Genomic DNA, 48585 nt, shown 5'->3' with positions numbered 1-48585 from the left:
TCGAGCTCGTCGGCGAGCCGCCGGACCTCGGCGGCGCCGAGCAGGCGCACCGCAGTCCCTGACATGCGGTGAAGGCTAGTGACTATCTGGGTAGCCCGAGCGCGGCGGAGCAGTGCGGCCAGGCGCCGTAGCCGCCACTGGCGTCGCGGAGCTTGGTGGCGATCGCGATCTGGGTCTCGCGGCTGGCGTTGCTCGGCAAGCCAGTGCCGCCGTATGCCTGCCAGGTGCCCAGGGTGAACTGCAGGCCCCCGTAGTAGCCGTTGCCGGTGTTGATCGACCAGTTGCCGCCGGACTCGCACGCCGCGACGGCGTCCCAGTTCAGCCCGCCGCTGGACGGCGGCGCAGGAGCGGGAGCCGGAGCGACCGGAGCCGGCTGGGTGACCACCGGCGGGGCGGGTGGCGGCGGAGGAGGCGGCGGCTTCTGCCGGGTGCCGACCCGGGTGATCTGGTCGACCGGGGCCTTGACGACCTTGGCGCTCACCAGCACCCGGCTGGCCAGCTTGCCGTCGAGGTAGGTCAGGCGGTAGCTGAGCCGCTTGACGCCCTGCCTGCCGGTGGTCACAAGCCTCTTCTCACCGACGTAGCTGGTGGCGTCAGGCTGGGTGCGACGCTCGAAGCCCACGGGCGCCGAGACGACGCTGACGCCGTAACGGACCCGCTGCACCTTGATCACCTGGTTGTCAGCGACCACGCTGGCCCGCGGGGCGGACAGCCGGTCGGCCGGGCCCAGGAACACCATCGCGCTGCGGAGCGCGTCGTTGACGGTCTTGGCCGCGCTGGTGACCGTCACGGTCTTGCGGTCGACCTTGATGACGAACCGCTTGGGCGAGGCGATCGACAGGTTGGTGGCCGCGCCCCGGCCGAGGGTGTCCAGGCGCATCGAGCGCGACACCGATACCAGGGCCTCTGAGTTGTAGCCCAGCTGGCGCAGGGCCTCGTCGATGGAGGTGGCGTTCACCCAGACGTCGCGCGCCTTGCCGTCCACCGTCAGGTGCAACAGGTGGCCCCGGCGCACGACGATGGCCGCGCCGTCATCGATGGAGGACTTAAGGTCGGGCGCCACCAGATCGTGGCTGTCGACCGAGACGCCGGCCGCGGCCAGGACGTCGTGGACATTGTTCGCTGTAGTGGAAACCTGCTGGTGACGACCGTCGATCTTGAGGTCGACGGTCTTGCTGGCCGGGACGACAGCCCAGGCGGCGGTGCCGCCCAGAACTCCCGTCATTGCCAACCCGTACAGGCCGTACTTCACGCTGCGACGCAAGAAAACCCCTTGATCGTGTGTGGCCGACTTCTGGCCTGTCGCGTTCTGCTCGGTCACAGCACCGTAACGGCCGGACGGAGCTTCGGCCAAACTTGATCATGGAACTTAGTCTCGGAAATGGACTTACCATCCGAAAAGACGTGCTCCAGTGGCAGAAATAGTGGCGCACACCACTGATTCAGGGACGTTTTTCTCTTCGGATAATCGGCGCACAAGGTGCGGAATAAGGTATGACGCATTGGGCCTGCCGCGGTAGGGATGCGGGGTCAGAAACGGGGCGTCGGTCTCCACCAGCAGTTGCTCCAGGGGGGTCACCGCGGCGGCTTCCCGCAGGGCCGGCGCGTTGGTGAAGGTGAGGACGCCGGAGAAGGACAGCAGGTAGCCGGCGGCCACACACTCCCGGGCCATCTCGGCGTCACCGGAGAAGGCGTGAAAGATCACTCCGGCCGGCGGGGCGCCCTCCTCGCGCAGGATCCGCAGGACGTCGGCGTGCGCCTGCCGGTCGTGGATCACCAACGGCTTGCCGACCTGCTTGGACAGCTCGATGTGCCGGCGGAAATGCCGCTGTTGCTCGGCGGGCTCGGTGCGGTCCCAGTAGTAGTCCAGGCCGGTCTCGCCGACGGCCACCACCTTGGGATGGCCCAGCAGCTCGGCCAGCTCGCGGTAGTGCGCCTCGGTCAGGCCGCTGACCTCGGTCGGGTGGACGGCCAGGGCGGCGTAGACCTCGGGGTGCTCGGTGGACTCCAGCGCCGAAGCCCACTCACCGACCTCGCAGCCGACGTTCACCACCCGGGTGACGCCGACCGCGGCGGCCTCGGCCAGCACCGCCGCGGTGAACTGCGCCCCCGCCGGCTCGCCGCGGGCCGACCGTCCAGACCGCGCCGACATCGCATCGAGGTGGCAGTGCGAGTCGAAGACCGTGCCGGCCAGCGGCGGTGGCGGCGGTGGCGGCTGGTCCTTTGCCTCGCTGCTTGAAACGGCGCCGGCTCGGGCGGTCATGACTCGGTGAGCCGGGCCAGCTCCTCCTCCACCACCGAGGGGTCGAGCTTGGTGATGATCGGGGTCGGGGCGGCCAGCGGCCGGCCCACCTCGATCGGCTGCGAGGCCCAGCGCGCCTGGGTCTGGTAGTCCCCGGTCAGCACCGAGTAGGACGGCGAGCCGGCCGCGGTGGGCTCGTGAACCTCCACCAGCTCGGGCATCGCCGCCCAGGCGCCGGTGCCGCCCAGGGCCTGGTGCACCTTCTGCGACGAGGACGGCAGGAACGGCGTGATCAGCGTCTTGACGTCGTCGACCACCTGCAGCGTGGTGTGCAGCACCGAAGCCATCCGGTCCGGATCGTCGTTCTTCAGCTTCCACGGAGCGGTGTCGGACAGGTACTTGTTCGCCTCGCCGACCAGCTTCATCACCTCGCCGAGCGCCGCCTTCTGCCGGTTCTTCTCGATCAGCGCCCCGACTGAGGCGAAGGCGGCCGAGGACGAGGCGAGCATCGCCCGGTCGGCGTCGGTCAGCTCGCCGGCCGCCGGGATCGAGCCGAGGTTCTTGGCGGTCATCGAGATCGTCCGGTTGACCAGGTTGCCCCAACCGGCCACCAGCTCGTCGTTGTTACGCCGGACGAACTCCGCCCAGGTGAAGTCGGTGTCCTGGTTCTCCGGGCCGGCGCTGGTCAGGTAGTAGCGCAGCGCGTCGGCGTCATAGCGGGAGAGCATGTCGCCGACGTAGATGACGACATTGCGCGAGGAGGAGAACTTCTTGCCCTCCATGGTCAGGAATTCCGAGGACACCACGTCGAAGGGACGGTTCAGCGCTCCGAGCTCGCCAGGCTTGGCGCCGCTGGGCGCGCGGTCGCTGATCCCGGAGTAACCGAACAGCATCGCCGGCCAGATCTCGGCGTGGAAGACGATGTTGTCCTTGCCCATGAAGTAGTAGGCCCGCGCGTCCTCCTCCTGCCACCAGGCTCGCCAGGCCTCGGGGTCCCCGGAGCGCGCGGCCCACTCGATGGAGGCCGAGAGGTAGCCGATGACCGCGTCGAACCAGACGTAGATCCGCTTGTCGCCGCGATCGCGCCAACCGTCCAGCGGCACCGGGATGCCCCAGTCGAGGTCGCGGGTGATGGCCCGCGGCTTGAGGTCGGAAAGGAGATTCAGCGCGAACTTCTGCACGTTGGGCCGCCAGTGCGACTGGCCGCGCAGCCATTGGGAGATGACGTCGGCGAAGGCCGGCAGGTCGAGGAAGAACTGCTCGGTGTCGACGAATTTCGGCGTCTCGCCGTTGATCTTGGAGCGGGGGTCGATCAGGTCGGCCGGGTCCAGCTGGTTGCCGCAGTTGTCGCACTGGTCCCCGCGCGCGCTCGGGTACGAGCAGATCGGGCAGGTCCCCTCGATGTAGCGGTCGGGCAGCGTCCGGCCGGTGGACGGGCTGATCGCCGCGAGCTCGGTGCGGGTGAAGATATAGCCGTTGTCGAGCAGCCCGAGGAAGAGCGCCTGCGTCACCGCGTAGTGGTTAGCCGTGGTGGTGCGGGTGAACAGGTCATAGGAAAGGCCCAGCTGCTGCAGGTCCTTGGCGATGACCAGGCTGTTGCGGTCGGCCAGCTCACGCGGCGAGACGCCTTCACGTTCGGCCTGGACCTGGATCGGCGTGCCGTGCTCGTCGGTTCCCGACACCATCAGGACGTTGTTGCCGGCCATCCGGTGGTAACGGCTGAAGACGTCGGACGGCACGCCGAACCCGGCGACGTGGCCGATGTGCCGGGGGCCGTTGGCGTAGGGCCAGGCCACCGCGGTCAGGATGTTGACAGGGGAACTCATGCGGTAAGCCTAGTGAGCAGCCTCAACGACGAATCCGGCGAGACCGCGCCGACCACCGGACGGCAGCGTCGAATGGACCCCCGCAGCTCAGCCGCCCCACTCAACCGCCCCGCTTGGCCGCGACCACCGCGTCGAACACCAGCCGCTTGGCCACCCCCGCCGTCGCGGCCACCTCGGCGATCGCCTCCTTGCGGCCCTGGCCGGCCTGCTCCCGGACGCTGACCAGCTCGGCGAGTTCGGCGGCCTCGACCTGCGCCGACCCGGCCGGCTGACCGGCGACCACCAGCGTGATCTCGCCCCGGACCTCTCCGGCCGCCCAGTCGCGGAGTTCGGCCAGGGAGCCCCGGACCACCTGCTCGTAGGTCTTGGTCAGCTCCCGGCACAGCGCCGCGGGGCGATCAGGGCCCAGCGCCTGGGCCAGGTCGGCGAGTGACTCGGCGATCCGGTGCGGGGACTCGAAGAACACCATGGTCCGGCGCTCGCCGGCCAGTTCGGCCAGCAACCGCCGGCGGCTGCCGGGCTTGCGCGGCAGGAAGCCCTCGAAGCAGAACCGGTCGACCGGCAGCCCGGAGACCGCGATCGCGGTGGTGACGGCCGAGGGCCCGGGCAGCGCGGTCACCACCAGGCCGGCCTCGATCGCGGCCGCCACCAGCCGGTAGCCGGGATCAGACACCGACGGCATGCCGGCGTCGGTCACCACCAGGACGTCCTGGCCGTCCTGCAGGGCGCTGATCAGCTGCGGCACCCGGGCCTGCTCGTTGCCCTCGAAGAAGGACAGCACCCTGCCGGGGACGTCGACCCCGAGGTCAGCCGCCAGCCGGTGCAACCGCCTGGTGTCCTCAGCCGCGATCACCGGCGCGGTGGCCAGTGCCTGGGCCAGCCCGGTCGAGGCGTCGGTGGCTCGCCCCAGCGGCGCGCCGGCCAGCACCAGCCGGCCGGCCGGGCGGGGCGGGCCGGCCGGCTGCTGCTCTGCTGGCTGGCGAGCGGGAGTTGTCACTTCGGTCCGCTCCTGGCTCGTTCCTCGCTGCGATGCTCCCTCAGCGGTCATCGTCGGTGTTCCATAACCGCAGACCCTACGATCACCGGGTGACCGCCGCGACGCTGCAAGCCGTCAGCACCAGCCCGGCGCCAGGCCAGCCCGCTCGGCAGGCGCCGCCGGCGTTGACTGGCTGGCGGCCGGAGTCCGCCGCCCGCAGCTGGCTGTGGACGCTGCTGGTCACCGCGGTGGCGGCCGGCACCCGGTTCTGGTCGCTGGGCTTTCCCGAGGGCAAGAGCTTCGACGAGGTCTACTACGCCGTCGAGGCGCAGGAGATGCTGCGCTTTGGCTATGAGGACAACCGCGGCTACATGTTCATCGTGCACCCGCCGCTGGGCAAGTGGCTGATCGCGGTGACGTCCTGGATGTTCGGCGACGACGCGGTGGGCTGGCGGGCCGCGCCGGCGATCGCGGGCACCGTCAGCGTCCTGATCCTGGCCAGGCTGGCCCAGCGGATGTTCCGCTCGGTGATCCTCGGGGTGCTGGCCGGCAGCCTGCTGGCCCTGGACGGCATCTCGCTGGTGATGTCGCGGGTGGCGCTGCTCGACATCTTCCTGCAGACCTTCATCCTCGCCGGGTTCGCGGCCCTGGTGATCGACCGTGACCAGATGCGGGCGAGGTTGGGATCGCTCTACGCGGCCGGGGTGGATCTCAGCCACGGCGCGCCCCGGCTGGGCCCGCGGCCCTGGCGGTTGGCCGGCGGCCTGCTGTTCGGGCTGGCGGTGGCGGTGAAGTGGAGCGCGCTGTCCTACTGGCTGGCGTTCGCGCTGCTGTCGGTGCTGTGGGACCGCGGGGCGTTCAAGAGCGCCGGCGTCGAGCAGCCCTGGTTCGCGACGTTCAAGCGGTCGGTCCCGGCCGCCCTGGGCTCGCTGCTGGCCGTGCCGGTGCTCGCCTACCTGCTGAGCTGGACCGGCTGGTTCGTCGGCGAGAACTCCTGGAACCGGCACTGGGGAGACACCCATCCCGGCACCGGGCTGTTCAGCCTGCTGCCCTCGAGCCTGCGCAGCCTGCTGAACTACCACCACCAGGCCTATGTCTTTCACAGCCACCTCTTCGACCCGCACGCCTACAAGGCCAACCCGTGGTCCTGGCTGGTGCTGGGACGGCCCACCTCGTTCTACGCTCCGTCCAACGTGACCGGCTGCGGGGCGCCCAGCTGCACCCGGGAGATCCTGCTGATCGGCACCCCGCTGATGTACTGGGCCTTCGTCCCGGCGCTGATCTGGTGCCTGTGGCACTGGGCCACCACCCGGGACTGGCGCGCCGGCGCGGTCTGGTTGGCCTTTCTGGCCGGCTGGGGAGTCTGGCTGCAGAACACCCGGCGGACCGGTTTCCTGTTCTACATGACGCCGCTGATGCCGTTCCTGGTGCTCGGGCTGACCTTCGCGGTAGGCGCGATGCTGGCCCGGGCGGCCGAGGACGAGGTGGCGACGGCCCACGCCGGGGAGCCGGTCCGGCAGCCGGCCGGAGGCGGTTATCAGGCCGGAGGCGGTTATCAGGACAGTGCTCACGGCATTCACCAGGCCGTGAGCGACAGCGGTGATGAGATCGAGGGCGCGGGCGAGCCGCGCACTGTCGGCCTGCGTGAGTGGATAGCCCTGCACGGCATTCCGACGGCGCGGCTGGTCCGCACCGGCGCGGTGGCGCTGTGGTTGGGCGCGGTGGTCGCCGACTTCGTCTGGATGTGGCCGATCTTCACCGGCGGCCTGCTGACCAACCACGACTGGCAGCTCAGGATGTGGCTGCCCGGCTGGATCTAGCGAGCAGCCGGTCCTGGGTGCGGGCTGTGGAGTGCGGGCGTCGGGACCGGATCAGTGGCACAGTTGAGACATGGCTATGTCATCGAATGTCTCTGCGAGCATCCCGCGCCCCGGGCTTGACCTGGAGTACCCGATGTCACTGGGTGTCTACGACAGCTACGAGCAGGCCCAGAAGGTCGTTGACTACCTGTCCGACAACGAGTTCGAAGTCCAGAACATGGCGATCGTGGGCACCGAGCTCAAGACGGTCGAGCGGGTCACCGGCCGGATCACCCGCACCAAGGTCGCCGCCGCCGGCGCCATGTCCGGGCTCTGGATGGGGCTCTTCGTCGGACTGGCGTTCTCGATCTTCGGCGACGGCAACCAGCTCGGCTTCCTGATCAGCACCCCCATCTTCGGGGCGATCTTCGGCCTGATCTGGAGCCAGATCGGCTTCGCCGCGATCACCCGGGGCGGCACCCGGGACTTCTCCTCCGTCAGCCAGGTGGTCGCCACGAAGTACGAGGTGCTGGTCGAGCACCGGTTCGCCGAGCGGGCGCGTGAGCTGCTGAGCGCCATGCCGGCGGGGATGATGACGATCCGCTAGCGAACCGACTGCTCCAGCACCGCGAACCGCAGGCCGGCCCTGGTCAACCGCTGGATCAGCGGTTGACCCATCGCGACCGCGGTGGTGACCTGCCCCGCGGTGACGGGCAGATCGTCGAAGGCCACGCACAGCGCCGACTCGGCCAGCATCTTGGCGGTCTCGTCATAGCCCGGGTCACCGCCGGACACCTGCGTCACCACCCGATGACCGCCGCCGGTGGCAGTGAATCGCACCTTGAACCAGCTCGCGGACCGTTGCCGCTCCGACGGCCCGGTGCCGGAGGAGAAGTGGCTCAACAGCAACCGGCGGGCCGGCGGCAGCTGGGCCAGGCCCATCAGCGTCGCCATGCCGGCCACGCTGCCCACCGCCACCGGCAGCTTCCGGACGCCGGCGTAGTGGTGGTAGGTGAAGTCCGGGCCATAGCGCGCCAGCGCCCTACCTGAGCGGGCCACCACCTGGGGGTCGATGGTCGGCAACGGCAGCAGCCACATCCCGTCCACCCGACGTGGCGCGGTTCGCGCCGCCCGCGCGCGCCGGTCCTGCGGTCGCGGCTCCACTTGCCGGCGGGCCCGCGCAGCCTCGGCCGAGCCGCGCACCCGCGAGAAGGCCGTGACCGCCGAGTGGACGGTTCCGGCCGACGGCCGGCCCCCGGCCCGCACCACCCCGTCGACGGTGATCGCGACGTCATCGGGCAGCAGGCCGACGGTGAAGAAGACGCCCAGGTCGTGCGGGATCGAGTCGAAGCCGCAGCAGTGGATCAGCCGGGCGCCCGAGCGCGTCGCCTGCTGGTGATGGCGGGCGTACATCAGGTCGACGAACTCAGGCTCGCCGGTCAGGTCGAGGTAGTCCGTGCCGGCCTCGGCGCAGGCCGCCACCAGCGGTTCCCCGTGCCGCAGGTAGGGCCCCACCGTGCTGATCACCACCCGGCTGCTGGCCGCCACCGCTGCCAGCGAGGCCGGGTCACCGGTGTCGGCGCTCAGCAACGGCAGCTGAGCCAGCGCGCCGTCGATGGCGCTCAGCTCGGCCCGGACGGCTTCGAGCTTGGCCTGGTTGCGACCGGCCAGCGCCCACCGGCAACCCGCCGGGGCATGCCGGGCCAGGTAGTCCGCGGTCAGCCGCCCGGTGAAGCCGGTGGCGCCGAACAGGACGATGTCAAAGCGGCGCTCAGGCATCGGTCTCCCTTCAAAGGCACGGCAGCTGAGCCGCAACGCCTGTCGTTAGGCTTCCTACCATGCGGGTGCCCCTGATCCAGATCGACGCCTTCGCCGATGCGCTGTTCGCGGGCAACCCGGCCGCGGTGATGCCGCTGGGCCAGTGGCCGGCGGACCGCCTGCTGCAGCAGGTGGCCACCGAGAACAACCTGTCCGAGACAGCCTTCCTGGTGCCCGAGCTGCCGGCGCAGGCCACCGCGCCCGATGCCGGCCAGCCGGCGTACGCACTGCGCTGGTTCACCCCGGCGATCGAGGTCGACCTGTGCGGGCACGCCACCCTGGCGGCGGCGTCCTACCTGTTCGCCGACGTCCACCCCACCGCCGAGCGGCTGCAGTTCTGGACCCGCAGCGGCTGGCTGCACGTCACTCAGGAAGCCGACGGTGAGCTCACCCTGGACTTTCCCGCTGAGCAGTCGCTGCCGGTGGACGTCGACCCGATCCTCGAGCAGGCGCTGGGCGCTCCGGTCTGGCAGTCCCTGCAGGGATCGGACCTGATCTGCGTGCTGGACAGCGCCGAGACGGTGCGCCGGCTCGCGCCCGACCACCACCTCCTGAGCAGGCTGCAGGTGCGCGGAGTGGTGGTCACCAGCGCCGGCGAGGGCACCGACTTCGACTTCGTCTCCCGGTACTTCGGTGTGCTGGCAGGCGTGGCCGAGGATCCGGTCACCGGCTCGGCGCACACCCAGCTCGTCCCGCTGTGGGCCCAGTGGCTGGGCAAGACCACGCTGACGGCCGGCCAGCTCTCCGCGCGGGGCGGCACGCTGCGCTGCCGGATCGCCGGTGACCGGGTGCTGCTGAGCGGTCGCTGCCATCGCTACCTCGAGGGTTTCGCCTCGATCCCCACCTGGTGAGTGGTCGGCGCCTGGCACGTGACGGCGTCGCGGTGGCATGGCAGGGTTGGTGTGTGACCCGACCCAGGCGCCTGCCGCCGCTGAGCACATGACGCGACTGGACAAGGGCGCGCCATCGCCGCTGCTGGCAGCCCTGCGCGAGTTGCGCCGAGCGACCGCCGAGCTTCCGCTGAACCTGCAGACGCCCGGCGCCGCTGAGGCGCGGGCGCTGCGTGACCAGCTGGTGGCTCAGCTGGAGGACTACCTGATCCCCCGGCTTGAGCAGCAGGACGCCCCGCTGCTGGTGGTCATCGGCGGCTCCACCGGGGCAGGCAAGTCGACGCTGGTCAACGCCCTGGTCGGTCATGAGGTCAGCCAGGCCGGCGTGCTTCGGCCGACCACCAGGTCTCCGGTGCTGGTCTTCCACCCCGATGACACCGGCTGGTTCACCGGCGACCGGATCCTGCCGGGGCTGGCCCGCACCACCGGTCCCGAGGTGGCCGGCGACCAACCCGGCCGGTCCTTGCGCCTGGTCGCCGTGCCGTCGCTGACGCCGGGTCTGGCCCTGCTGGACGCCCCCGACATCGACTCCCTCGTCGAGAGCAACCGCGAGCTGGCGGTGCAGCTGCTTGCCGCGGCCGACCTCTGGCTGTTCGTGACCACGGCGGCCCGCTACGCCGACGCCGTGCCCTGGGACCTGTTACGGGTGGCGCGGGAGCGGGCCACCGCGCTGGCAGTCGTGCTGGACCGGATGCCGCCGGAGGCGCTCGGCGAGGTGGACGCGCACCTGCGGCAACTGCTCGACCGCGAGGGCCTGGCCGACGCGCCGTTGCTGGTGGTGCCGGAGGCGAGCCTGCAGAACGGCCGGCTGCCGGACTCGGCGGTCGCCCCGGTCCGCGACTGGATCGGCGCGCTGGCCGCCGACGCCTCGGCTCGGGCAGAGGTCATCCGGGCCACCATGACCGGCGCGATCAACAGCCTGCAACTGCGCGGAGCGGGGCTGGCCTCGGCGGTGGACGCCCAGGAGCAGGCGGCGCGAGAGCTGGCTCAAGCAGTGGACGAGGCCTATGACCAGGCACGGGCCACCGTCGGGCGAGAGGTGAGCGACGGCACGCTGCTGCGTGGCGAGGTGCTGGCCCGCTGGCAGGAGTTCGTCGGCACCGGAGAGTTGATGCGCACGCTGGAGTCCCGGATCGGCTGGGTGCGCGACCGGGTGGTCGCGGCGGTCACCGGCCGCCCGTCGGGCGCGGCGCCGGTGGAGGCGGCGTTGGAGATGAACTTGCAGGGCCTGCTACGTGACGCCGCCGAGCGGGCCGCTGCCACCGCGGCCGCGGCCTGGTCGACCCGCAGCGACGGGAAGGCGTTGTTGACCGGCAGCCCCGTCAAGCTGGACCGAGCCTCCGCTGACATCGCCACCCATGCGGAGGAGAGCGTGCGGATCTGGCAGGGCGAGGTGCTGGAGCTGGTGCGGGCTGAGGGCGGTGACCGGCGGCAGCTGGCCAAGCTGGCCTCCTACGGGGTGAACGGCGCCGGCTCGGTGATGATCGTCGCCCTTTTCGCCCAGACCGGCGGCCTGACCGGAGGCGAGATCGCCATCGCCGGCGGCACCGCGGCGCTGAGCCAGAAGGTGCTGGAGGCGATCTTCGGTGACCAGGCGGTGCGATCGCTGGCCGTTCGGGCCCGAGAGGCGTTGCTGCGCCACGTCGACAGCCTGCTTGCCGCCGACGCCCAGCGATTCCACGACCTGGTGGCAGCGGCGGCGCCGCCGGACGGGGCGACTGCCCGGTTCCGCGCCGCGGTGCACTCGGTCGAAGCCGCCCGAGCCGCCCGGTGAGCCGGCGGTCCCCTGAACTCGGTGCTCGCCTGGAGGCGCTGGGTCAAGCCGTGGAACTCGGCGAACGCCGCTGCGACCCGAGCCTGCTGGCGCCGGCCCGGATCTTGCTGAGCCGGGCCGCGGCCCGGCGCAGGCTCGCTCCGGAGCGCACCGTGGTGGCGTTGGCCGGCGGCACCGGCAGCGGCAAGTCGAGCCTGTTCAACGCGCTGGCGGGTGAGGTGCTGGCCCCGACCGGTGTTCGGCGCCCGACCACTAGCCGGTCCCGCGCGGCGATCTGGCCCGCCGCCGGCGCTGGGTCAGCCGGCACTGGGTCAGCCGGCGCCGGGTCAGCCGGCACTGGGTCCGGTGGGGACGACGTCGCAGGCCTGCTCGACTGGCTGGAGGTCCGCGACCGGCACCTTGTGACCGGCGACGCCGCCGGACCAGGCCAGCCGACGCTGGCGGGGCTGGTGCTGGTCGACCTGCCCGACTTCGACTCGACTGCGGCGGCTCATCGGCTGGAGGCCGAGCGGATGACCGAGGTGGTCGACCTGCTGGTGTGGGTCCTGGACCCCCAGAAGTACGCCGACGCCGCGGTGCACCAGCGCTACCTGCGCCCGCTCGGGGCCCACCGCGAGGTGATGATGGTGGTGCTGAACAAGGCTGACCGGCTCGATGACGACGCCCTGGACAGTTGCCGGCGGCACCTGGCTCAACTGCTCGCCGATGATGGCCTGGCCGGGGTCCCGGTGCTCGCGGCCTCGGCTACCCGCGGCGACGGCCTGCCCCAGCTGCGCGCCTCACTGGCCGAGCGGGTCACGAGCAGCCAGGTCGCCCTGGCGCGGCTGCACGCCGACGCCGACGCCGCGGTGACCGCCCTTGAGCCGCTCTGCGCCGGAAAGTCGCGCGACGCCGGACGAGAAGCCGCACGCAGCGAGGAGACCCTGGTGCGCGCGCTGGCGGTCGCCGCCGGCGCCGGCCCGGTCGCTGACGCCGCCGGGCGCTCCTACCGGATGCGGGCCACCGCCAGTGTCGGCTGGCCGCTGACCCGCTGGTTGAGCCGGCTGCGGCCTGATCCGCTACGCCGGCTGCACCTGGACGCCGACTCCAGCGGGGTCACCTCGCGCCCGGCCGCCACCGGAGCCCAGCGCGCCCTGGTGTCCAACGCCTTGCGCGAACTGGTCAACGACCGCACGCAGGGACTGGCGCCCGACTGGCAGGCCTCGGCCACCGCGGTGATCGAGGTCAGGCAGAACGAGTTGCCCGGTGAGCTGGACCAGGCGGTGCGCACGGCCCGGCTGTCACACGCGGACCGGCCGTTGTGGTGGGGCGGAGTGCGCGGACTGCAGTGGCTGTTCCTGCTGGCAGCGGTCGCCGGGCTCGTCTGGCTGGCGACGCTGGCCGTCTTCGCCTACCTGCAGCTGCCTGGTCCCAGCCTGCACGTCGGGCGCGCTCCGGCGCCGACCCTGCTGCTGATCGGCGGGCTGGCGCTGGGATTGCTCACGTCGCTGCTGGTGCGCCCGTTCGTGGCTGTCGGCGCGGCCCGGCGGCGCGCCCGGGCTCGCCGGTCATTGGACTCGGGAGTGCGGGAGGTGGCCCGGCGCAGTGTGCTGACGCCCCTGGCCGCCGAACTCGAGGCCGCCACGGCGTTCTGCCAGGCGCTGGCCGCCGCCCGCCGCTGACCGGGTGTTCGGCTCGGGGCCGCTGAGCGACGGAGGCAGGTGGCAGGAGGCCACTTCCGACAAAAGGCCACTCCGGCAAGAGGCCACTCCCGGCAGCAGGCCACTTCCGGCAGGAGTGGGGCCGAAACTCATCGAGCTCCGCACCGGTGTGGCGGGTCGGCGCGGGTTCGGCAGACAAGCAAACGGCGGTGTCCGGGCTTGGCCCGAACACCGCCGCCTACTTGCTGTGCTGACTCAGCGGGGACGTAGCTGATTCAGCGAGGGGGACTGACTTACTTGGACATCGCCGCGAAGGCGTCCAGCCGACCACCGGTGGTGGTGATGCCGGACATCGAGGCGGTCGGAACGGCGCTGCTGAGCAGGGCGTTCTTGATCGCGGCGGCCGTCGCCCCGGGGTGGGTCGAGGCGTAGAGCGCGGCTGCTCCGGTCACGTGCGGGGTGGCCATCGAGGTGCCGCTGTAGGACTCGTAGATGTTGTACGCGGTAGAGGACCAGATCGCGGCACCGGGCGCGCCGATGTCGACGCTGGTCGCGCCGTAGTTGGACCAGCTCGCCCGGGTGCCGGTGCTGGTGATGGCAGCGACGGCGATGACGTTGGAGTTGGTGTAGGTGCTCGGGTAGTGAGCGGTCACGTCGTTGTTGTCACCGACCTGGTCGCTGCCGCCGTTACCGGCCGCGGCGATGAACAGGATGTTGGCGCGGTTGGCCCGCTCGATGGCGTCCATCAGCGCCTGGGAGAAACCGCCGCCGCCCCAGGAGTTGTTGGTCGCGACGATGTTCACGCCACGGGCCTTCAGACCGGTGAAGTAGTCGACCGCCAGCACTGCGTTGGCCAACGTGCCACCGTTGCGTCCGAGGAACTTGCCGCTGATCAGCCGGACGTTCCAGTTGACCCCGACCACGCCCGCGCCGTTGTTCGCCTTGGCGCCGATGGTGCCGGAGACGTGGGTGCCGTGATCATCGCTGCTGCCTCGGGTGCCACCGTCGTAGACGCTGCTGTCGTTGCCGGCGAAGTCCCAGCCGTAGACGTCGTCGACATAGCCGTTGCCGTCGTCATCGACGCCGTTGGCGGTCTCCAGGGGGTTGCCCACCTGGCCGGCCAGGTCCGGGTGGGTGTACTGGATGCCCTCGTCGATGATGCCGACGTAGACGCTGGAGGAGCCGGTCTGGCCCGCGGCCCAGGCCGCGGCGGCGTTGCTGCCGTAGGCGTTGGCCGGAGTCGTGTTCGGGCCGTACATGCCCCACAGGCTGCCGTTGGTGTAGTACGGGTCGGTGGCGGTCGCGGCGTGGGTGTAGACCCAGTTCGGCTCGGCGTAGGCGACCGACGGGTCGGCCTTCAGCTCACGCATCGCACGCGCCTGGTCGGCGCCGGCCGGCAACCGGACCAACTCGACCTCGGCGCGGGCACCTGAGGCAGTGACCACACGCTGAGCCAACCGGGCCGCGACCTTGTCACGAGCCCGAGCCCGGTCGGTGGCCGCCGCGCCGCTGACGTAGCCGACCACCAGCTCATTGGCGACCGACTTGGCCGCGGCATTGGTCGAAGCGGCGCTCGGGGAGTTTGCCGGCACAGCGGCATGACCGGGAACGCTCACCGCAAAGGCCGACAAGGCCATGGTCGCGGCGCACAGCAAGGGCAAAGAACGGCGCATCAAAAACTCCTTCAGAAACTTTGTGGATGACAGGGCGCGTGCCTCAGTCAGGGGAGAAATGAGACTTGGGCCACTATGGCATCTGTTCGTTATCACTGCCACCACTGGCGAGTGGGGGTAGGTGCTCGTGGCAGCTCCCCCGTTAACTTTCCGTGTGAAAACCGACGCATCGACCATGTCCCCACCTCATCGAATTACAGCTGGATTTGGTTCAACGCGAAACAATTGAATGGCCGAAGTAGTCACCTGGCGACCTGCGCTCCACAGGCCTGTCTGCAGTGTTGGACGCATCACACTGCCCGTGTTTTCGGGCTTTTTGCGGACGGGGACAACGCCGGACCCGGGCAGCGAGATCTCCCCTCAAGCCGCCGGGAGACGGCGTTCTGGGTGGTCTGCCCGGCTTCGCGCAGCACCACTCCAGATCCTCTGGCGCAGTTAGTGTGTTATGCATCACATTGCTTGCCAGAACGCCGGTGAGAGGGCTTCCAGGGGCCGCTAAGCGGGGCCGACCGGCTGCAGACTGCGCGGTTGCGCGCCGCCTCGCCTTACTTGCATTAACACCACTTTCGGTGACCAGCCCAACCTCGTCCACCGGTCCGCGCGCAGCGACGGCAGGTATAGCCGACCTTAGAACCAAACCCGCGACATTTAGGAATGGCCGTCAGAGAGTTTTGCACGAGAACAGCGAAAGCAAGTTCTGCAACCACTGTGAAAGCCATTCGCGCGATGATGGGCAGGACCGCAGAAGCGGCGCGTGATCACGGGCCTATCACGGCGCCTCGGACAGAAAGCCGTCGCTGCCTTTGACGGGCGGACGAAGCCTCAGGCCGAATGGCCCTCGCTCAGAGGTTGACGCCCCGTCGGGCAAGAAACACCTGGGGGTCGACCGGCGGGCCCGACGCCCCTCCGATGCGGACCTCCAAGTGCAGGTGGGCGCCGGTGGAGTGGCCTTCGCTGGCGACGTAGGCGATGGTCTGGCCGACTCCGACCGATTGGCCGGGCGAGACCGCGAGGACCCTCATGTGGCCGTAGACGGAGGTGTAGCCATTGCCGTGGTCGATGACCACCCAGTTGCCGAAACCCTGCGCGGGCCCGGCCGCGACCACGGTCCCCGCGCCGATCGCGTACATCGGGGTGCCGAACGGGGCGGCGAGGTCCGCGCCTGGATGGAACTGGCCCCAGCGCATGCAGAAGCACGTGGACATGTAGTAGCTGCCGGCGGGCAGCGGCAGCGTCCAGGGCTGGCCGTCATCGGGCGCCGGGGGCGCAGCCGGCGGGGGGGCCGAGGCAGGCGGGTTATAAGGCGGTGGGTTGTACGGCGGCGGCTGGGGAGCCGGTTGGTTGGCGGCGGCTTGCCGCTCGCGTTCACGTTGCTGTTGTTGCTGCTGACGTCGCTGCTCCTCCTGGCGCGCCCATTCGGCGGCCTGGCGGGCGCGTTCGGCGGCTTGGCGGGCGCGTTCGGCTTCTTGGCGGGCGCGTTCGGCGGCTTGGCGGGCGCGTTCTTCGGCCTGCCAGCGTTCGTAGGCCTGGCGCTGGTTGGTCAGTCCGGCGAGCTTGGCCGCGGCGGCGGTGGTCTGCTGGGCCAGCTCGGTGCGGCGACGGGCGAACTCGGCCCGCTGCTGCCGGAAGGCGGAGAGCTTGGCCAGCGCCCGGGTCTTCTGGATGTCGGCTTGCTTCTGCAGGCGCTCTGCTCGGGCCAGCGCTGCCTTGCGGCCGGTCTCGGCGTTGGACAGCGCGACCGTGTTGGTCTGGGCGGTCGCCAGCTGTTGCTGCTGGGCGCTGCTGAGATAACGCTGGTAGGCCATGGCTTGCAGAGCGGCGTTGGGATCGTCACTGGACAGCATCGCGGTGAGCGAAGGCCGGCGTCCGTAGACGTACTGGCTGAACACGTAATTCGAGATCTGGGTGCGTGCCCGCGCGACCGTGCCCCGGGCGGCGGTGACCGCCCGGTCAGCGGCATCGAGGTCGGCGACCGCGCCCTGCAGCGCGATGTTGGTCGCGTCGTAAACGGCGATGGCGGCGTCGGTGTCAGCCGCCGCTCGATCGAGTTGGCCTTGCAGCAGGACAAGCTGCGCCGACACCGTGCCGAGCAGTCGCGCGGCCTGCTGCTTGCGCGCCTGCGCGGCGGCGAGCTGGGCGTCGGAGGGGTTCACCGGCTTCGGCGCCGCTGACGCCGGGGCGCTGAGCAAGCTCAGCAGCATCCCGGCCACGGCGACGGCGACTGCACCGGCCTGCCGTGCGCTGCGTGACCGCACCCGGCTCTCCTCACTGCTGACTCGATCAATGGCTGTCGGCGACATGCCGCTCGACAGCATGTCACATAGGTAACATCTGTGCTATCAGCATCATGAGTAACAACTGAACCAGCTCCCAGGCCAGATCCAGCCGTTATGACGGCGACACTCCGCCTCCATTCGGCCAGGCAGGCCGGTTACTGAGGGCTGCGACGGCTGCCGCGGCGATCCCAGCACAGGACCAGGCGGCCTGAGCGCGTCGGGCCAGAGGCCGGTGACAGCGTGATCCTGGCGGCCCTCAGGGCCGGCACAGCATCACGGCCAGCACGTCGGCGACCTCGTCGATCTGGTGGGGCGCGGGCGGCTGGGGGCGATCAGGGCGCAGCAGCCCGTCCAGCAGCACGTAGGGCAGCACCGAGCCGATGACCAGCCGCGCGCCGAGTTCGGGCTTGACGCCGGCACGCAGCTCGGGAACCACCCGGCTTAGCACGCCCCGGACGGCGGCCAGCATCGCGTCGGCGATGGATTGCCGAAACAGCGTGCCGAGCTCCGGCCGGCGCGCGGCCTCGGCGATGATGACCCGCACGATGGCGAGGTAGTCCGGATTCATCAGGGTGCGCACCACGGCGGTGAGCAGGACCCGCAGCTCTGCGCGCAGTTGTTCCACGCCGGTGATCGGCAGCTCGTCGCGGTACTGGGCGCGCCAGGCCTTGGTGCCGGTGTCGACGAACTCCTTCAGGACGTGCTCGAGCAACCGGTCCTTGGTGGTGAAGTAGGTGTACACCGTCTGTTTGGACACCTGCGCGACCGCGGCGATCGCCTCGATCGAGGTCGCCGCGAAGCCTCGTTGGCAGAAAAGCTCGCGTGCCGAGCTCAAGACCGCGGCCTCTTTGTTCGAGGTGCGCCGGCTCACAGCTCGCCGGGGGGTGGGCCGGCCCGCGGGCCCGGCCGCTTCCAACGTTGTCATGGCAGTTCCCCGTCCTTGGCTGGAAGCGGCCGGGTCAGCGGCTAGTCGCGAACCGCGTGCGCGCTGGTGCGGGTGGTGTCGTTCGAGCCACGCATCAGCACGGCCAGCACGATCGCGGTCACCGCAAGCACAGCAGAGGCCGCCCACAGCGCACTGGAGAAGCCGTCCATGAAGGACTGCTGCGCCATCGGGATCAGCTTGGCCATCTGCGGGTTCGAGGAGAACACGTTCAGCGCGACGCCGAGCGATTCCTGGGCCGCGTGGGCCACCGAGCCAGGCAGGCCGCGAGTGCCCTCGGCCACCGCGGACTGGTAGCTGGCGGTGAGAATGCTTCCCAGCACGGCGATGCCCAGCGTGCCGCCGACCTCACGGGCGAGGTCGTTCATGGCCGAGCCGACTCCCTGCTTCTCATCCGGCAGGCTGCTGACAATCGCCTCGGTGGCCGGCGTGGTCGTGATTCCCATGCCGATGCCGAGGGCGATCAGGCCGATGAGGGTGTACCAGTAGCTCGAGTCTGTGTCCATGAAGGCCAGCACCGCGAACCCCAGAGCCATGATCAGCATGCCGATCGGGGCCAAGCGGCGGGCGCCGAACTTCTCGACCAGGTGCGGCGCCCGCTTGGCGGTGATGACCAGGCACACAGCGGTGGGAACCAGGGCGCAGGCCGCGAGGATCGGACGGTAGCCGCGCACCAGCTGCAAGTACTGCAGGAACAGGAAGATGAATCCGAAGAAGGTGAAGAACTGCATGGTGATCGACAGCGAGCCGGCGCTGAACCGGCTCAGCCGGAACACCCGCGGGTCGAGCATCGGGTTGCTGTGGTGCAGCTCCCAGGCGATGAACGCCGCGAGGGCGATGGCGCCGCCGATGAAGCAGCCCACCGTCAGGCCGTCGGTCCAACCGCGGGCAGGACCTTCGATGATGGCGTAGACGAGTGCGACGAGCCCCACGATGGACAGCGCCGCGCCGATCGGGTCAAGCGTCGCCGCCTCGGGTTCGGCTGACTCGGGAACGAGCATCAGGGTGGCGGCAAGCGCGAGCACGGCCAGCACGACGTTGAGCCCGAACGCCGACTGCCATGAGAAGAACTCGAGCAGGGTGCCTGCCGCCAGGAGTCCCAGGATCGCGCTGGCGCCGGCGACCCCGGCCCAGACGCCCACTGCCCCGGCGCGTTCGGCCGGCGGGTGGGTGGTGGTGATGATGGACAGCGTCGCGGGCATGACCAGCGCCGCGCCGATGCCCAGGGCCGCCCGGGCGAAGATCAGGTGGTTGGGCTCGCTGATCATCATGGCGGCGGTCGCGGCGGCGCCGAAGATCACCAGGCCGAGGATCAGCATCTTGCGACGGCCGAACCGGTCACCCAGAGCGCCGGCAGGCAACAGCAGCGCCGCGAACACCAGGGCGTAGGAGTCGATGATCCACTGCATCTCGGTCTGGGTGGCGTCGGTGTCGCGTGCCAGCACGGGCAACGCCACGTTCAGCGAGGCGACAGCAGAGAGCACCGTGCCCAGGCACAGGCACATGACAATCAGGATCTTCTTGCGGTTGGGATGCCCGGCTTCCTGGTGGCTGGGCTCGCTGCTACGGCCCCGTGGCGTGCGGATGTTCGTCATGCGGACTCCTCTTCTGGACGGTAGCGTCCAAAATGCACTCTTGCGGACGAGAAGTCAACATGGATAGAATTCTCCATTCGATGAATTATTCAAGGGGAGTGGCACATGAAGGTCGCGGAATATGACGTGGTCATCGCGGGCGCGGGGCCGACGGGGCTCGCTCTCGCTGGTGAACTGGCCCTCAAGAATCTGAAGGTGCTGGTGCTGGAACGGCGTTCGCACCGCTCAGAAGAGTCCCGAGCGCTCGGGATGCACGGCCGCACCCTCGATCTGCTGGCTCAGCGCGGCCTCGCCGAGACCTTCATGAAACTGGGCCATCCGGTGCCCAAGGTCCGGCTCCGCTTCGAGCAGCGCAAGCAGTCGCTGCTGAACCTGGCCGAGCTCGACACCGACTTCGGTCACCTGCTGATCCTGCCGCAGAGTGAGACCGAGCGGATCCTCGAAGAGCACGCCCTCGAGCTGGGCGTGCACGTGCGGCGCGAAGCCGGGGTGAAGTCGCTCGATCAGGACAGCAACGGAGTGACCGTCCACTTCGGCGGCAAGGACCCCGGCAGCGTCCGCGCCTCGTGGGTGGTCGGGTGCGACGGGTCCAAGAGCAATGTGCGCGAGGCGATCGGCGCGAAGTTCAACGGGCGCCCCTATCCGTACACGATCCTGGTCGCCGACGTGTTGCTGAAGAACCCGCCCAAGGACGACCTGCTGATCGAGGTCGCCAAGCTCGGCCTGGTCGTCTGCACGGCGTTCGGAAACGGCTACTACCGCCTGGGCATCATCGACCGCACCGTTCCCTGGAGCGATGACCCGGTGACCATGACCGAGATCAGCAAGGCGCTGATCAACATCTTCGGCAGCGACCTGGGCCCGCACGAGCCCATCTGGACCTCGCGCTTCATCATTCAGGAGAAGCAGGCGACCAGTTACCGCGAAGGCCGGGTGCTGCTGGCCGGCGACGCCGCCCACGTGCACTCACCGCTCGGCGGCCAGGGTCTCAACCTCGGCGTCCAGGACGCCTTCAACCTCGGGTGGAAGCTCGCCGCGGTGCATGCCGGCGACAGCGACGCATCGCTGCTGGACAGCTACGCGGCCGAGCGGCGCCGCAGGTCCCGGGCCGTGATCACCGTGACCGACGTCGTCACCCGGCTGATGATGGCCGGTCACCGGATGCCGCAGAAGATGCGCAAGACAGTGGTTCCGCTGATCCTGTCCACCGCCCGCGGCCGTGGGATCGCGGCCGGGGCGCTGTCCGGCGTGACGCTGAGGTACCCGCCCACGCACCGGCGCCTGCGCAACCGGGACGAGGGACGGCGCGTGCCCAACCTCAACCTGCGCGGAACGAACGGCGACGTGCGCCTCTTCGATCTGATGCACGACGGGCGATTCGTCCTCGTCGACGACGGTTCCATCGGTTCTCGCGCCGAGCCGTGGGCCGACCGGCTGTGCCTCTGGCAGGGCCAGGTCGAGGGCCATCCCGAGTTCAAGGCGCCGTTGCTGGTCCGCCCGGACGGTTACCTGGCGGGCTCGGGCGCCTCCGAGGTGCTTGCCGGCCTCAAGCGCTGGTGCGGACACCCCGGGGCGGCGGGCGGCTCGGCCAGGCACGCTGACACGAGCGCCCCTCAGCTCAAGGGCTCAGAACAGGCATGACAGATCGCACCGAGCGCGCGGAGGTGGCCGCGCCGACCAGCGCGTGCCACCTCGGCGTCGCCCGGCACCCGACGGGCCGGGTCGCCGCACCTGGTGGAGCGGCGCCAGCGGCGCCGCCCGCGACGTCAGTGACCGGCCGCACGACGGGCGCGGCCGATCCGTCGTCGGCGCCGAGGCGGATGTGCAAGCGACTCCGGTGATCTGAGGCAGCCGGCTGCGCTGTGCCGTCGCGTCGAGGCGACCGGCTGCCAGGTCCTGGACACCACCGGCTGCTATGCCGGGGTGAGCGTGAGTCATGGTGCGGAGCACATCTCACATGATCTTCAACTGCTGAGTCCTATTATGCGCATGTTCGGGCAAACCGGACCTAAACCTTGGACTCGCAGTTAAGGACCATTCGTGATGAGCTTTGTCAAAAAGGCGAAAGTGGCACTGGTTGTAGTCACGGCGGTCATCTCAGGCGCCGCTCTGACGACTCCTGCCGGGGCCGGACCCGCGCCTGCGGTCCAGCTCGACAGCCGGGACAGCGAGGGCCACTTGCTGCAGCTCGGCAACGACAACGACGCCTACTGGGTCAACGGCGCCGGACCCCAGAACCCGGAAAACCGGACCGAGGGCCCGGGGCCGGAGCAATACGAGCAGCAAGTCGGCATCGAGCCGAAGGCCGGCCCGCAGGGCGAGGTGGCGTTCAGGATGAAATGGCGCTGGCCCGAGACCACGAATGGCGACGTCAAGGGATATCCGGCGATCGTGAGCGGTAGTAAGCCTGGCTCCTACAGCCCCGACTACCTACCTGCCGGACAACCGGTCAGACTGCGCGATGGCAGCATCTCGCTGACCAGCCCGAGCGGCGCCACCCCGGGCACGTTCTTCCCGCTGCAACTTCCGGTCAACTCCCTCACCGCCAAGTACGACTGGGACCACGTCACTGCGCCCACCGGGGTAGGGCACCTGTCCTTCGACCTCTGGCTGCAGTCCCATCCCGGACAGGACAGGGGCTTCGTGAATTCGTCGATCACTCACGAGATCATGATCCCGCTGGACAATTGGGGAGGCTACGGAGCTCACTCGTCGAGAGCGTGTTGGTGGTGGTCCCACGACGTCACCATCGGTGGCAAGCTGTACCACGTTCACGCTGCCAGGGATCAGGCCCCGTGCGTGGACGGCAAGAACAATGACACCCCCCTGCTTCCTAATTTCGGAAGCCTCAACGGCGCCTATGGCCGTACCGGCTGGAAATTTATCGTCTTCCAGCCTGATGTGATGCCCATGGACCCGGGGGAAATCGATCTGGCCGCGATCGTCAATCACGTCGGAACCTATACCGACGCCAGGGGCAATCGCTGGGCCACGGGCAACGAGTACCTGGTCGACGCCGAGTTGGGAGTGGAGCCGATAAAGGGCACCGGGGACATCGTCGTTCATGACTACAAGGTGTCTCAAACCAATTCGTCGACGCCTACGTTCCCCTCTCCGCCGACGCCGACGACCCGCGTCCAGGCCGAGACCGGCACGCTGACCGGCTCTGGGGTGAGCGTGCGCTCTGACCTGCCCGGTTACGAGGGCGCCGGCCATGTCGGGAGCTTCACTGACAACGGCGACAAGTTGGCCGTGAGCTTCCCCAACATGACTGCCGGCACCTATGACCTGCGCATCCGCCACCGCGGGGGCGCCCAGCAGAACACCGTGCAGGTCAACAACGGCCAGTTGCGCGACGTCTCCTTTCCCGCGACCGGAGATGCCTGGGCGGTTAAAACCGTCCCGTGGGTGACACTCGCCGATGGCGCCAACGTCATCAACCTGATCAAGGGTTGGGGGTACATGGACGTCGACTATGTCGAGGTCGTTCCCGTCGATCCGCCGGTCATTCAGCCGCCGCCGCCTGCCTCTGCACGCATCCAGGCTGAGAACGGCGCTCTGACCGGCCTCACCATCCAGACCGCGGCGCCGGGGTATGAGGGCAGCGGTTATGTCGGGGAGTTTGAGGACGACGGTGACAAGGTGGCGGTGACCTTCCCCGGCGTGACGGCAGGCAAGTACGACATCCGCATCCGCCACCGCGGCGGATACCAGCAGAATTATGTGGATGTCAACGGGACCCGTCGTAGCGAGGCATTTCCTGACACCGGCGACGGGTGGGGCGTCAAGACCATTAGCGGAGTGACCCTCACGGGTGGGGCGAACACCATAGCCGTGAGCAAGGAATGGGGCTGGTTCTGCGTCGACTACCTCGAGATCGTTCCCTCCAACGCCCCCTCCACCGACACTGCCACTCGAAAGCAGGCAGAGAACGGCGCCCTGACAGGCGTCATCTCTCAGACCCAGGTCGCCGGTTACGAGGGCAATGGTTACGTGGGCCCGTTCGCCAACGCCGGTGATAAAGTCACTGTTGACTTCACTAACGTGACTGCGGGCTCCTACGATATCCGTATTCGTTACCATTCCGGCGCCGATCAGCAGAACCACGTCGCCGTCAACGGGAGCTCAGGCAGCCAGCTCTTTACCGCGACCGGTAGTGGTTGGGGGGTCAAGACCCTCAGGGGGGTGGCATTGACCGGCGGAACCAACACCGTTGCCATAATCAAGGATTGGGGCTGGTTCTACGTGGACTCCGTCGAAATAGTTCCCACCAGCTGACGCGCCGCCGCCTACCTGGCACAAGCGCGCACGACCTTGAGCCTGCCGGGCCGGGTGGAGGGGGCGCTGCGGTCATTGCCCGCTGCCAAGCGAGCTAGGACCGCCGCAGACGCCCCCTCCACTCCGGACTCGGAGCAGGATGAGGGAAGATGACCGGGGCCAGCAAGCCGTCGTCGCACGGTAGGGCCGCGGCCCCCGTGGGGGGCGGGCCCCTGGTTTCGGCAGGCTCAGCGCACCGGCGTCAGTGCTCATGACTACAGAAACCCAGCTCCTCAGAACTCACGCTGCGCTGCGAGTTGACGCGAATCCGCACATGTCGGTATCGACCGTGTCGCCGTTGACTGCCTGAGGCTGAATTCAGCAATGTGTCTGCGGGCAGCACCGCCGCTCACCCGAGCGATTGTCTTCCAACAGATTGCTGGCACTCCGGAGAACCTCGGCGTACGCTGTGGCAGCAATGAACCGTCCCGGCGGATCAGGTGATGGAGGCCTATGTAATTCAATTTACAGGATGTGACCAGGATGGACGACGGCGCCATTGGTGATGATATTCGCCGGGCATTCCCTGTGGATGGAGCGGTCCCCGATACCCCGGCAAGGCTTGCCTGCATGCGCGAACTCCATGGCCATCACATGCAATTCTTCGCGTTTCCCGTAGAAAGCCTGAAGCTTGGCCACTGGAGCGCCTTAGACCGGATAGCCACGATTGAGGAAGAGTGGAACCGGTATGAGGAGGCGCGCGTAAATGAGATGAGTCCCGACCTCCCCGTCACGGCAGAGGAATGTCGAGACTGGTTCGAGGCGACCGCAGAGGTTCACGAGCACCACGACGCCTGTGACTACCTGCAAAATGAGGCAAGCCTTCTCGATATCGCGCTTCTCGTTCTCGCCGAAGGAAAAGTCGAGAGTTACTTCGATGACCCCATGACGATCGCCCGCGATCACTGGGACGAGATGGGCAATGGCAAGCACGATGCCGCGCACACGGTCATGCTCGACAGCACCACTGAGTGGATGCGGGAGAACGCCATAGCACCGGGGTTCGATCTCGGCATAGTCGAGATTCCCAAGGCATATGCCAATGCGTGAATCACTGATGCACTCCCTCCGGCGCCGACACCTGCTGCGCGGACTCGGCAGTCTCGGATTGCTGGAGCGGACGGCTCCGGCACGCTTCGCCGCGACCCTCGACGGGCTCAAGCGACTGGGCGTGCCCAGCTCCGTCTACCGCTATGAAGCCACCCACGTCGTCGTCGATCACGATCACAGCCGCGAATGGGTCGACGGGGTGTTCTCGCCCGACATAAAAGAGAATCCCGATACCATTCCGGAGCTGGCGATGGGCGTGCTGATACGGGGAAACGTCGCCGCGGAGTTCTTCTCCAAGACACGTCAGGAGCTGTTCGGCCTGGGCTGACTGGTGACAACCCCTCGTGCTGAGGCTGCCACCACACTGGTGACAGGCTCGGCGCCAGGACCTGAGTGGACCCCATGACGCGCTAGCTGGCGTCTTACCCGATTGCGGCTCGGTGGCTGAGAAGGTGGCGCGCCGAGCCGAGAAGGAGATCTGTTGTGACTGATCCACAGCCCGCGTCGTCGGCACTGCCGCTGAGCGAGGACGACCTGACCCGCATGCTGTTCGGCCACTCGGCCTTCCAGTACCTACGGGCCGGAACGGAGCTGGGCCTGTTCGAGCTGCTCGAACAGCGACCTGGACTGAGCCGCAAGGAACTCGGCGCCGCGCTGGAGCTCCAGGACCGGGCGCTGGACATCCTGCTCCTGGGGATGACCGCGCTACGGCTGGTGGATCCCAACGACGACAAGTACCGCAACAACCCGACCATCAGCCGGCTGTTCGCCGAAGGCCGCTGGGATGTGGTGACGGCAGCGATCGGGTTCGAGGCGTACATCAACTACCCCGGCCTGGCCGATTTCACCGAGTCGTTGCGGGCCAACACCAACGTGGGCCTGCGCCGCGTGCCCGGCGACGGACCCACTCTCTACCACCGGCTCACCGGAGATCCGGAGCTGAGCAAGGTCTTCTACCGGTACATGGGCACGTGGTCGAAGATGGCCGCGGGTTACCTGATCGACAGCGTGGACTTCGGCAGCCTCAACCGGGTGCTGGACGTCGGCGGCGGCGACGCCAGCATCGCGGTGGCCGTCGCCCAGGCGTTCCCCCACCTGCAGATCACCGTGCTGGAGCTGCCCGGCGTCGTGCCCCTGGCGCAGCAGCGGGTCGACGAGGCCGGTCTCGCCGACCGGATCAAGGTCATCGCCACCGACATGTTCGCCGACCCGTTCCCCTCCGACCACGACGGCGCGATGTTCGTGCACCAGATGCAGATCTGGCCGCTCGCCCAGGACACCGAGCTGCTGCGCCGGGCGCACGAGGCGCTGCCCTCGGGAGGCAGCGTGGTCATCATGAACTCCATGTCCGACGACACCGGCGACGGGCCCCTGATGGCAGCCCTGGACGCGGCTTACTTCGCCGCTATCCCGGGCGGCGGCGGCATGCTCTACGCCTGGCACAAGTACGAGGAGTGCCTGCGCGCCGCCGGCTTCGGCGGTATCGAGCGAATTCGTCCCACCGGCGCCTGGACCCCGCACGGGGTCATCGTCGCAAAGAAGTAGGACCGCCCACCGTCGGCTCACCTCGCCGCGGAGCCTGCTGAGAGCGGGCTCCGCCGGCGGGGCACGCCCGACGTCCTAGCCGGTCAGGCCAGTTCAGGTCAGGACGTGTTGTCGCCCCCGCGTGCCCGGCGTGGCGTCAGTGAACGGGAGCCGCCGCTGGTCGCACCGTGATCGCGTCGGCGACCGCGTCGAGGACGGACTTGCAGTCGGCCTCGCTGTCGGAGACGGTGACTGCCTGGGCCACCCTGCACTCCCACGAGGTCCGCCGTGGCGGCAGCTTCAGGTGCTGACCGGGAGCGGCCAGGACGTCGACCTGCGTGACCCCGGCCGGCAGCAGCTCCGGGTCGATATGGACCGCCCCCACGACCAGGTCCTCTTCGGGGTAGTAGAAGCGCACCGCCGCGACACGGCTCGCGCTCGGGGTGACGTCCGGGGCCTGCCCGCAGGCGATGGCTGCGGCGACCAGGCTCAGGTCGATGCCGGTGGCGAGCTGGCCCAGGTAGGGGATCAGGTCGCCGCCCAGGCGGGCGTTGATCTCGATCACCTTGAAACCGTCCACCGTGCGCCGCAGCTCCACGTGCGTCATGCCGGTGGAGAAGCCCACCGCGAGGTGCGCGCGCCTGAGCAGCTCGTGCAGGTGCCCGTCGTGCAGCAGCGGATCCGCCCCGTCGACCACATGCCCGACCTCTTCGAAGGCCGGCGGGAAGGCGCACTCCTTGTGCGCCACGACGAGCGGCACGACCCGGCCGTCGAAGCAGGCCACGTCGACGCTGATCTCAGGGCCGTCCAGGTACTCCTCGATGAGGACGTCGTCCTCGTACTGCTCGGGCGTCTCGGGCAGGATGACGGCCTGGGCCCGGGTGTAGGCGAGGGTCAGCTCCTCGGCCGAGCCGGCCAGGGTCACGCCGAAGCTGGCCGCCAGGTTGCGCGGCTTGAGCACCACCGGATAGCCCAGCCGCTCGGCGGCGCTCGCGGCCTCCTCCACCGAACGCACAGCGATGGAGGCAGCCTGCGGGACGCCCGCGGCGTCCAGCGCCTGCCGGGTGAGGTGCTTGTCCCGGCAGCGCGTGATCGCCTCAGCCGGGCTGCTCGGCAGGCCGAGGGCCTCCGCCACGGTGGCTGTGGCGACGATCCGGGACTCGTCGTAGCAGATGATTCCGTCCAGCTGGCCGGCTCCGTCGCTGCGCAGCTGGAGGTCCAACCGCCTGGCCTCGGCGGTCATCGCGGCCGCGTCCAGGGTGTCAAGAGCGGTGTGCCCGACGAGATGGGGCAGCTCCCAGTCCGGCTCGGACGCGCGGCCCGGCCCCCCGAGGAACAGCCACAGCCGGTAGCGCGAGCCCAGCGAGGTCAGGAAGTACTCCCGCGAAGTCCGCCCGAAGCTGGAGACCAGGATCAGGAAGGGTCGCTCGTCCCTCGTGTCTGCCGTCTCGGCGGACTGCGCGGCGATGTCTGACGCCTGCTCAGACATCGGCAGAGCCCGACAGCTCGGGCTGCTTCGGGCGGGCGACGTCGACTGAGTGCGCCGGCTCCGCGTTCGCGCGATCGACGATGCGCACTCAAACTCCCTGCGGTTGTTAAGTCAGGATCTGTCAGATGTTGCCAGATGCCGCTACGGCGGGCTAGCCCTGGTAGGCCCGCCCGGACACCGTCTCGACGCTGACACGGTCGATTCCCCCGCCCGATGCGGGACTCTCGCCGGTCCGCTGGCCGCCGCCGGACACGCCGTCGATGTCGCGCTTGGCGGCCTCGGTGTCACGCTTGGCGGCCACGGCGCGGGCCAGCCGGGTGGCCGCCTGCTCAAGACGGTTCACCGCGCTGCTTGCGACCACGTTGGCGAGCACACCGGCCGCCAGGCAGGCCAGGACGACGACGGGGCCGGGGGCTCCGGCGTCGAGCAGGGGCGGCCAGAGAGCCCAGTGCGTCAGATAGATCCACAGGGAGGCCGACGCGAGAAGGCTGATCAGCGGCGCGAGGAGCCGGGGCACGGGCAGCGACGGCATCCAGATCAGCAGCAGCAACCCGGCGTGCACGACCAGACCACGCGCCGGCTCGTCCGGGAAGTAACCGGTCAAGGTGAGCAGCGTCAACGCGCTCACCAGCAGCTGGCTACGGACCCCGGCGCTGACCTGGATGAGCCAGCCGAGCGCGAAGAGCCAGAACACCAGGTGAGGCCGGCTGTAGCGCAGCGTGGTCTCGCCCAGGCCGATGAGGTCGGCGCGCAACAGCAGCCCGACCGCCAGGAGCAGGGCCGGCAGCAGCATCCGGCGCCGGCGTTCGAGCCGCCGCACGGCCGGCGCCGCCAGCAGGACCGCGAGCACGGCCAGGATGCTCACCAACGCCTCGATGAACCAGAAGTTCCAGGTCTGGGTCCACCTCGGCGGGCCGAGGACATGGTTGAGCAGCACGACGTTGTGCCAGTGATAGGCGTCGTTGAGGGCCACCACGAGGCCGATGTAGAGCACGCTCGGCACGGCGAACCGGGCGATCGAGTGGAGCAGCCCGTCGATCCGGTCGCTGTCGCGGATGGCTGCCAGGGGAAAGCGGGCGAAGGTGTAGCCGGCCACGCCGAGCAGCAGGTGCGCTCCCCCGCGGACCTCGGCGACCTTCAGGTGCGTCAGCACCACCAGGGTGATCGCCAGCGCGCGCAGCACCAGGCCGGTGTCCAGGTGGGCCACCGACCCTCTCCGTCGTGAGCGTGCGCCGCCCACCGGTCCGCGCTGGGCCAAGGGCGCCGCCGGCTCGACCAGGGCCGCTGAGCGGGGCGCCGGACGCCGACCGGCGGCGGCCAGTTCTCGGATGCTCAGCCGGGGCCACTCGAGCGGCAGGCGTCCCAGCAACCGCTCGAGCCGGAACGCCATGGTGACGAAGCTCAGCGAGTCCCCGCCCAGGCTGACAAAGCTGGCGCTGGAGTCGACCCGGTCATAGCCCAGCACCTCGGCGTACGCGGCCCGGACCGCGCCCTCGAGATCGGGACCTTCGAGGGCCACCCCCTCAAGTACGGCGCCGTCGTTGGCAGCGCCCTCGAAGACCGCGCCCGCGTTGGCGGCGCCCTCGAAGACCGCGCCCAGGCTCGGAGACGCGTCAAGGCGGCGCAGCGCGGCGAGGTCGGGTTTGCCATTGGGCAGCAGCGGCAGCTCAGTGTGCTGGCCCACCGACACCAGACCAGGGGGCAACCCGGTCAGCCGGGCGGCGGCGTCACGCACCAGCGACGGGTCAGCGGTCGTCACCGCGATCAGCAACTGCTGGTCATCGCTCAGGCAGACCAGGCTCGGGTCGAAGGCGGTGAGCGCCGACTGGAGCCGGTCCAGGTCGATCCGGTGGCCGAGCAGCTTGGCGAAGCGGCTGGTCCGGCCGACCACCTGGAACAGTCCGTCGGCCCGCTGCCGGCCGAGGTCGCCGGTGCGCAACTCGGTCAGCGCCGGGTCCGCTGCCAGGTCGCCGGGGCCCTCGGCGTAGCCCATCATCACGTTCGGACCGGAGTAGACGAGCTCACCAACCCCACCGGCGCCCGGTTGGTCGACCCGCAGCGCGCCGCCGGGGACCGGGCGCCCGACGCAGTCCGGATGCGTCTGCGCCAGCGCCGGGTGCAGGTAGGCCATCCGGGCGGTGGCCTCGGTCTGCCCGTACATCACGTACAGCTGCCAGCCGTGCCGAGAGCCGAGGCCGGCCAGGCGGCGGACCTCCGCCGGGTCCAGCCTCCCGCCGGCACACGTCACGTAGCGCAGGCTCGGCACGTCGTGCCAGCGCGCGGAGATCCGGTCGAGCAACGCGAAGGTGTGCGGGACCGCGGCGAAGGAGGTCACCGACTCCGACCGGGCCAGCGACCATAATTCGGGCTCGATCACCGAGTGCTCGGTCAACACGACACTCGCCCCGACCTGAAGATGGCTGTGCAGCACCGACAGCCCGTAGCTGTAGGCCAGCGGCAAGCTGGTCACGGCCCGATCCTCGGATGTCAGTCCGAGGTAGTCGGCGATGGCGGCGGCGTTGCTCTGCAGGTTGGCCGCGGACAGCCGGACGAGCTTGGGCGAGCCGGTGGAGCCCGAGGTGGACAGCAGCAACCGTAGCTCGGGGTGCAGCTCGTGACGGCTGGTCGGCCGCCGTTGCTGCCAATCCTGCGCCCTGATCACCACGTCGGGGTCGAACCGCGCGTGCAGCTCGGCCAGCTGCTCGCCGCGGGCGGCGTCGACCAGGATCACCGGATGACCGGCCCGCAGAGCCGCAAGGTAGGTCACCACGGAGTCGATCGTGTTGCTCCCGTGCAGCAGCAGCAACCGTCGCTGGCCACCGAGCCGGTCCAGGGTCGCCTCGACGCGCGCGTCAAGCTCGGCGTAGGTCAGGGTCTGCCCGTCGCTGAGCAGGGCCGGCGCCTGCCCGAAGTCGGCCAACCGGTCGACGAAGCTGTCGCTCCGAGCCAACGCGCGCACAGCACCTCCAGGTAGCCACCAAAGTAGGTGAGGCTACCCTAAGTCCCGCCTGATCATCTTCAGAGGGGACGTCAGACCCGGCGGACCTGGGCCGGCTCCCTGCCCGCGGGTCAGACGGTGTAGTGATCGGCTGCCTTCAACGCCTCGTCCAGGATCTGCAGAGCCTCGCGCGCCTCATCGGCGGTGGTGTTGCACGGAGGAACCATATGGATGCGGTTGTAGTTGGCGAATGGCCACAGACCGCGCTCCTTGCAGGCGGTGATGACTTCCTGAACCGGCTGGGACTCCTCAGGACCTGCCGCGTAGGGGACGAGCATCTCTCGGGTGTCTCGGGATCGCACCAGCTCCACCGCCCAGAAGACGCCAAGGCCTCGGACCTCGCCCACACTGGGATGCCGCTCTGCCAGGGCACGCAGTCCCGGCCCCAAGACCTCGCGGCCGAGCTCGGCAGCGTTGTTTACCATCTGTTCCTCACGCATCGCCGTGAGAGTCGCCACAGCCGCGGCGCAGGCCAGCGGGTGCCCCGAGTACGTCAAACCGCCGGGGTAGACGCGGTCGTCGAAAAATGCGGCCACGCGCGGACCGATCAGGACGCCGCCCAGGGGCACGTACCCGGAGTTCACGCCCTTGGCGAAGGTGAGAAGGTCAGGAGTGACCTGCCAGTTGTCGACGGCGAACCACTTACCAGTCCGACCGAATCCGGTCATCACCTCGTCGGTGATCATCATTATCCCGTACTGGTCGCACAGTTCGCGCAGACCAGCTAGGTACCCGGGTGGCGGAACCAGTATCCCGCCGGTCCCGATGATCGCCTCTACCAGGATCGCGGCAATCGTCGCCGGGCCCTCCAACCGGATGACCTGGTCGACATGCCGGAGCGCGCGCTCGCATTCTTGCTTCTCGTCTTCTGAGTCGAATGGCGAGCGGTATAGATAAGGCGGAAAGAAATGAGCCACCCCGGCGGTGCCGGTGTCGGTCGCCCAGCGTCGAGGATCGCCGGTGAGCTGCATGGTCGTGGCCGTGGCCCCGTGATACGAGCGGTAGGCCGAGAGCACCTTGGGCCGGCCCGTGACAAGGCGAGCCATGCGCACCCCATGCTCGTTGGCGTCAGCGCCGCCATTGGTGAAGAACACCTTGTCCATGCCCTCGGGCGCCAGTTCAGATATCAGCCGTGCCGCTTCACTGCGCTGATCATTGGCGAAATTCGGAGCGATCATGGGTAAGCGCGCGGCCTGAGCCTGGATGGCTGCCACGACCTTCGGATGAGCGTGGCCGATGTTGAGATTGATGAACTGCGACGAGAAGTCCAGATACCGGTTTCCGTCATAGTCCCAGAAATGCCGGCCGGAGCCACCCGCGATGGGCAAAGGCTTGATGTGCGCCTGCGCCGACCACGAATGGAACACATGCTTACGGTCCAACGCAAGCACATGCTGTCCGGCGGCTGACGTCGCCTCGGTCGCTTCTGTCACGAGCTTCCCCTCACTGGTCGCAGTTCTTCCTTGCGCAGGAAGTAATAGATGTCATCGGTGACCGCCTCAATCAGGGAACCGCCGGCCACCGAGGCAAGCCGGCTGGCGTTGTGCCCGATCGTGGCTGCCGAGAACGGCAGGTTTCCGGTCTCGGCGTACCGGATCGCGCCTGTGGAGTCACGTCGGGGAACCACCGCCGAGCGCGCGTGGACGCTGGCGCTGAACGGGATGTCCAACCTGCCGTCGGCGAACGCGGTCGATATCTCGCCCGCGAGGTCCTCACAGCCGAGAAGGGGCTCCACGAGTTCGGCCACCTCGCGCTCTATCCAGTGCTGCTCCTCGGCGACCCGGCCGGCATCCACGGCGACGAAGTCGAACAGGTCTGACGCCCCGGTCGCAGCCGTCATGATGCCCTGGGTGTTCGCGTGCGCGTCCGGAAGCCCGAACGCCTCCTGGTTGGTCTTGTTGATCACCTTTGCCGCGCCACCGAGACGGGCGATCAACCCGCCCTGCATGATCAGGGCGTCGGCGAAGGCAGCGCTCTTGGGAAACACGCCCATGAACTCATGGAGAACGGGAAAGACCTCGACGTCTGGCCCGAGGTAGCGGCGGGTCAGCGCGCTCAGCGCGCGCAGACCTGCCACGTCCTGATGTGCTTCGCCACCCTGCGGATAAGCCGGAGAAAGGCACCTCACCCCGGCTCGCGCCGCGAGGACACTTTCCAGAAGCGTCACTGCGATGCTGATGGAAGGAGGCACGAGCACAGCCGTCAGCGTGCCGAACAGCTCCCGGTCGATCACGACACCGGCTTCAGCGAGCAGCCCGCAGGTGACGTCGACCTGGTTCCAGGCCGCCAAGGACTCACGCAAGGAGACGTCCTTGGAGTAGGGAAGGTTGTATCCGATGGCACCGCCTTCGAATGAGGTTATGCCTGAGGCCAAAGCCACCGCGAAAAGGTCACGCGCGTCCGGAGATCCGTGGCGAACCTCAAGCGGCACGGGGGACGCCGCCACCAGCTCGCGGCCGCGCTGCCAGCCGTGAGCGACCAGTGGGTAGCCATTGAGGTCGCCTGGATGCTCGCAGAGCGTGCGCGCGGCCCGGTCGAACTGCTTGAGTCGGGTGTGCGAGTCGATGGTCAGCGACAGCATGCCCGGACCGGCGCCTGCCAGGACGCGCAGCAATTCGAGCATCGCCTCATGCCCGCCGACACCGCACCGTGGCTGCACCACCGGGCGACCGTTCGCGGCTGAGTCGCGCAGCACGCGCACTGCCGCAGGGGATCGGCGCAAGTGGCTCACCGTCTCCGCCCAGGTGGGTAGGCAAGCGGCGATCGGCGGCGCCAGCCCGTCGAGACCTCCGAAGTCAGGCACTGCGTACCCTGACCGGGGTGCCGGCCTGCAGGGTGTCCAGAAGGGGCAGCAGCTCGGAGATGTCATCTGCGATGTGGTCGACACCCTGGCGCAGAAGGCGATCGCGTAAATCTGGCCCCTTGTGGCTACCCACCGAGAGATTTCCTCCGACGATGACCGGACAGCTGATGGCGCCGCTCAGCTTGAGGTCGAGCAGACCTTCAAGGTCCTGCATGGCGTGGCCGTTCAGGCTGCCGATCAACACGGCCTCGGCCTCCGGATGCCGACCGCAGGCGGCGGCGAAGTCCGCCAATGCGGTGCACACCCCCAGATTCATCACTGTGAACCCGCTTGCGCGAAGGTGATGGGCGATCAGCTGGTTGGCAACGGCATGCGCGTCGCTCTCGGCGACTCCGAGGATGACCAGGCGTTGCATTTCGATTCTCCCTTGCTCGTGTCAGTCGTCAAATGCGGCGAAGACATCCCGGTGATTCACTTCTGCCAGGCGATCGCGGTTGAACACGTCCGGATCGGCTGCCGATAAGGAGGCGAAGACGGTGTCGATGGCTGCCACCAGGCCCCACACGTGGCGGTACTCGGGCCAGCCGGCGTGCCCGGCCCGAACGTCGTCTTCTCGAGCGAAGATGTAGTTCGCCCAGTCGCGCGTCATGGGCCTGCGGTGATGGAAGTCGTGAACGACGGTGTCGCCGGTCAAGACCAGATATCGGCTGGGGAAATGAATGAACGTCATCCGCGCGCACCACCTGATCCAACTTCTCAGCGTGGCCGGGCCGGCGCCGCTGGCCGAAGGGGCGGCCTCGCCGACGAAGATCGCGTTGGTCAAGCTCGCGAAGTAGTTCCGACCGCAGCGTTGTCCCTCATGCAGCCCCGCTGGGGGGAAGGTGTGCTTGACGCAAAGGCGCAGCGTGTTACTGATCTGGTAGAGGACCGTCAGGGGAATCAGCCACGCGACGACAAGGAAGACCCATCCGCCTTCGACGAGCGAGCAGATCACTCCCGCCGCAGTCATCGAGCCGAGGGTGACCACTCGCTCAAGGGAAGACGCGGCGTGGAAGTAGGACAGGACCCGGGCTCGCAGAAAGGCCAGATGAAACTTCGGCGAGACGATCTTTCCCAGCATGCGGGCCCACATGTCCCGTCGGCACATCCCGGGAGTGAGTTCCAGACTGACCAAGAAGGCCTGGACGGTCGGGTCGCGAAGCGTCATGTGATGGCGCGCGTGATGATCTGCCACATGCTCGCTCCGGTAGCGCTCGAAGTGTTGGACCATCAGCAGGGCTGCCACCATCCGGCCGACGGCGGCGTCGAGCCGACTCTTGGCCCACATGTTCCGGTGAGCGCACTGATGGAACACCATCATGCGCAGATTCCGCATGCCGTGCAACGTGATCGCCCAACCGGGGAGGATCAGCAGCAGCGCCCAGCCACCACGGCCCAGGGCATAGCCGCTGACCAGGAGGCCCGTCAGCGTGGACGCCAGCGCGGCTGACAGATGCGCCGTCGGAGTCAGCGGCAGCCGGCGTTGGCCGGCCTCGGGTTTTCCGGTCAACATCGTCAGGGGCAACTGACATGGCCTAGGGAGGCGGCTCATCGAGGCTCTGACGTCATCGTGGGCGACAGTGGTGGCCGATGACGGCCACCCCCGCCCATCTCCGGTGGAGCTGTGGGACCGCCTGCTGCTGCCCAGGTCGCCGAGTCGCTGGTCAGGGCCCATCGGTGACCCCCTGCCGGCTTGCCGCGAACCTGAGCACCTCGTCTATGACGGTGTCGAGTTCTTCGACGGTCGTGGCTGGATTGAGAAGCATCATCTTCAGGAACACCGGAGAAGCGCCGTTCTCCTGTGGAACGCTGGTGCGGGCGAGCAGCGCTTTGCCACTGGTCATGAGCTCCCGCCGTAGCTTGCCGTTGAAGTCATCGGCGTCGACCCCCGGTGGCGGCGTGAAGCGAAAGACCACCGTGCTCAGGGGTGGTCGCGACGCCAGCTCTACTCCCGGCGCTTCATCCAGACGGCTCGCGGCATGTCGAGCGAGGAAATGGCATTCATCGACCATGGCGGCCATCCCATCGCGGCCAAGGGCCTGCATGGTGGTGGCGATCTTCAAAGCGTTGACACGGCGGGTCGCTTGGACGGAGGTGCTGTAACGCCCTACGAATCCCGCCGCCTTGTCGTCCCCGGCGTTGAGGGTCGTCGACGCCTGGTCCATCGCGTCCAGCGTCCGCGCGTCACGGACCAGGAAGACCGCCGAGGAGGCCGGCGTCCATCCGAACTTGTGCAGGTCAAGGGTGACCGAGTCTGCCTGCGCGATTCCCTCGAGCATGCCCCTGAGGTCATCGGAGAACAGCGCGCCGCCGCCATAGGCGGCGTCGGCGTGCAACCACACTCCATGTTTGCGGGCCACTTCAGCCAATGCGGGAAGGTCATCCACCCAGCCCAGGTCGGTGGCTCCCGCGCAGGCGATCACCATGACCGGCAGCTGATCTTCGGGCAACTCGGCGAGCATCCTGTCGACGCCGCTGGGAATGAGTCGCCCCACCGTGTCGGTGGGCGCCCGCAGGATGTGCTGCTCGCCGATGCCGGTGATGCCCACCCCGCGACCGATCGAGAAGTGGGTGGCCGGAGAGCAGAGCACGACAGGCCGCTTCTTCAGCGTCGCCAGCCCGTCCTGGAATGCTGTCAGACCCAACTGGGCTCGCAGGGTGTTGTCGCGAGCGACCAGGACTGCCATCAAGTTGGAGATGCTTCCGCCTGCGGTGATGGTGCCGCCGGCCTGGTCGGAGTAACCCACCACAGCGGCGAGCTCCTCGATGACCCACCTGTCCAGCTCAAGAGCGAATGGGCCCGATTCCCAGGCGTGAAGCGACTGGTTCAGCGCAGCGACGACCAGCTCAGCGGCTACCGCCACCGGCGCGGGTGGGCATTGCATGCGTGCCAGCGCGGCGGGGTGGCTCAAGTCCACCGACCACTGCGCATAGGCCCGGATCATGTCGGTGAACGGCGTGCGCGCGTCCGCGTCAGAGGGAAGCAGGCACGACGGTAAAGCGGCTGCCGCAGCGGTTCTCGCCGCGACCGGACCGCCTGGGGCGACCGGCCCTGTTCGCCGCATCGCGACGTCCTGCAGAACGTCGATCGCAGCGTTGACCAGTCCGCGAAGCTCCTCCAAGCCGGTCACGGTGCCGACCGGTTGAAATGAGGCGGTCTTCGTGGAGACGACTGTCATCCCTGGCTCCTGTGTGGTCGATTGTTCGGCGCAGGCCCGTCGTTTGTCAGGCACGCACAGTGAAGTGCCCGCCGCACTTGGTCGAGGCCTCATCCGCTCTTGGCTCGGCCTGAGCGGTCGCGGGGCCTCAAGAGACGATGAAGAGCGTCCGAAGAGCGTCGCCCGCGTGGTGAGTGGGCCGCATCAGCCGCCGGCGACGCGGCCGTGTGCCGGGGTTGGCGGACAGGTGATCACCCATCGGCCAATGAGGGGTGAGCGTTTGAGCAAGCTCACATCCTGCCGATCGCGGTGGCGCCAACAGGCAAGCCCCGCCTGTCCTCACGCAGAGGAACGTGAGCTCGGTGATCTCATCCACGCCCTGATCCGGTGCAGTGGCTGAGGCCTCACATCTTGTGCCAGCGCGGCTGCGCCATCACGGCGCGAGGAGGCCAGGACTGCCAGTTCGGTGAGCGCCATGGCCTGGCCGTGCCGGTCCTCACACGCTGCGAATCCGGCGACGGCCGCTTGCAGCGCGGTCTCGGCAGTCTCGAAGTCCCGCCTGGCGAGAGCGAGGACCCCCCAGGCGTACTCGACCGCCGCCATGCCGATCGGATTGGCGGCACGCTCGGCTGCCAGCCGTCCGACGGCGACGGCCGCCCGGCCATGCTCGAACTGGCGGCTGTAGGTGAACAGCGACGCCAGTGTCACCGACAGATGCCAGCACAGCTCATCGTCGCCATGTGAATAGGCCGATCGCACGCAGCCGAGCAACGCGGCTCCCTCAGCATTGAGCCATCCCAGCGGGTCGGTCTGGACCGCCGAGGGAGACGGCTCGGAAGCCTTCCACCGAGCGGTCAGACCGTGTGCCACGATCCGATCACTGCCATACACCTCTCGGTGGGCGCGCTCGGCCAAAGTCAGCCAGGCGCTGTGCAGGCGGCCCAGGGCGGCGCGGCGCGAGGCAGGAGGGACTTCGGTCAGCAGCAGTCGCTTGGCGTGCAGTCGAACCAACGTTGCCAGGCCAAACTGCCCATCCCCCGCGGACTGAAGTAGCCGCGCCTCTACCAATTCCCGCAGAGATCGCTGTGCCTCGTCGATGTCAGTGCCCAGCAGGGCCGCGGCGGTCCAGGTGGCGTAGGTGGGGGATTCGACCAGTGTCAGAAGACGGAACAGCAGTGCGCTCTGCGGATCCAGGTCCTGCTGGCTGTCGCTGATGACGGCACTCAGATCCATCGCGCCATGGGACAGCTCCTGAAGGGGGTCACCCTCCTGGCTCAGCCGATTCGCCAGTTGCGTGAGCGACCATTGTGGGTGGGCGACCAAGCGCGCGGCGGCGATGCGTAGCGCCAGGGGGAGGTTGTCGCAGTACTGGACGATGTCTTCGGCTGCTTGCCTCTCGGCTTCGACTCGCCCGGCGCCCACGGCGCAGCGTAGGAACTCCAGGGCCTCGTCATCGCTGAACACGGTCAGCTCGACACGGCATGCTCCAGCCAAGGTGAGCAGACGCCGTCGGCTGGTGATGATCACCGCGCAGGTCGAGCTGCTGGGCAGCAGACTGGACACCTGCTCCTCGTTCACGACATCGTCGAGGACGAGGAGGATGTGCTTTCGGGCCAGCTGGCTGCGCAACAGTCCGGCGCTCTGCTGCCGATCCTCAGGTATGAGGCTTCTGTCCACGCCCAAAGAGCAGAGCAATCGGATACGGGCCTCCTCAGGCGTGCTGCCTCGCAAGCTGGCATAGAGCTGGCCGTCGACGAACCGCGGCGCGCACGCGTGTGCGGCGTGAATCGCCAACGCCGACTTGCCGACCCCTGCTGGACCGCTGATTGACAGCACTGGCAGGGCCGGCCCGTTGCGGGCACTGCTGGCTAGGTGATGGGCGATCATCTGCAGCTCGTTCCTGCGGCCCACGAAGTTCCCGACATCGGCCGGCAGCAGGCGCGGGACTGCTTGGGCCACCGGCGCCGCTCGAGGGCCAGGCGAGCCGGGCGCGCCTGCTGACCTGTCTTCACCGTTGAGGATCGTGTGCTCAAGGTCGGCGAGGCGCTTGCTCGGCTCGATGCCCAGATGACCGACGAATCGGGTACGGGCGCGGCGGTAGACCTCAAGAGCCTCGGCCTGCCGGCCGCTGCGGTGCAGCGCCAGCATGAGAAGCCGGTGCGGCTCTTCTGAGAATGGGTTCGTCGCTGCCATCTCACGCAGTCCCGCCACGGCTTGGACATGGCTGCCTAGCTCGATCTCGAGCCTGGCGCTCTCCAGTTGCGCCGCGCGGTGGCGTTCGGTGAGATTGAGCGCGTATCGGCGTATGACTTCGCTGTCGAGGTCAGCCAGCGGCTCTCCCCGCCACAGCCCCAATGCCATCCGCAGCTTGGCGAGCCCTTCTTCCAGCTCACCTTCGCGGGTGCGTGCTGAGGCCTGTGTCAGGAGCCGCTCGAAGCACGCCAGGTCCAGGTCATCGTGGGACACGTGCAAGAGATAGCCGGGGTCACGGGTCTCAATCGCCTCCGGATGCCCAGCCCTGCCGAGCAGCCTCCGCAACGACGAGACACATGTCTGGATCTGCGCCCGAGCAGTCGGGGGCGACGCTGGGCCCCACACCGCGTCAGCCAGCTGATCAACCGAGCTGACGCGGTTGGCGTTGAGCGCGAGCACTGCCAGCACCACGCGCTGACGGTGGCCACCGAGATGTATTCGCTGCCCTTCTGCCACCAGGTCGAGCGGTCCAAGAACCTTCAATTCCATGGAGGTTCCCCTTTTGATATCTCGCCGTTGAGAGGCTCGCGCCTAGAAGGAGCCCTACACCGGCCTGGGAGCTTGCTCGCGTTGAGAAGGCCCGCTGGCCTCGACCGGGGGCAGCGGGCTAGCGGATTGCACACGGACGATGCCCGCGAGGATGGCGACAGCTCCGAGGATCTGCATCCCGGCGAGTGACTGTCCCAGCCAGATCCAAGCCAGCGCCGCGGCGAACACCGGTTCCAGTGAGATGCTCAACGCGCCCGTCTCAGGCCCCAGCCGTGCCGTCCCCCACGCGAACAACAGAAACGGCGCGAAGGTGCCAAGCACCCCCACGACAAGAACCTCCGGTAACAGGTCAGTGCGGCTGGCAAGGCTGGGCACTCCTTGGACCGCCTGGATCAGCGCCCAACAGGCGGCGGAGACACCGAATGCCACGGCGTTGGCCCGAACGCTGCCGTAGATCCGGCATGTTCGCGCTCCTAGCAAGGAGAAAGCAGCGACGCCAGCCGCTGTGGTGATTCCGAAGATCACGCCCAGTGCGTCTATGTCGCCAAGGGGCGTCGTGGGCAACTGGACGACGAAGATCACGCCCGCCAAGGAGAGCGCCAGACCACCGGCGACACGGACGGACAGCATGCGGCGCGTGGTGAGAAGGACCCACATGACGACGAACGCCGGCGCCAAGTTCTGCAACACGATGGCCACAGCCACGGGCAGATGGTCGATGGCAAAGAACAACGAGGCGTTAGCCACGCCGATCGCCAGCCCGAAGCAGACCAACCATGGCCACTCGGCCGTGACCTTGGGAGAGGCTCGGCCTGACCTGGCCCGGGTCATCCACAGCACGACCGCGCCCAAGCATGCCGCCGTGATGAAGGTGCGAAACTCCACCAGCTCCATCGGCGACACCCCCCGATCGAACAGATCGCTCGCCACGACCGCGCCTACGCTCCAGAGCAGAGCGGCCAGCGCCACAGCCATGAGCGCCGCTGGACGGCCGGTGCGCGGTGCGCCTACTCCTGGCATGGGCAGCATCTTCGCATGGCGCTAGGTAAACCGTCTAGATCCTTATGTTTACGGCAAATCGGGCAAATTAAAAGTGGTTTGGCGGCGGTTCGGCGGTGATCCTCAGTCAGGCTCAGCGGCATCCGGGCGGGCCGGCAGCGACTAGTGGTGGGGCCCGATCATGCGGAGGCCGATGATCGCCCCACTGGTTCTCCTATACGCTTCTGACCTCGATGTCTTATAGTGTGTCTGTCATCAGACAGCTCACAGGAGAGGAGGATGAGTCTCAACTGGTCGGGTGTGTCGGTGTGCGGAGATAACGCCGGTGGCACCCCCGCGCTGGCCGCGCGGTACCCATGAACAACCTGGCCGAGGACGCTCGATCTTCGGCGCACAAGCCCAACGAGGGAAGGTTGGGCAGGGGCCGGTTCGGGGGCAGTCGCTTCCGAACGGGCCCCTTCTGTGTTCGACAACCAGCTCATCGCGCTCGAGGCGAGCGCCCTTGACGCGAAAGGCATCCTCACCCCGCAGGCCGAGGCAGGCCCATCGGGTTGGGATAAGGGACGACCCCAGCGGCGGCCTCGGCCAGCGGCGCCAGCAGCTGCGCCAGCCGGCTCTGCTCGGCCGGACCGAGCGCGATCCAGGGCTGGGCGGCCAGCCGGTCGGTGCGGTTCTCCACGGCCCGGTGCGCGGCCTCTCCCCCGGCGGTGGGCCGGCCGTCGTCTGCCAGCAAGCCTCGTCGCACCAGCGCCCGGGCTGCGGCGTCCCACTCGCTGTCGGTCCAGCCACGGTTGGGTTGCAGCTGTTCGCGGCCGCCGTACAGCCCATCGCGCAGCACCAGCGCCTGGCAACCGTCCAACTCGGCGTCGACCAGCGCGATGACGTGCCCGTCGCCCCGGTGCTCGCGCAGCACCGTGGCGGCCTGCCACAACCGGGCCAGCGGATCGGTGGGGCGGGGCAAGGCGGCATTGGCCGCGCCGAGCACCCGGCCCTCGGTCACCGCTGCCCGGACCGCCGTCTCCAACAGGTCGGCGGCTGCCGCCCAGCGTTCCGGCTCGTCGGGCAGGACCGCCCGCAGCACGCCCACCGCGCCGTCGAGGCGAGCGGTGAGAGCCTGTTCCGGCGAGGCCCGCTGCCACACGTCGGGCACGGCACGGGCCACCATGGCCGGAGCGAAGGAGAAGAACGCGGCGGTGACCGGTGCGGCCGTCACCGCGCCGAGCGGAGCGGCTCGCCCGGCGAAGTAGCCACGCCAGTAGCCGCGCAGTCCGGCGCTCTCGAAGGCGGCTCGGGCCTGGGTCCCGAAATAGGTGACCGCGTGCAGTGGCTCGTACAGCTGCCACAGGTGTCGGATGTTCTCGCTAGACATAGCGTGATCCAAGCGCAGCGCCGGCCCGTTCCGCTACGCCAGCAGCCCCAGGCACTGCTCGGGACTCTCCACATGCGCGTTGTGGCCCAGGCCGGGCAGGGTCACCACCGGCACGCCCCACTGCCCGAGCTGGGCGTCGCTGTTCATCGGGTCGAACTCGCCGCGCGCCAGCGTGACCGCCGCCGGGGAGCGTGCCACCAGGCCGGCCATGTCCGGCGCTCCGACCCCGAAGGCGCGCGGGTCCAGCGCGAGGCGCCACCGGCCGTCCTCCCCCACCAGCCCGGCCGCCACCGCCGGGTCGTCGGCGCCCAGCAGGCCCGCCAGCCCCGACACCCGCAGGTGCCGGGTAGCCGCCTCCTCGCGGGAGGCGAACCACGTCACCGGCCGACGGGCCAGCGCCTGCGCCTTGTCGAGCTCCTCGTCGGTCCAGGCGACCTTGATCCCCAGCCCGGCGACCGCGGCCACCGGCGCCCCGGCGGCGGCCAGCGCGAGGCCGACCACCCCGCCCAGGGAATGCCCCAGCACGACGGTCTGGCCGCCGGATTCCACGAGCGGTCGCACCGCCGCGGCCAGAGCGTCGAACGTGTACTCCGGCAGCGGCGCCGAGCCACCGTGACCGGGCAGATCGGGCGCCAGCCACCGGCCCGGCCACCGGTCAGCCAGCATCGGTTGCCACGCGGCCCACACGTCGCCGGTCGCGCCGAGTCCGTGCAGCAGAAGCAGCAGCGGATCGCCGTCCCCGCCGCTGAGCACCCGAAGATCGTCATCCATAACGCGATTCTGTCATCCCGGGCAGCGGGGGCGGCTCCGTCCCGGAGCCGGCTCTCTCAGCCCTGCTTAGCCGGCGTGCCGGAGGTCGGTCAGCGACGGTCGCCAGTGCCGGCCGAGTCCTCCAATGCCGGGACTGGGCGAGTCGATCAAGGCCCGGAACGGCCCGGAACGGCCCGGAACGGTCTGATCCCGCATGACTCTGTTCATGGGGCGACGGAAAGTTTCACTGGACTTATTACGGACAAATGTGGAGTATGGGGCCATTCGACTCGATGGAAGGAACTTCGTGCCCCGAGAACGAGAAGGTCCTGAAGCCCGAGGATCGAGCCGCTTCCGACCCTCGCCCTCGGCGACATCGCCTTAACCGCCACACCGGGCGAAAGACGGTTCGGGCGCCCGCGCCCAGGTGGTCCGTAGGCAGGCCGACGGCAGGTGGCAGCGCCTCGTCGTCCAGCCTGAGTTCCGCCCGCCCACCAGCTGAGGACGACTCAGTTCTCACTGTTCGCACCGCGAACCACCGCACGTCCGCCGAACCTGACGAGTGACGCGGCGCGCGCCGCTTCCGACGACGCCTTCCAGCTAGGGCTCAAGTGATGCGCCGAACGCCCACGCCGTCGTCCGCGTCCACAGTCGGCGGGATTCACCGGGCAGTCCGTACCCGCGATCGCGCGCACCCGTGCGTCCCGGTCGCGGTGAAGCGCTCATCCGACCGACTTTCGAGGAGACCGGAATGTCGAACCTCGTCATGGTGATGCCTTACCAGGCCTACATCGCCAAGGCCCATCAAGAAGGGTTCCGCATCAGTGCCATCTGGGACCGGGCGGTGGCCGACCGGCTCTACGGCTCGCAGGCCGGCGCGTACCTGGCGGAGGTCCAGGCGCAGGTGGAGGAATTCCGGCTGGTGGACTTCACCGACCGCACGGCGTACGCGGAGGCGATCCGCGCGGCTGTGCGGGAGTTCAACGCCGATTACGTCTGGCACCTCGGTAGCGAGGACTCGATGGCGACGGCGTACCAGACGGCCGCCGAGCTGGGTCGGGCGGTCAACCCGCCCGAGGCGGTGACGCTGGTCAACGACAAGCTGGCCATGCGCCGACTGCTGCGCGAGCGCGGCATCTCCACCGTCCGGTTCGCCGAGGCCGGGCACTGGAGCGAGGTGGCCGGGTTACTGGCTGATTTCGAGCTGCCGGTGGTCCTCAAGCCGACCACCCTGGCCGGCAGCCGGGGGACCTACCTGCTCACCGATCCGGCGGACCTGCCGGCCTGGGGCCAGTCCCTGGCCGGCTACCAGTACGACGGGCCGCTGCTGGTCGAGGAGTACCTGCGGGGGCCGGAGTTCAGCGTGGAAACGCTGACCGTTGACGGGGTCCACCACGTCATCGGGGTCACCCGCAAACTGCTGGGGCCGCTGCCGCATTTCGTGGAGATGGGACATCTGTTTCCCGAGCCCGACAGCGACCAGACCCGGCAGGTGGCCGCCCTGGCGGTGACTCTGCTGGACGCGGCGGGTTACCGGTGCGGCCCGGCGCACACCGAAGTGATCGTCACCGCCGACGGCCCGCGGATCGTGGAGTCACAGGCCCGCCTGGGCGGGGACAAGATCCCGGTGATCATTGAGCTGGCCACCGGAATCGATGTCAAGCAGGAGGTGTTCGCAGCGCTGGCTGGTCGGGCCCCAGCAGCGCCGCGGTCACGTTCGGTCGGGCACATCGCCTTTCTCGACCTGCCGCTGGGCGTCCTGCGCGCGGTGCGCGGTCTGGAGGCCGTGCGGGAACTGGACTTCGTGGACTCGGTCAGCTTCCCGTTCAAGGTGGGCCAGACGATTGCGCAGACGGTCAACTCCAAGACCCGCCACGGGTTCGTCATTCTCACCGGGGCCGACGCCGCGCAGGCGCTCGAGCGCGCGGACCGGGTGCGCTCGATGATCACTGTCGAGGTTGAGGCCCCCGCTCTGGCCGGGCAGGTGGTCACCCCGTGAACTTCATGGCGCTTCCGCGCAACGTCCGGGTCCGGATGGCGGTGATGTTCATCCAGCGGCTCACCGATTCCATGATCGGCATCTTCATCGCGATCTATCTGGCCGAGCGTCTCGGCGCCGCGATCACCGGCGCGCTGGTGCTGTTGCTGGCCGTCCTGGCCATCGCGGCCATGCTCGTCGGGGGCCATCTGTCTGACACCTGGGGCCGTCGGCCCGTGTTGATCGTGGGCGAGCTGGCGGCGTTCGCCTTCTTCGGATTGATGGCGCTGGCGCACGTGGCCGGCTGGGGAGCGCTGGCGGTGTATGTCAGCTACGGCCTGGTCAAGTTCAGCACCAGCATGGCCATGCCGGCCAACGATTCGATGATCGTCGACGTGACGACCACGGAGAACCGCAAGTTCGTCTACACAGTCAACTACTGGGCGGTGAACCTGGCGCTGGCCATCGGGGCCATGCTCGGTGGCTTCCTCTACCGGTCGCACTTCGGCCTGCTGCTGGTGATCGCGGCGGCGGGCATGGCCGGCTCCCTGCTCGCCACCGTGCTTCTCATCTCCGAGACCCGGCCCCGGCCGGCGGCGGGGGCGCCCGCCGCGCCGAGCAGGCCGAACGGGCTCAGCCAGATGATCGACGGATACCGGCTGGTCTTCGTCGACCGGGTGTTCGCCCGGTTGTTGCTCGCGGCCACCCTGGGCATGACCCTCGAACTCCAGATGAACAACTACGTCGGCATCCGACTGGCCGGCGACATGCCTACCCAGTCCCTGTTCGGCTTCGACAACATCGACGGCCCTCGGATGCTCGGTTTGCTCAAGGCCGAGAACACCATCCTGGTCATCGTCCTGGCGCTGTTCTCCCAGGTCCTGCTGCGCCGGGTCTCCGACCGGCCCCGGCTCTACGTCGGAATCACGATGTACACCGCCGGGTTCGCGGTGCTGGCCGTGACCAACTCGGCGTGGGTGCTGCTGCTGGCCTGTCTCGTGCTGACCCTTGGCGAGTTGCTGAACGTGCCGATCAAGCAGTCGATCCTGGCCGAACTGGTTCCCGAGCAGGGGCGTACCCGCTACATGGCCGCATACAACCTCAACATCCGCCTCGCCCAGTCGCTGGCAGCGGTGACCATCTCGCTGGGTGCGATCGTGAGTTCCTGGGGGATCGCCGCCCTCTACGTGCTGATGGGCGTCGTCATCATCGTTCAATACCGCGCCGTTCTCGGTCATCTCCAGGCCCGCCAGGCGGCCGACATCCCCGCTCCTGCCTGATCGAGGCAGAGCCCGACCCGGCGAAGGAGCCGATCATCGTGCCGAACACCGCAGCCCGGGCCACCGAGGCCTACCTCAACGAATGCGCCCAGCCAGGAAGCCGTTTGCGTCATCTGATGACCGAGGTGGACGTGTCCGTCGACTGGCTCAAGTCGTGGCGGGTGGCGGCCCGGCCCCTGATCGCCGACGAGGCGGAGCTGAGGGCCTTCGGTGACGACCTGGCCGCCGTCTTCGGCCTGCTCACCGAGCTGCCGGCCCGCTGCTTCGACGGTGACCTGGGCCGGTTCTGCGAGTTCTTGGGTATCGACGAGCGGCGCGCCGCGCTGATGCGGCGACTGGGGGACGCGCCGCCACCGATGTACGGCCGCTCGGACATGTACCACGACGGCGCCGCCTACCGGCTCCTGGAGTTCAACGTCGGCAGTCCCGTCGGCGGGATGGAGATGGCCGAGCTCCTCGGCTCGGCGATGTTGCGAGTGCCGGCATTCGCGCAGTTCGCGGCCGAGCACGGGCTGCGCCAGCACGACACCGGCGCGGACATCGCCCTCACCCTGCGCGAGGCGGCCAAGCCGGTCGCGGTCGACGATCCGGTGGTGGCCATCCTGGAGGCGCCGGGCGGGTTGACGGCCTACGGCCACCGGCGTCAGGCCCTGGCCGACCAGCTGATGGGGCATGGCTTGACCAGCCGGGTCGGCGAACTCAGCGATCTCGAATTCGTCCGCGGGAAGCCGCATCTCGACGGAACGCCGATCGATCTGATCCTGCGCTACTTCGGCCTGGAGGAGATGCTCGCCCATCCCGAGGGCGAGGCCCTGCTGGAACCGGTGTTCCGGGCCCATCAGGACGGCGCCGTGGTGCTGTGGACGCCGTTCTCGAGCAACCCCTTCGGCAACAAGGGCACGCTGGCGCTGTTGTCCGAGCGGGCCGCCGACGCGGCCACGTTCACCCCCGCGGAACGGAGCCTGATCGAGCGGCTGGTGCCGTGGAGTCGTGTGCTGGGCCGGCCGGGAACCGCGGTCGACCGTCGGCTGATCGAGGAGTGCCGGGAGCGCCGGGAGGAACTCGTGCTTAAGCCCACCGGCCTTTCCGGCGGTCAGGGAGTGGTGGTCGGCCGCTATGCGGACCCGCGCCGCTGGCGAGAGGTGATCGAGGCCGGCGCCGCCACCGGCGCCCTGGTCCAGCAGGAGGTCCGGCCCAACGAGGAGGGGGTGATCGACCCGCAGACCGGTGAACGGCAGGACTGGCGCATCCTCTGGGGGGCCTTCGTGACCCCGAACGGTCTCGCCGGCGGCTTAGGGCGGATGGTGCCGCCCGGTGGCGACGGCGTGATCTCGAACAGCGCCGACCCGAACACCCGCAGCACCTGCGTTTTCCTGCGCTGACCGGATCAGGCCACTGGCGAAGGAGATCGCCGGGTACATCGACCCTTCCGGTCCCGCGATGTAGCGCGAATACCCCCTTGATGGCCGACCGGCACATGCTTCGCGGCAGACGTCGCCGACCACCATGGTCGGCGATGTGAGGTGGGGGGCGCATGCCTGCCATCGCGGCGCTCGCCGACGCCTTGACCGAGTCTGCGAGCTGCTGACACACACGCTTGCGTCTGTCGAGAGAGATCTCACCGAAGGACAAGGACCATGACCAGACTCGTCGACCTGACCCACGGCTTCTACGACGGAATGCCGTCGTATCCCGCGGACTGGTTCCCGAAATTCGTCAGCGAGCGTTCCATGACGCCGGAGACCGACCCGTACGGCACCAAGCGCACGTTCTCCTACTTGCACGTGTTCCCGCATAACGGCACTCACATGGAATACCGGCTGCACTTCTTTCCCGGCGCCGAGGGCATCGACGAGGTTCCCCTCGACACCCTGGTGGGTCGGGCCTGCGTCGCCGACCTGTCTCACAAGTTCGACCTCGAGCCGGTGACCGGTGATGATCTCGAGGCGGCTCTGCGGCCGGTCTGGGAGCCGGGTGACCGGCTGCTGGTGCGCACGGACTACCTGCGGCACAACTGGGGCCAGCCCGACTACTGGGACCGCCCGCCCTACCTGACGCCCTCGGCGGCAGACTGGGCGATCGACAACCGCGCCAGCCTGTTCGGGTTGGACTGCCTCACCGAACGCCCCGGGGACGCCGAGTCGCCGGTGCATCACCGGCTGCTGGCCGCCGGGATCCCGCTGCTGGAGTACGTGGCCAACCTGCATGAGCTGAGCCGCCAGGTGGTGCAGTTGATGGCCCTGCCGATGAAGGTCGCCGGAGCCGAGGCCGCGCCCACCCGGGTCCTGGCGATGGAGGAGACCGGTGGAGCCTGACCCGTCCGCGGCGGCCGGCCCGCGGCATCAGGTCGCGCTGGCCCCCGCGCCTGAGGACAGCGCGATCCCCGATGCCCTGCGACAGCTCCTGGAACTGATCGGCTCGCCGCTGGCCCAGCTGCGAGCCGGTGACACGGTCCTGATCAAACCCAACCTGTTCCAGACCCGGCCTGGCTTCCACGTCAACACCACCCTGCTGGCCGCCATCGCCAGGACAGTGGCCGAGCATGGCGGGCGCCCGGTGATCGCCGAGCGCACCCACGCGATCTACGAGCTGCTGGGCGAGCACGAGGCCGCCCGGTACGCCCGGGTGGTGAGCTTC

At 68.8% G+C, this 48585-nt stretch carries 35 protein-coding genes (1 of these 35 cut by a window edge); 15 read left to right on the top strand and 20 right to left on the bottom strand.

What is annotated here, in order from left to right; all coding sequences use genetic code 11:
• Positions 1-82: 82 nt before the first annotated feature.
• The 4 genes from VGB75_01650 to rsmI all read right to left on the bottom strand — a co-directional run bounded on the left by VGB75_01650 (position 83) and on the right by rsmI (position 5065).
• Positions 83-1225 carry a transglycosylase family protein gene (locus VGB75_01650; protein ID HEY0165722.1) on the bottom strand — a complete coding sequence of 381 codons (1143 nt, stop codon included), beginning with the start codon at positions 1223-1225 and terminating at the stop codon, positions 83-85.
• Positions 1226-1387: 162 nt separating this feature from the next.
• Positions 1388-2263, bottom strand: coding sequence for a TatD family hydrolase (locus VGB75_01645; GenBank protein ID HEY0165721.1), 876 nt, complete (start codon positions 2261-2263; stop codon positions 1388-1390).
• Positions 2260-4068, bottom strand: a complete 1809-nt coding sequence (gene metG, locus VGB75_01640; protein HEY0165720.1) for a methionine--tRNA ligase — start codon at positions 4066-4068, stop codon at positions 2260-2262. Before metG ends, VGB75_01645 begins: the two co-directional genes overlap by 4 nt.
• A 100-nt stretch (positions 4069-4168) precedes the next feature.
• A complete protein-coding gene (gene rsmI / locus VGB75_01635) occupies positions 4169-5065 on the bottom strand; it encodes a 16S rRNA (cytidine(1402)-2'-O)-methyltransferase (GenBank protein ID HEY0165719.1) in 897 nt (298 codons plus the stop codon).
• Positions 5066-5154: 89 nt separating this feature from the next.
• Between rsmI and VGB75_01630 the strand changes: the two genes are divergently transcribed.
• A complete protein-coding gene (locus VGB75_01630; protein HEY0165718.1) occupies positions 5155-6864 on the top strand; it encodes a phospholipid carrier-dependent glycosyltransferase in 1710 nt (569 codons plus the stop codon).
• A gap of 70 nt (positions 6865-6934) precedes the next feature.
• Positions 6935-7450 carry a general stress protein gene (locus tag VGB75_01625; GenBank protein ID HEY0165717.1) on the top strand — a complete coding sequence of 172 codons (516 nt, stop codon included), beginning with the start codon at positions 6935-6937 and terminating at the stop codon, positions 7448-7450.
• Here the strand turns inward: VGB75_01625 and VGB75_01620 are convergent.
• On the bottom strand, positions 7447-8622 hold the full coding sequence (locus VGB75_01620; protein HEY0165716.1) for a saccharopine dehydrogenase NADP-binding domain-containing protein: 1176 nt from the start codon (positions 8620-8622) through the stop codon (positions 7447-7449). The two genes, VGB75_01625 and VGB75_01620, sit on opposite strands and share 4 nt — an antisense overlap.
• 59 nt (positions 8623-8681) lie before the next feature.
• Here VGB75_01620 and VGB75_01615 point away from each other — a divergent pair, with 59 nt between their 5' ends.
• Genes VGB75_01615 through VGB75_01605 form a run of 3 tightly spaced genes read left to right on the top strand, consistent with a single transcriptional unit; the run spans position 8682 to position 12986 of the window.
• Positions 8682-9512: a PhzF family phenazine biosynthesis protein gene (locus tag VGB75_01615; protein ID HEY0165715.1), complete on the top strand. Its 831-nt coding sequence runs from the start codon at positions 8682-8684 to the stop codon at positions 9510-9512.
• Positions 9513-9549: 37 nt separating this feature from the next.
• The gene (locus VGB75_01610) at positions 9550-11325 is read left to right on the top strand and encodes a GTPase (protein ID HEY0165714.1); all 1776 of its coding nucleotides are present in this window, start codon (positions 9550-9552) and stop codon (positions 11323-11325) included.
• Complete coding sequence (locus VGB75_01605; protein ID HEY0165713.1) at positions 11322-12986, top strand: GTPase; 1665 nt, start codon at positions 11322-11324, stop codon at positions 12984-12986. The genes VGB75_01610 and VGB75_01605 overlap by 4 nt, the downstream gene beginning before the upstream one ends.
• Before the next feature lie 272 nt (positions 12987-13258).
• On the opposite strand, the gene VGB75_01600 is transcribed toward VGB75_01605, so the two are convergent.
• The 4 genes from VGB75_01600 to VGB75_01585 all read right to left on the bottom strand — a co-directional run bounded on the left by VGB75_01600 (position 13259) and on the right by VGB75_01585 (position 19452).
• Positions 13259-14638, bottom strand: coding sequence for a S8 family peptidase (locus VGB75_01600; GenBank protein ID HEY0165712.1), 1380 nt, complete (start codon positions 14636-14638; stop codon positions 13259-13261).
• Between the two features lie 842 nt (positions 14639-15480).
• Positions 15481-16893, bottom strand: a complete 1413-nt coding sequence (locus VGB75_01595; GenBank protein HEY0165711.1) for a M23 family metallopeptidase — start codon at positions 16891-16893, stop codon at positions 15481-15483.
• Positions 16894-17170: 277 nt separating this feature from the next.
• On the bottom strand, positions 17171-17839 hold the full coding sequence (locus VGB75_01590; protein HEY0165710.1) for a TetR/AcrR family transcriptional regulator: 669 nt from the start codon (positions 17837-17839) through the stop codon (positions 17171-17173).
• Between the two features lie 41 nt (positions 17840-17880).
• Positions 17881-19452 (bottom strand): MFS transporter, encoded by a 1572-nt coding sequence (locus VGB75_01585; GenBank protein ID HEY0165709.1) that lies wholly within the window; start codon positions 19450-19452, stop codon positions 17881-17883.
• Positions 19453-19557: 105 nt separating this feature from the next.
• On the opposite strand from VGB75_01585, the gene VGB75_01580 reads away from it, so the two are divergent.
• The 5 genes from VGB75_01580 (at position 19558) to VGB75_01560 (ending at position 26364) form a co-directional block, all read left to right on the top strand.
• The gene (locus tag VGB75_01580; GenBank protein ID HEY0165708.1) at positions 19558-21093 is read left to right on the top strand and encodes an FAD-dependent monooxygenase; all 1536 of its coding nucleotides are present in this window, start codon (positions 19558-19560) and stop codon (positions 21091-21093) included.
• A 402-nt stretch (positions 21094-21495) separates the two neighbouring features.
• The gene (locus tag VGB75_01575; GenBank protein HEY0165707.1) at positions 21496-23730 is read left to right on the top strand and encodes a CBM35 domain-containing protein; all 2235 of its coding nucleotides are present in this window, start codon (positions 21496-21498) and stop codon (positions 23728-23730) included.
• A 522-nt stretch (positions 23731-24252) separates the two neighbouring features.
• Positions 24253-24819, top strand: a complete 567-nt coding sequence (locus VGB75_01570) for a hypothetical protein (GenBank protein HEY0165706.1) — start codon at positions 24253-24255, stop codon at positions 24817-24819.
• Positions 24812-25147, top strand: a complete 336-nt coding sequence (locus VGB75_01565) for an iron-containing redox enzyme family protein (protein HEY0165705.1) — start codon at positions 24812-24814, stop codon at positions 25145-25147. The genes VGB75_01570 and VGB75_01565 overlap by 8 nt, the downstream gene beginning before the upstream one ends.
• Before the next feature lie 155 nt (positions 25148-25302).
• Positions 25303-26364 carry a methyltransferase gene (locus tag VGB75_01560; GenBank protein HEY0165704.1) on the top strand — a complete coding sequence of 354 codons (1062 nt, stop codon included), beginning with the start codon at positions 25303-25305 and terminating at the stop codon, positions 26362-26364.
• Between the two features lie 136 nt (positions 26365-26500).
• Here the strand turns inward: VGB75_01560 and VGB75_01555 are convergent, their stop codons facing one another.
• The 11 genes from VGB75_01555 to VGB75_01505 all read right to left on the bottom strand — a co-directional run bounded on the left by VGB75_01555 (position 26501) and on the right by VGB75_01505 (position 42711).
• Positions 26501-27832 (bottom strand): ATP-grasp domain-containing protein, encoded by a 1332-nt coding sequence (locus VGB75_01555; GenBank protein ID HEY0165703.1) that lies wholly within the window; start codon positions 27830-27832, stop codon positions 26501-26503.
• A 151-nt stretch (positions 27833-27983) separates the two neighbouring features.
• Entirely contained in the window at positions 27984-30791 is a 2808-nt protein-coding gene (locus VGB75_01550) for an AMP-binding protein (protein HEY0165702.1), read from the bottom strand.
• A 110-nt stretch (positions 30792-30901) separates the two neighbouring features.
• A complete protein-coding gene (locus tag VGB75_01545; GenBank protein ID HEY0165701.1) occupies positions 30902-32263 on the bottom strand; it encodes an aspartate aminotransferase family protein in 1362 nt (453 codons plus the stop codon).
• Positions 32260-33633, bottom strand: a complete 1374-nt coding sequence (locus tag VGB75_01540; protein HEY0165700.1) for a hypothetical protein — start codon at positions 33631-33633, stop codon at positions 32260-32262. The genes VGB75_01545 and VGB75_01540 overlap by 4 nt, the downstream gene beginning before the upstream one ends.
• On the bottom strand, positions 33626-34048 hold the full coding sequence (locus VGB75_01535) for a cobalamin-dependent protein (GenBank protein ID HEY0165699.1): 423 nt from the start codon (positions 34046-34048) through the stop codon (positions 33626-33628). The genes VGB75_01540 and VGB75_01535 overlap by 8 nt, the downstream gene beginning before the upstream one ends.
• A 21-nt stretch (positions 34049-34069) precedes the next feature.
• Complete coding sequence (locus VGB75_01530; GenBank protein HEY0165698.1) at positions 34070-35197, bottom strand: hypothetical protein; 1128 nt, start codon at positions 35195-35197, stop codon at positions 34070-34072.
• Between the two features lie 139 nt (positions 35198-35336).
• Positions 35337-36851 (bottom strand): pyridoxal-dependent decarboxylase, encoded by a 1515-nt coding sequence (locus tag VGB75_01525; GenBank protein ID HEY0165697.1) that lies wholly within the window; start codon positions 36849-36851, stop codon positions 35337-35339.
• A gap of 318 nt (positions 36852-37169) precedes the next feature.
• On the bottom strand, positions 37170-39572 hold the full coding sequence (locus tag VGB75_01520; GenBank protein HEY0165696.1) for a BTAD domain-containing putative transcriptional regulator: 2403 nt from the start codon (positions 39570-39572) through the stop codon (positions 37170-37172).
• Positions 39573-39626: 54 nt separating this feature from the next.
• Complete coding sequence (locus VGB75_01515; GenBank protein ID HEY0165695.1) at positions 39627-40547, bottom strand: EamA family transporter; 921 nt, start codon at positions 40545-40547, stop codon at positions 39627-39629.
• Positions 40548-41091: 544 nt separating this feature from the next.
• Positions 41092-41940, bottom strand: coding sequence for a hypothetical protein (locus tag VGB75_01510; GenBank protein ID HEY0165694.1), 849 nt, complete (start codon positions 41938-41940; stop codon positions 41092-41094).
• Positions 41941-41973: 33 nt separating this feature from the next.
• On the bottom strand, positions 41974-42711 hold the full coding sequence (locus tag VGB75_01505) for an alpha/beta fold hydrolase (GenBank protein ID HEY0165693.1): 738 nt from the start codon (positions 42709-42711) through the stop codon (positions 41974-41976).
• A gap of 730 nt (positions 42712-43441) precedes the next feature.
• Between VGB75_01505 and VGB75_01500 the strand changes: the two genes are divergently transcribed.
• The 5 genes from VGB75_01500 to VGB75_01480 all read left to right on the top strand — a co-directional run.
• The gene (locus VGB75_01500; protein ID HEY0165692.1) at positions 43442-44689 is read left to right on the top strand and encodes an ATP-grasp domain-containing protein; all 1248 of its coding nucleotides are present in this window, start codon (positions 43442-43444) and stop codon (positions 44687-44689) included.
• Between the two features lie 5 nt (positions 44690-44694).
• Positions 44695-45948, top strand: coding sequence for an MFS transporter (locus tag VGB75_01495; protein ID HEY0165691.1), 1254 nt, complete (start codon positions 44695-44697; stop codon positions 45946-45948).
• A gap of 38 nt (positions 45949-45986) precedes the next feature.
• Positions 45987-47330 carry a hypothetical protein gene (locus VGB75_01490; protein ID HEY0165690.1) on the top strand — a complete coding sequence of 448 codons (1344 nt, stop codon included), beginning with the start codon at positions 45987-45989 and terminating at the stop codon, positions 47328-47330.
• Between the two features lie 255 nt (positions 47331-47585).
• On the top strand, positions 47586-48263 hold the full coding sequence (locus VGB75_01485; GenBank protein HEY0165689.1) for a cyclase family protein: 678 nt from the start codon (positions 47586-47588) through the stop codon (positions 48261-48263).
• Positions 48253-48585, top strand: partial view of a DUF362 domain-containing protein gene (locus tag VGB75_01480; protein ID HEY0165688.1) — the start only. 864 nt of this gene lie beyond the right edge of the window; the window shows 333 of its 1197 coding nt (coding positions 1-333); its start codon is at positions 48253-48255; its stop codon lies off the right edge, out of view. The genes VGB75_01485 and VGB75_01480 overlap by 11 nt, the downstream gene beginning before the upstream one ends.

This window comes from Jatrophihabitans sp., from assembly GCA_036399055.1.
GTDB lineage: Bacteria > Actinomycetota > Actinomycetes > Mycobacteriales > Jatrophihabitantaceae > Jatrophihabitans_A.
This window is presented reverse-complemented; position numbering and strand designations above follow the sequence as displayed.

Bases quoted from the DNA above. Each gene is read 5' to 3' on its own strand.
- VGB75_01525 (HEY0165697.1), bottom strand. From the start codon at position 36,851: ATGACAGTCGTCTCCACGAAGACCGCCTCATTTCAACCGGTCGGCACC.
- metG (HEY0165720.1), bottom strand. From the start codon at position 4,068: ATGAGTTCCCCTGTCAACATCCTGACCGCGGTGGCCTGGCCCTACGCC.
- VGB75_01645 (HEY0165721.1), bottom strand. From the start codon at position 2,263: ATGACCGCCCGAGCCGGCGCCGTTTCAAGCAGCGAGGCAAAGGACCAG.
- VGB75_01565 (HEY0165705.1), top strand. From the start codon at position 24,812: ATGCGTGAATCACTGATGCACTCCCTCCGGCGCCGACACCTGCTGCGC.
- VGB75_01610 (HEY0165714.1), top strand. From the start codon at position 9,550: ATGGCAGGGTTGGTGTGTGACCCGACCCAGGCGCCTGCCGCCGCTGAG.
- VGB75_01625 (HEY0165717.1), top strand. From the start codon at position 6,935: ATGGCTATGTCATCGAATGTCTCTGCGAGCATCCCGCGCCCCGGGCTT.
- VGB75_01555 (HEY0165703.1), bottom strand. From the start codon at position 27,832: ATGTCTGAGCAGGCGTCAGACATCGCCGCGCAGTCCGCCGAGACGGCA.
- VGB75_01520 (HEY0165696.1), bottom strand. From the start codon at position 39,572: ATGGAATTGAAGGTTCTTGGACCGCTCGACCTGGTGGCAGAAGGGCAG.
- VGB75_01535 (HEY0165699.1), bottom strand. From the start codon at position 34,048: ATGCAACGCCTGGTCATCCTCGGAGTCGCCGAGAGCGACGCGCATGCC.
- VGB75_01500 (HEY0165692.1), top strand. From the start codon at position 43,442: ATGTCGAACCTCGTCATGGTGATGCCTTACCAGGCCTACATCGCCAAG.
- VGB75_01515 (HEY0165695.1), bottom strand. From the start codon at position 40,547: ATGGCTGTGGCGCTGGCCGCTCTGCTCTGGAGCGTAGGCGCGGTCGTG.
- VGB75_01495 (HEY0165691.1), top strand. From the start codon at position 44,695: ATGGCGCTTCCGCGCAACGTCCGGGTCCGGATGGCGGTGATGTTCATC.
- VGB75_01570 (HEY0165706.1), top strand. From the start codon at position 24,253: ATGGACGACGGCGCCATTGGTGATGATATTCGCCGGGCATTCCCTGTG.
- VGB75_01585 (HEY0165709.1), bottom strand. From the start codon at position 19,452: ATGACGAACATCCGCACGCCACGGGGCCGTAGCAGCGAGCCCAGCCAC.
- VGB75_01615 (HEY0165715.1), top strand. From the start codon at position 8,682: ATGCGGGTGCCCCTGATCCAGATCGACGCCTTCGCCGATGCGCTGTTC.
- VGB75_01510 (HEY0165694.1), bottom strand. From the start codon at position 41,940: ATGTCTAGCGAGAACATCCGACACCTGTGGCAGCTGTACGAGCCACTG.
- VGB75_01650 (HEY0165722.1), bottom strand. From the start codon at position 1,225: ATGACGGGAGTTCTGGGCGGCACCGCCGCCTGGGCTGTCGTCCCGGCC.
- VGB75_01505 (HEY0165693.1), bottom strand. From the start codon at position 42,711: ATGGATGACGATCTTCGGGTGCTCAGCGGCGGGGACGGCGATCCGCTG.
- VGB75_01600 (HEY0165712.1), bottom strand. From the start codon at position 14,638: ATGCGCCGTTCTTTGCCCTTGCTGTGCGCCGCGACCATGGCCTTGTCG.
- VGB75_01580 (HEY0165708.1), top strand. From the start codon at position 19,558: ATGAAGGTCGCGGAATATGACGTGGTCATCGCGGGCGCGGGGCCGACG.
- VGB75_01620 (HEY0165716.1), bottom strand. From the start codon at position 8,622: ATGCCTGAGCGCCGCTTTGACATCGTCCTGTTCGGCGCCACCGGCTTC.
- VGB75_01590 (HEY0165710.1), bottom strand. From the start codon at position 17,839: ATGACAACGTTGGAAGCGGCCGGGCCCGCGGGCCGGCCCACCCCCCGG.
- VGB75_01485 (HEY0165689.1), top strand. From the start codon at position 47,586: ATGACCAGACTCGTCGACCTGACCCACGGCTTCTACGACGGAATGCCG.
- VGB75_01575 (HEY0165707.1), top strand. From the start codon at position 21,496: ATGAGCTTTGTCAAAAAGGCGAAAGTGGCACTGGTTGTAGTCACGGCG.